This window comes from Paenibacillus sp. 7523-1, assembly GCF_002276415.1.
Lineage (GTDB): Bacteria > Bacillota > Bacilli > Paenibacillales > Paenibacillaceae > Paenibacillus > Paenibacillus illinoisensis_A.
In genome coordinates, this window is sequence record NZ_NPBR01000008.1 from 115,344 (window position 1) to 173,014 (window position 57,671).

Here is a 57,671-nt window from a genome sequence, read left to right on the forward strand (position 1 = left end):
TTTTGGAAAAGGATTGGGCTGCTGAAACACCATGCCTATTCGTTTGCGCAGCGTTTCAACTTCGATTTCATTACTGTAGATATCCGATCCATCGAGCAGAACTTGTCCCTCGACACGTACTCCCGGAATCATGTCATTCATCCGGTTTAATGTACGGAGCAATGTGGATTTACCACAACCTGACGGTCCGATGAATGCAGTTACAGTTCGTTCCGGCAGGTCCATTGATATATTTTTAAGCGCATGATGCGTATCATAGTACAGATTAAGTCCTTCAATGTGAATGAGTTCCTTCATGGATGTTCACTTCTCCTTCGCTGGAGGGACAGACCAAGCTCCCTTTACGTTGAGGCCGAGGCCAGATCAATAAATATTTTAGCTTCTCGGTCATCCTTAATATCCTACCTTCTTATTGTAAAAAGAGTATCACTTTCATGTTAACGGAATGTAAAAAAGACATCGTTCACAAGCCATGACCTTCCCGTTACGATCATAGATGGTAAATGATGTCTATCTTGTTTACAATTCTCCCCCAGAAATCATAGAATCCAGTTTTTTTCGGATATAATCCGCCACTTCTCCAGTCTGCTTGCCTTCCTCTGCGATATTGGCAGCAATATGCAGCATACCTTCCACGGCAGAGTTTAAACGATTGAAAGCTGCACTTCCTTCGGTAACATGTGCAGAGCTATCGTCAATTTCAGCAGCACTGGCGCGAACCAGTTCAACGGTTTGTCTGGTTAATTCACCGATCCCCTCAAGCAAAGAGGACATATCTCCAGCAACCTCACGGGTTTGCTTGGCTAAGGCTCGAATTTCACCAGCCACCACTTGGAAGCCTCGCCCATACTCGCCAGCGTGAGCTGCCTCAATGGAAGCATTCATGGCAAGCAACGCACTCTGATCGGCCAGAGAACGAATGGAATGTGCCATGCCCGCTCCGATTTCTATTGAGGTCAGCATATCATTAGCGTGCTGGCGTTGTCCTCCCATGTGCTGATGTACGCGGTTATACGAAGCCTCAACCTGCATAAGACTGCTTGCACCCTGTTCAGACAATTGAATAATTTGTTTCGCATCTTCTCCTGTCTTTCCAGCGGATTGAACCAGTTTCGTAATCGACTCATGGATCCGGGATATTTCTTTCTGGCTCTCGGTAATGGTGTGAATGCGCTCTTTTCCAGCCTCGTGCTGCATCCTTCTGGAAAGGGACATGAGATCCCGCATGGTTAATACGCCAAGCAGCCTGTTCTCCTCCGTTACAATGATGCAATCATAGAAATGCTCCTCACTTCGTGACAAAGCTACATCAATCACTTCTGGCGCAGCAGCCAGTACATCCACGACTACCGGAGATGAATCAGCAACATGTGATATGGACTTGCGATAAAACAAATCCGCGGCGAAACGTCCATTCAGTATTCGATACAAGGTTTCCCGCATCAATAACCCCAGTGGGCGATTCTGATCATCACCCAATACTACACATGGATATTTCTGTTCCTGACTCAGTATGCTGGCAGCCTCTCCACAGGTGGTATTCACCCCCACCATGGGAACCTGACGGCAGTATTCTCGGATGGACACCTGGTTGTTAAGGGTTAATTCTGTAAGATCATCCTGAGTTAAACGAATCGAGTCATCCTCATGCTTATATGTATCTTCTACGGATAGATCAGGCTTCTCTTCGAGCAACGTGGGCATAAATGCGCAATCTCCTTTACGTATGAGCTCCGTCCTGAGATGGGTTATGTAGGTCCTAAGAATCACTCGGACAAGTTCATGCTACTCCCTCTATGTAAAGGAAAATAAAGGTTTATGTAAATCGGACGTAAAATAAAACTCCCCGATCATTACGAACTTGAATGATGGGGAGTTTTTCTTTTTACAACCAGTTTATAACCTACACCTCGAATGGAATCAATGTGTACGGATTCCGGGTCCAGCTCCAGCTTTTTACGTAATGAACTTACATGGACGTCAACGGTGCGCTGGCCTCCGATATAATCGAAGCCCCAGACCGCATTCATCAGGTCATCACGTGTAAGTACAACGCCTGGCTTCTTGGCCAAATAGAGCAGAACTTCGAATTCTTTAGGACGCAGACTTATGGATTGTCCACCCAGCGTCACTTCATACTTCAGTGGATAGATCTCAAGTTCGCCAAGTACAATTCGTGAACCATCCTTGTCCTCTGGCTGAGGCAGGTCATCACCATTGGAATATCTTCTTAATACTGCGTCCACTCTGGCAAGCAGTTCCGAAACGCCAAAGGGCTTTGTAATATAGTCGTCAGCTCCAGATTTCAGACCCTGTACCACCTCGGCTTCACCGTTCTTCGCCGTAAGGATGATGACGGGTGTAGTTACACCCTGAACTCTTAATTTGTTCAGAATATCCAGACCGTTCATTCCGGGCAGCATCAGATCCAGCAGGATCAAATCAAAGTCCTGAGAAACTGCACGGTCATATCCTGAAGATCCATGATCCTCAGCGGTAACGTCATAGCCTTCCTGTGTCAGGTTGTACGTAAGTAATCTCGATAATGTAGGTTCATCTTCAATAACTAGCAAACGCTGTGCCATGATACCCCTTCTCTCCTTATAGGTTGTCTGTTGCCACAACACTTTTTATATCATAGCACTTATTTGTTAACGCTGTGTAAAGCAATTTATTCGATTTTACAATTCACTTCTTCAGGCCTAGATTTCTTCATCCTGTATTAGGGGAAGGATTACCTTGAACGTTGTACCCATGCCAAGTTCACTCTCAACCGATAACTTGCCATGATGAAGCTCAACCAGATGTTTCACAATGGATAACCCAAGCCCCGTACCACCAGAGTTGCGTGATCTTCCTTTGTCTACCCGGTAGAAACGTTCAAAGATTCTCGGCAGGTCCTTCTTCGGAATACCAATTCCGGTATCAGATACTGCAAATACCACCTGTTCCTCGGCTTCACCACGTTCGACCGTCACCTGTAATTTGACACGTCCCCCTTCAGGAGTGTAGTTAATCCCGTTCGAGAGCAGATTAATGAAAATTTGTTTCATTTTATCCTCATCAGCCTCGATATACAGCTCCTCTGGCACAAACATCTGCAGTCGAATCTGCTTCTTCTCTGCCACTTTGGATAGTGTACCCAGAACCATCTCGAAGAACGAATGCACATGTACGGGAGAACATTGCAGCGGTGCCCGCTTGGATTCGATCTTGGATAACTCCAGAATATCCCCGATTAACCGGTTTAATCGATCGCCTTCGTCATAGATGATCTGCAAGAATGACCGTTCCGTCTCTTTGTCCTGCACTCCCCCGCTGAGCAGCGTCTCAGCAAACCCTTTGACCGCGGCCACAGGAGTCTTCAATTCATGGGAAACATTCGCAACGAACTCACTGCGCATTGACTCCAGTCTGCGTATCGCCGTAACATCCTGCAAAAGGAAAAGCATTCCGCGGTATCCGCCATTATCTTCAGTCATCGGAACACCATCAATACGAATCAGACGTTCCTCCGGGTTAAAGATACTTACCTCCTCATGCATCCGTTCCTGAACAGCTACACTTTCTTCAATCGTCCGCGTCAATTCATAATGTTTCTTCAATTCAATATAGGGTTTACCTGTCACGCGTTCGGATTGAATACCCAGCATACGCTCTGCTTCCCGGTTTACCAGTGCAATGGATTGGGACGCATCAATCATGACAATGCCGCCTGCCATGTTGGCCAGGACACTCTGCAGTAATGCCTCATTATCACGAATTGTTTTAAGCTGTGTCTGTAGACTGTCAGCCATTCCGTTAATCGCCAGTCCAAGCTGTCCAATTTCGTCTCTGCGTGTTACCTTTACCCTGGCATCATATTCCAGTTTGGTAATCCGATGAGCTACCTTCGTTATGTGTTCGATTGGTGAGGTTAATCCCCGAGCAACCCTGTAACTGACCAGAGCTACAATCAGGAACAACAGCCCCAAGGCTACAAACATGATTAACCAGCCACGTTGTAACCCCTGATCAACAGCAGCCAAACTCATGGATAATCGGATGTAACCATCGAATTCTCCTCCGGGCACTTCTACCATGTCACTTTGATCCGAGTTCACGGGCAGAGCGACATATAACATATCTTCTCCCAGCGTCTCACTGAAACGGATCGACTGGCCATAACCATCACCAACTGCACCCTTGATCTCTTCCCGGTCTAAGTGATTATCCATTGTAGCAGGATCACTCTCTGAATCACCAATGACCGTTCCATCCCGATTAATAAACGTTACCCTGGAATCGGTGAGCTTCTCCAGCTCGCCTGCCCGATCCGAATAGTACTTTCTTGTTTCTGCCGAGGTTGGATCGGTCGCATCGTGGAAAGGAAACGTTGCCTTAAGCAAATTGATTTCACGCACCATCGTTTGCTCCAGTGCCGTGGTGTGTGTTGTTTTAAATACTCTGCCCATCGTATATCCAGCCACAATGACGGATACACCAATCAATATCATCATGATGATGGAAAGGCGAACTCGAAACGGTCTCATTAATCTCTTCCTTTTTAGTTAATCTCAATTATAGGTCAGTTCACTCTATCCGATCGCCACGTGTACCTGGCAGTGAAACAACCAGAAACTCTACTTCATTTGCACTTGTATTTTGCATCTGATGAGGGACTCCCGGTGGAATCTCCAGTCCTTCATGTGGCTCAAGTGTGTACTCCACGCCATCAAGCTCCATACACCCCACTCCGCTCAGGATAAAAAAGAATTGGCGGCTTACGTTATGGTAATGACGTACTTCAGCTGTTCCTGCAGGCATGCGCTCATGAATAATGCTTAAACCCTCGTTCTGCACGAGATGCCATCCATCACATTGTGCACCCCATATGTAATGTGCTGCGTTTTGTTTGCTAATCTTCATGTTGTATCCTCCCGATAGGTATGTTCCGTCTATCATATCACAGTTGCCTTTGGGACAGATTCGTTTCTAATTGAAACCAGATTACGACATGAAGTACTTTTTACGGTACGAGGTTCAAGAGAACATGTATCAAGAATATCATGTAACTATCATCTCTGATCCTGACTTTTGTAAACATAGCACAGAAATTTGGGATCATTGTCAAAACTAAAAAGACGTACCGCCAGCAGCAGCTGAACGATACGTCTTAGATATGTGATTGAAAATACTAACTCGAACGGAGCTTTAGATTATCCATTAACGACTTCGCCACCGTTGATGTGAATGACTTGTCCACTCACATAGGAGGAATCATCCGAAGCGAGATATACATATGCAGGAGCCAGCTCATCCGGTTGACCAGGACGTTTCATCGGCTGCGTAGCGCCGAACTCGCTCACCTTTTTCTCATCAAATGTCGATGGAATCAGTGGTGTCCAGATTGGGCCTGGAGCTACCGCATTTACACGAATGCCTTTCTCAATAACATTCATGGACAGGGAACGCGTGAACGATGTAATCGCTCCTTTGGTGGACGAATAGTCGAGCAGAGTCGGACTACCTCGATAGGCTGTGATGGACGTCGTGTTGATAATTGTGCTGCCTTGCTTCAGATGTGGCAGGGCGGCCTGCGTGATATAAAACATCCCGAAGATGTTGGTGCGGAACGTCCGCTCCAGCTGTTCAGGCGTAATATCCTCGAGCTGCTGCTGTGGGTGCTGCTCGGCCGCATTGTTAACCACAATATCCAGCTTGCCCAGCTGCTCCACCGTCTGTTGAACAGCTTGCTTGGCAAATGAATCATCACCAATATCTCCGGCAATCAGGATACACTTGCGTCCTTCCTGCTCCACTTGACGTTTGGTTTCTTCTGCATCCTGGTGCTCGCTGAGGTATACAATGGCTACATCCGCGCCCTCTTTGGCATACGTAACGGCAACGGCACGTCCGATTCCACTGTCACCTCCGGTAATAAGGGCAACTTTGTCCAATAATTTGTCAGCCGCCTTATACTGCGGTTTTTCAAACTCCGGCTTAGGGTGCATCTCCGATTCAATTCCGGGACGCTGGTCCTGATGTTGTGCTGGCATCGTTTTTTGCGTTTGTGTATTGGTTGACATTTCACATTCTCCTCTCAAAATGAATGGCTGTAAACTTCTCATTCTGTAGGATGGCATGAACAGTGCAGATTATTCCTGCTGCAGCTGACATCATCCAAAACTCACTTCTGCTGTCTCGATACTTACTTACCACTCTCTTTTGAAGGTCAAACAGAAAATAGGATGAATTATAGATTGCACCAAATTTCGATTATTTTTCGAAAATGACCTGTTTCATGACACAAATTGTATTCCTATGCCGCTTGGGCTGAGGTACAATGTACAGTATACAATTGTGATTTTAGTACCTTATACCCGGTATATATTCTGCGTTCGATCAAGCATCTCAAATAACAGATTCTCAATCTGACATGGAGCCAAACAATGGAATCGCACATTAACGCTTATATATCCCTTGTAACCACTTCAGCCGTCCTGAATGTTTTTTTGTGTGTATACACCTATTTTAGAAGAGCAGAAGTTTCAAGAGCCAACGTATTTATGCTCTATACGGCTGCCTTATCCGTTTATACCTTTGGTTATGCCATTGAGCTCGCCAGCAATACACTGGAACAAATGAAATTCTGGACGGTAGTGGAGTACATGGGCATGCCTTTCTCCGCCTCCCTCGGCTTGATCCTGATGATCCGGTATACGGGCAAGTCACTATCGAAAAAGGCAACAGCAGCGCTGTTCGTCATTCCGACGATTACGCTCTTCATGGTTGCAACCAATGACTACCACCATTTATTCTACAAAAAAGTATGGCTTCGAACAGATAGTTCTGTTCCTTTGATGGATATTGCCGCTGGCCAATGGTATGTTGTTCATGGAGCATTTACGTTTTCATGTCTGTTATGTGCGTGTCTGATCCTTATTGCGCAATGGAAACACACCAAGAAAATGTATCGCCGTCAGCTGCTTACATTGATTACATCCCAACTGATACCGATGACGGGTGCCTTTCTTTACTTAATGGGACTGACGCCAGGAGGAATGGATCCTGTGCCGGTACTCATGTGTGTCACTTCATCCATGTACATCTGGGCAATCCTGTCTTCTCGTCTGTTGACCATCGTTCCTATAGCCAAAGACAGTATCTTTGAGAGCATGCGCGAGGGCGTTATTGTTCTGGATGGTTCGAATCGTCTGGTCGATTACAACAAAGCGTTGCGCGATATGCTGCCTGAACTGGAGACAAGCATGGTTGGACAGCCGCTGAATGATATTTGGCTTTCACTGGCCGGCGAGAATTTTCCCGTGGAATACGGAAGAGAAGGCCTGCAGACGGATCTCTATTGGCAGCTGCATGGGCAGACGGTTTGTTATCAGGTCAGAACATCTTATGTGTATAACAAAAACGGAGAGCCCGTTGGAAGTCTGATCATGCTAATCGATATTACGGAGCAGCGGTTTCTACAAGAACAATTGAAGCAGCTCGCATATTTCGACGGTTTGACCAAAATATACAATCGAACGCAGTTTCTGCATAAAGGCCGTGAAATACTGAACGAGGCACAGCTTAGCCATCAGCCTGCATCTTTTATTCTATTTGATATCGATCATTTCAAACGGATCAATGACACTTATGGACACGAAGTTGGGGATCAGGCCCTTATTCATGTCGTCTCAGTATGTAATCGTTATTTGAAACCTGAAATGGTGTTCGCCCGGTATGGCGGAGAGGAATTTGTCATTGCCCTGCCGAATGCAGCTCTTCAGGATGGAAAGCAGCTAGCCGAGCAGTTACGTGTGGCTTTGTTGAATGACCCTCTTCATGTGGAGGGAAGTCTTGTGCCTATTACTTCAAGCTTTGGGGTGGCCCAGTATAGCCGTGAAACGGATTCACTGGAATCCTTGCTTCGGGATGCCGATAGCGCATTATACGAGTCCAAACGAAATGGGCGCAACGCTGTATTTACTCATACAGTCAGCCTTGCCTAGTCCAATATGTTAAACAAATAAAAATAGACAGCCCCATGGGTTGTCTATTTTTGATACTAACATGATTACCCTGCAAGGCTTGTCTACCAGCATTTTATGCAAGCGTTTTAGATTTTGGTTAACAGGCTGTATCGAGCAATAGTCTTGCAGATAACTAGTTAGATTATCGTGCGATCAACCATAAGATAAACCATAATGAGCAAGAGGACAGCCAGTATTGTACTGAACGTACGAATCTTGCCCTGTTCCGGGCTCACATCACGGTTGCTTTTCACACCTTCTGCGGCGAGACGCAGCGGTTTACCCATAATACCGCCAATGGCAGCAATGGCAAGCAATAAAACAACAACGACACCCATCCACAGGTGGGAATACTCACCCTTCGTCATCAGGTATCCCCCTGTGAGAAGCTGGATAACCAACCCATACTGGGCGATGCGGTTCAAGGAACGAACCGATGTAAATGCCCCTTCCTGTGCCGCAGCATTCAGTGTGCGGATCTTACCAACCACGAACGGCAAGATCAGATAGAACCCCATGGATAGCGCTCCGACGATATGGAGCAAATACATAATCATTGTCAAAATTTCCATCCTCCTCAACATTTTCAGTGTGCTATACATCACATCCCATTATACTGGGGAACTTATCCAAAGAAAAGAAAACCTCCGGATTTCCGGAGGTTTTCTCACTTTTTATGTTCAAGAAGTTTTCAAACTTATATGGTCACGACTGAAATGACGTTTCGAACAGAATCCGCAGATTTGTCCAGCCCCGCCTTTTCTTCAGGTGTGAGCTCGAGTTCAAATACTTTCTCAATCCCATTACCACCCAGAATGGTTGGCACACCGAGGAACAAGTCGTTATAACCATACTCGCCTTCCAAGTAAGCAATCACTGGGATGATCCGTTTTTTGTCCTTCAAAATGGCTTCGGTCATCTGAACCAGTGAAGCTGCTGGGGCATAATAGGCACTTCCGTTACCCAGCAGATTGACAATTTCGCCGCCGCCAACACGTGTGCGTTGTACGATGGATTCAATGCGATCTGCCGGAATCAATGTATCGATTGGAATACCACCAACACTTGAATAACGAACAAGTGGTACCATGTCGTCTCCGTGGCCACCAAGAACGAAACCACGAACATCCTCAACGGATACATTTAGCTCCTGCGCAATGAATGTGCAATAACGCGCTGTATCCAGGACACCGGATTGGCCGATAACTCGGTTTTTAGGAAATCCTAGTGTTTTATATGCAGCATACGTCATCGCATCTACCGGGTTACTCAGAATAATGACGATGGAATCAGGGCAATATTTTTTCACGTTTTCACACACGGACTTCACGATTCCAGCGTTGGTATTGACCAGATCATCCCGGCTCATTCCCGGCTTGCGGGCAATGCCTGCAGTGATAATCACAATGTCTGAACCAGCCGCATCTTCGTAGTTTGAAGTTCCGACGATATTGCTGTCAAAGCCTTGAACAGGGCTCGCCTCCAGCATATCGAGTGCTTTACCTTTAGTCGGGTTTTCCAATTGAGGAATATCAACCAGCACAACATCTCCAAGCTCCTTTTGGGCAAGCATTAGAGCGGTTGTTGCTCCGGTAAATCCGGCACCGACTACTGTGATTTTTTTGCGCTGAATAGTCATGCCTCTCAACTCCCCTTACAGGTTTTTAATGATTTGATCAGCGAATTCAGAGCATTTAACTTCAGTAGCACCATCCATCAAACGTGCGAAGTCATACGTTACGGTTTTGTTGTTGATGGAAGTTTCCATACCTTTGTAGATCAGGTTTGCTGCTTCTTGCCATCCCAGGTGCTCAAGCAACATAACGCCAGACAAGATAACGGAACCAGGGTTCACGACGTCTTTGTCCGCATATTTAGGTGCAGTACCGTGAGTAGCTTCGAAGATCGCATGGCCTGTTACATAGTTGATGTTCGCTCCAGGAGCGATACCGATACCACCAACTTGTGCAGCAAGTGCGTCGGACAGGTAGTCACCGTTCAGGTTCAATGTAGCAATAACATCGAATTCGCCTGGACGAGTCAATACTTGTTGCAGAGCAATGTCGGCAATCGCATCTTTAACGATGATTTTACCTGCATCTTCAGCTGCTTTTTGAGCTGCATTCGCTGCATCCGTACCTTCTTTTTCTTTGATGATGTCGTATTGTGCCCAAGTGAACACTTTATCGCCGAACTCTTCCTCAGCGACTTCATAACCCCAGTTTTTGAAGGCACCTTCAGTAAATTTCATGATGTTGCCTTTGTGTACCAATGTCACGCTCTTACGGTTGTGATCGATGGCGTATTGAACTGCTGCACGTACCAGACGTTTGGAACCTTCGGAAGATACTGGCTTGATACCGATACCCGAAGTTTCAGGGAAACGGATTTTGTTAACGCCCATTTCCTGTTGCAGGAACTGAATCATTTTTTTCACTTCATCGGAACCTTCAGCATACTCGATACCAGCGTAGATATCTTCTGTATTCTCACGGAAAATGACCATGTCTACCAGTTCAGGACGTTTAACCGGGGAAGGCACTCCGTCGAAATAACGCACAGGACGCAGGCAAGTGTACAGGTCAAGCTCTTGACGCAATGCTACGTTCAGGGAACGAATTCCGCCACCGATTGGCGTCGTCAGAGGTCCTTTGATGGCTACGATATACTCACGAATTGCTTCAAGCGTATCATTCGGCAACCACTCACCGTATGTATTGAATGCTTTCTCACCAGCAAACACTTCATACCATGCAATTTTTTTGCTGCCATCATATGCTTTTTCAACAGCTGCATCCAATACACGCTTGGAAGCTTTCCAGATGTCGCGGCCTGTACCGTCACCTTCGATAAAAGGAATGATCGGGTTATTAGGCACTTGCAGTGTTCCGTTATCAATCTGAATTTTTTCCCCTTCAGTTGGATGAGCGAATTTTTCTAATTTCATAATCATAATTCCTCCTTGAGTGTTGGTATATTTCCGGTATCATGATACCGCTTGTCTTATCGAAGGAAGGGTCTTGATGTCTGGCCAGGCTTGCTGCCAGTTTTCGGGACCCTTCACCCCATCCAGTTTATTATACTGGTTTTCCGTCTATTAGCGAAGCTCAACTGAAATGTAACGCTGATCCGTTGGACCTGTATATTCTGCACGCGGACGAATAATGCGGTTATCCGCAAGCTGCTCCAGAATATGTGCTGTCCATCCGGATACCCGGCTGATGGCAAAGATCGGCGTGAACAGTTCCTGTTCGATACCCAGCTGGGTATACACGGAAGCGGAATAGAAATCCACGTTCGGCTTCAACCCTTTTTGCCCGGTAACCAGTTCTTCAATCTTCACAGACATCTCATAAAGGCGGGTGTCATTGTTCATGGTGCCCAGCTCTTTGGACATCTTCTGCAGGTGTTTGGCACGTGGATCACCATTTTTGTATACACGGTGTCCGAAGCCCATGATTTTCTCACGATTGTTCAGCTTCTCCTGAATCGCTGCTTCCAGACGATCCGGCGTGCCAATCTCATTCAGCATCTTCATGACGGCTTCGTTCGCACCACCATGCAGGGGTCCCTTCAGTGCGCCAATAGCGGAAGTTACGCCTGAATAAATGTCGGAGAGCGTAGCTACGGTTACCCGTGCTGCAAACGTCGAAGCATTCAGTTCATGATCCGCGTGCAGAACCAGAGCCTGATCTAGCGCTTTAACTGCCGTATCGGAAGGTTCTTCACCTGTCATCATGTACAGGAAATTCTCAGCGATGGAAGCGCCTTCTTTAGGAGCCACAGGCTCTTTTCCCTGACGGATGCGGGCGATGGCTGCCACAATCGTTGGCAATTGAGCTTGCAACTTGACCGCTTTATTTTCATTAGCTTCAGCTGTCATCTCGTCAGCCTGCTCATCATACAGTCCCAGAGCGGATACTGCAGAACGCAGTGCTGCCATGGTACTCATGTTTTTCGGATACAATTGGATTTGTGCAATCAACTCGCTCGGAATCGGCGCGTAATCGCTCAGGCTTTTACGAAGGGATTTCAATTCATCCGTATTGGGCAATTTGCCGAACCACAGCAAATAAGCAACTTCTTCAAAGCTTGCATGTTCAGCCAAATCGTCAATATTGTAGCCACGGTATGTAAGTACACCGTCTACAATGGAACTGATCGAAGAGGTTGTTGCAACGATGCCTTCCAGACCTTTGGTAGCTGTCATATTACATCTCTCCTTTAATAAACGAAATCAAGAAACCACAAAGCATGATGAAGCTCTTAGAAAAGCATAATAATTGGTGTTGAAAACATTTACAATTCATTAAATAGTAAAACCGTCAAAATTCGGGTTTCTTATCTGTCAATCGGTATTTCCTTATAACATCATACTGGATTTTGTCGGTTATGTGAACATCACCAAAGGCCATTCGCACATCAAACTTCTTTATCACGCCTATAAATCATTTTTGAAAACCTTTACAAAAACAAGGTTGACATTTTATCCTATTTATATAATTCTGTGCACCTGCGCGATGAATATTGCTATATATCCGTGTGTTCTGGCATACTCTAGGCAAAAGAAAATAAATGCTCCTTGGCAAGCCAAACAAACGTTTCAAAACGCTACAATTGCTCTATATTAACTAGATAGCTTCTATGCTGATCGAAATTGTTAGAAGGAGACGTGACGTTTGGACAGAATTATTATGAAACGCCTGCTGCGCGGCTTGTGGGTCATTATTGCGACCGTTCTGATCGCCTTTGCCATATACGTGCTGTTCCCGCTTTTATACCCCTTTGTCATCGCATGGATTATCGCTTATGCGATGAATCCGCTGGTGAAGCTGCTTCAAGACAAAGCCCGCTTTCCACGCTGGTTAGCCGTAACCCTTTCATTGATTGTCTATTTCGGGGCAATCGTTGTGATACTTTCCGCAGCAGTAACCCGGATGGTAAAAGAAGTGATATCACTCACCACGAGTTTTGACCTGCATGTGGACGAGATTAAAGAAACCTTTGTCCGCTGGACCCAAAACGATACGATCCAGAACCTGATCGGACAGATTAATGAATTTTATAAGGAAAATCCTAACTACCAGGAAACGATCAACAGCAATATCAGCAAAACAACCGAAACGGTAGGTACGGCTGTCAGCGATCTGGTTACCGGATTTTTCAATATGATTTTGGGCCTGCTGACCTCTCTTCCCAACATGGGAGCGGTATTAATTGTCGTTCTGCTCTCCACGTTCTTTATTAGCAAAAGCTGGACGCGCCACGGCATTACAGTCTCGGGATGGGTGCCTTCTTCAATCCGCAAACCGATTACGGATATATGGAACGACTTAAAGAAAGCATTGTTCGGCTACGCCCGTGCTCAACTGATCATGATTTCAATAACTGCGGTATTTGTCATGATTGGATTGCTCATTTTACAGGTGAAGTCTGCTTTCACTATTGCATTGCTAATCGGCCTGGTTGATCTTCTTCCTTATCTTGGCGTCGGGCTGGTCATGGTTCCATGGGCAGCATACCTGTTTATGAACGGAGACCTCTATCTAGGGATTGGTATTTCGGTCGTTTATCTCATCGTACTGATTGCGAGACAGATCATTGAGCCAAAGGTACTGGCAAGCAGTGTAGGTCTGGATCCACTTGCGACACTGGTGGGCATGTTTGTTGGACTGAAGCTCTTTGGCGTACTCGGCCTGATCATCGGTCCTGTCAGCTTGGTCATTCTTGATGCCTTCAATCGTGCGAATGTGCTGCGTGACCTGAGAACGTACATTATCAATGGCCGGGTCCGATAGCATTTGTACATTTTTTTAATACATCAAAAAGGCTCCTTCTGCAGAACAAGATCTGCGCGAAGGAGCCTTTAATAATGAATCAACACCATATTAGCGACGGCGGTAGAATGTGATGCTGCCGTTTTTCATTTTTTTCTCAAGCCAACCTAGGAAAAATAAGCGGTACACAGCACGTGTTAACGGAAATACAAGGGTAAATCCGATGATATCCGTAACAAACCCCGGAATCAACAGCAAGAAACCACCCACAAAAATAAAAAGTCCGTCTACCATTTTCCGTCCAGGCACTTTACCGCGTTCCATCTCGGTTTTGGCATCGACGAGTACTTTTCGCCCTTCAAACTGCAGCATCGCTATACCAATCAAGGACGTGAGAATCATGAGAAGCAAGGTCTTCCCGGCTCCGATCCAGTCACTCATCAGAATGAATCCAAACAATTCCATAACCGGAACGAATAATAATATAGCCCACATCCATTTTCGCATTACAAATTACTCCTTTCCTGAGAGCCACACTTTCTCCAGTGCGCTATAGAGCTCAGGGGCGGCTTTATCCAGTCTTACCGGCTTCCAATCTCCATTCACCCATACATGCTGGGTAGAGCCTGTAACCAGTCGTTCTCCCGGAAGCGATTCATCAGAAGCCCATATCTGCTCTCCAATGCCGAATTGTACAGCAAGGTCTTCGGTCATGCGTCTTACGTCGTACTCATAATTTAATCGCAGACCACTAAAAGCAACAATTCGGGTGAATATCATAATCTCATCATCATACTTTGCAGGCTTATGATACTTCACATCCAGTCCAGTTACGGGAAGCAGTAGCCCCTGTTCCTCCATTTTACGATATGTATACCCCATTTGGCGAATCATCTCGGTTCGACCGATTTCAAACCAATTCAAATAGTTGGCGTGATAGACCACACCCATCTGATCACTCTCTTGATAGCGCACACGCAAACGTGCCGCATACCAGTTTCCATGGTGCTGTTCTTGCATGTTACCCGCCTCCTTGGGTCTACCCTTTATACGTATTTATTCAGTGAAAAGTCTCATAAAGATGGAAAAAAGCAACGGGACAATTGCCCCATTGCTTCATTCCTGTTTTGATCCATCTAAAACTTAATTGTTCAATTAAGCGTTGTTTGGAATTTGGCTTACCTTGATCAGGTTGGTGGAACCGGAGCGACCCAGAGGTACACCCGCAGTGATGACAACCAGATCACCTTCTTTGACGATTCCGGATTTCAAACCGCCTTCGATTGCATTCTCAAACAAGGAATCCGTTGAGTCACAACGTCTGCCTTTCACCGGTGTAACCCCCCAAGCCAGTGCAAGACGACGGGAAGTTCTATCTTCCGTAGTCACAGCAATGATTGGAGCTTCCGGACGGTATTTGGAAACCATACGAGCCGTATGGCCAGATTCAGTCGAAGTGATGATCGCTTTTGCGTTCAGATCTTGAGCGGACAGCGCAACGGATTGGCTGATTGCCTCTGTAACAGTTGTTTGTTGTGCAACGCGTTGTTTCAGATACAGCTCTTGATAAGGCAGAGCGGACTCTGCTTTTTCAGCGATACGGGACATTGTCAGAACGGATTCAACCGGGTATTTACCCGCAGCTGTCTCACCAGACAACATGATTGCATCTGTTCCGTCGAAGATCGCATTCGCAACGTCACTTGCTTCCGCACGAGTTGGACGTGGGTTGCGCTGCATGGAATCCAGCATTTGTGTAGCTGTAATAACCGGTTTGCCTGCAACATTACATTTTTCGATCATGCGTTTTTGTACCAATGGTACTTCTTCCGCAGGAATTTCCACGCCGAGGTCACCACGAGCTACCATCAAGCCATCAGACACTTCAAGGATCTCATCCAGGTTGTCTACGCCTTGTTGGTTCTCAATTTTGGAGATGATTTGGATATGTCCAGCATTGTGTTTCTCAAGCAGTTCACGAATCTCAAGCACGTCACTTGCTTTACGAACAAAAGAAGCCGCGATGAAATCGATACCTTGCTCGATACCAAATACGATATCGTTCGCATCTTTTTCAGTGATACCCGGCAGAGAAATGGCAACGCCCGGAACGTTAACACCTTTTTTGCTTTTGATCGTTCCGCCGTTCACGATACGGCATTTGATCTCGGTGCCTTGCACTTCCACCACAGTCAGTCCGATCAGACCGTCGTCGATCAGAATTGTAGATCCCGGCTCAACATCATTTGGAAGATCTGCATACGTAATGGAAAGACGTTCTTTGGTGCCCAGAATTTCTTCTGTTGTCAAAGTGATGTACTCGTCCTGAACCAGTTCAATCGGTTCAACTTCGAGTTTACCTGTCCGAATTTCCGGTCCTTTGGTGTCCAGCAGGATTGCTACGGTTTTGTTCAACTCTTCGCATGCTTGGCGAATCGCTTTGATCCGTCCGCCGTGCTCATCGAAATCACCGTGGGAGAAGTTCAGACGGGCCACGTTCATACCGGCCATAATCAGTTTTTTGGTGTTCTCCAGTGATTCACTGGATGGACCGATTGTACATACAATTTTCGTTTTGCGCATTTTGGGTTTCCTCCGATTTTAAAAGGTCTCTCTGTATATGTCTTTTTTCTTTTTCCAACTATTAAATTTACTATACTTTCGTTCTTTTGTATAGGAAATTCGTCACATCATTCTGCATTTCCCGACAAATTATTCACTACATCCACTCGAACAGGCTCCTCGGGAGCTTCAACTGGGGCCGGTGGCGTTGGAGTTTCGAACGTAACAGATCCGATTTTCCGGAATTTCTCGTACCGATCCTGCTTCAGCTGATCCCCGCTCCAGCCTTTCATCTCTTCCAGATGACGAACCAGAGCTTGGCTGATCGCTGCTGCAGCACCTTCATAATCCCGATGCGCACCACCACGTGGTTCAGGGACAATTTCCTCGATAACTTCCATCTCCAGCAGATCCTTGGCAGTTATCTTCATCGCTTCCGCTGCCTGATCTGCCTTGGACGCATCTTTCCACAGGATGGACGCTGCACCATTCGGAGAGATCGCTGAATAAATGGCATGCTCCAGCATGAGTACACGATTGCCTACAGCCAAGGCGAGTGCGCCGCCGCTTCCACCCTCACCGATAACCACAACAATTACAGGCACCGTGAGCTTCGCCATTTCAATCAGGTTACGGGCGATGGCTTCCGATTGACCTCTCTCTTCTGCAGTATTACCCGGATAGGCTCCTTTAGTATCAACAAATGTAATAATTGGACGGCCAAATTTGTTCGCCTGCTTCATCAGCCGCAGTCCTTTGCGGAAACCTTCCGGATGCGCGCTCCCGAAAAAGCGGGCGATATTATCCTTCGTATCTTTCCCCCGCTGTTGTCCGATGACGGTTACCGTTCTTCCATTCAGTTTCGCAAGGCCGCCAACGACGGCCAAATCGTCGCCAAACATCCGATCACCATGAAGTTCGATAAAATCGGTAAAAATCAGCTGGATCAGGTCAAGTGCAGTTGGACGCTGTTGATGACGCGCCAGATGCATTTTCTGAGCTGCCGTTATGCCGGAATAAATCTCTTCTTCAAGTCTATGATAACGTTCCTCCAGGCGGGCGATTTCATCGGTGAAATCAATGCCCTTCTCCTGGCCAAACTGTACAAGCTCCTCAATCTTTTTGCGCATCTCAACCAGAGGCGCTTCATATGGCAACTCACCCGCCATTTAGACCCCTCCTTTTTCGCTGTGCATATCCAGAAGCTTGGCAAGGGTCGTACGAAGTTCCTTCCGATGAATCACCAAGTCCAACTGACCATGCTGCATATTAAATTCTGCCGTCTGGAAATCCTCTGGCAGCTTCTGACGAATGGTTTGCTCGATAACAATTCGGCCGGCAAAGCCAAATACGGCACCTGGTTCAGCGATGTTGATATCACCCAGACTGGCGAAACTCGCTGATACCCCACCTGTGGTCGGGTCCGTGATGACCGAAATATAAAGTCCTCCCTGTTCATCCAAACGAGCCAGTGCCGCACTTGTTTTGGCCATCTGCATCAAGCTGAGGATACTCTCCTGCATCCGCGCTCCACCAGAGGTCGAGAAAATAATCAGGGGCAATTTTTTCTCCGTCGCGTGCTCTACTGCACGAGTAATTTTCTCCCCTACAACAGAACCCATGCTGCCTGTGAAGAAATCAAAACTCATAACAGCAACAACTACAGGTAAACCTTCAATTGTTCCTTCTCCTGTAATTACAGCTTCCTTCAGTCCTGACTTCAGACGCTGCTGCTCCAGCTTGCTGCTGTATCCCGGAAAACCAAGCGGATCCACCGAAACCATGTCGGCATCCAGCTCAACAAAGCCTTGCTCGTCCAAAACCATGGCAATACGCTCCATGGCATTCAGGCGCATGTGATAGCCGCAAGCAGGGCATACTTTCAGATTTTTCTCCAATTCCTTGCTATATTGAATCGTGCCGCATTTGCTGCACTTGTTCATAAGTCCTTCAGGGATTTCACGCTTTGGACGTTCTACGACTTCCTGGCCTTCGCCACGAACCGCACGCTCGGAAGGTATGGTAGCGTACTTCCGTTTTTTTTGGAATATATCTTTGAACACAACTACACCTCTCCAGCCGTTGATTTGATAGCCGCACCCTGCAGTACATCGCGAAAAGCGACTTCTACAGAGGTACTGCGGTGAACCGTTTACGACCCACACGCTGCAATGGGCCTTGTCCAGGCATTCACAACAAAAAAATCTGCCGGCATAAGGCAAGAATCAGTGGCTTCTATCAGCATGATTGATGTTACCTGTAATACCGAAAGATTGTTGCGCGAAATACTTGAACTTGTCTCGGTAGGGTCTCCGGGAGCAGCCTGGTCAGTCCATAGCCTAACAAAAAAAGAAGGAAGGACAGCAGCATACAATACATGCAAGTCGATTCCTCTCTCCGCTTGCGCGGTCAGCCCCTTATGTACCGATGGTACTTTCTTCTTCGCCAAGGCACCTCTGATGTTGAATCAAATCAGGAATGCAGAATTGAATTCAGCACTTCCTGGACTTCTTCCAATTCCCCAGAAGGGACGCGAATCTCAAATTGCTGTTTGGATAAACTGATGGGACGGGTCTGTACCAGAAAACCTTCTTCCGAAAGCTTGGTCTTAATCTTGTCCGCAACCTTTGCTGTCGGTGCAATGTAAATCACCGTCCACATGCCATGTCCGCCCCCTAAGCTAATGTTCAGAGCCCGTATATTGGACTAATGATACCATACCTCCGTTTTTTTCTGCAAGGAAGGGTTCAGGACCTTAGGGGAGAAAACGGGATCTTGGGGGACATTTGTCCCACTAGGATAACCAATACGCTTAACACTTCGTCCGATATTTAGGCAAGGGAGATAAGACATTCAGGTACTCCAGGGCAGCACCTGCCGCCCTGGATGTCCTGCAGCTAGGGAGGAAATTAGTAATCGGTAGGGTATTTTTTAGCATTGAGATTTTTGTGGGCAATACGTGCGGAAGCCGCGGCAGCCAGACCGGCGACCAGATCATCCAGGAAGACATGAATGCCTGATCCATCTTCATTCAGATCGTGAATGACGCCTATTTTTTCTTTATCCAGGTAACCAAAACTGGTTAAACCAATCATGCCATACACATGGGTAATGCCAAGGGCCAGAGTCTCGTCCACTCCATACAGGGATTCATCCGCTTCCATAATAGCCTGCAGCGGCTGGGGCAAGAGACGTTTTTCAGCCAGTTCATCCAGAGCAATGCCAGTATACAGCGTATACTGAACCTCTCTTTTTTGTAGTACCGACTTCACACTGGTTACACAATCATCCATAGTCAGTTCCGGGTGGTACCCTTTTTGCAGACGATATACAATTTCAGCGATTGCATCAATCTGTACACCCCGCCGGGCCAGCATAGCTTCTACGATTTCATATGACATATCTCGACCTCCCGCATCGCTCCCCCGAGGACCGCGAGGTCCTTCGGTGTTCTCAAGTGTATGCGGCTACCCAGCAAAACGTTCATAAAAAAACACAAATGGACTTCTGTCCGGGGTTAAAGGAGGCTTTCCAGGCAGTAGTCTCACTTGGTTTGGCCAAACAAAAGAACCCGTCCGGCATAACCAGACAGGTTCCTCCTTTGGCGATGGGCGCTGCCAAGGCCATTACTTGATTTTAACTGTACCCTCGCCCAGCATCTGCTCCATCTCGGAGAACAGTGTAGGAGACGGTTTAATCCGGTAAGCATCGCTTAAAGCGAGCAGCTTCTGCTGCTGCTCATAGAAAAGTACCGTTGCAACCGGACCCGGATGCTGCTGGAGCAGCTGCTTCAAACGTGTCAACAGTTCCGGTTTCTCGGACTGCGGTGTGATCTTCACGAACACCCGCTGCTGTGCGGCCTGAGATCGGCGAATCTGCTCGGATCCACTGGCAGAAACGGCACTGCCTGGCGACGATGCAGACGTCACCTCAGCCTTGCCTGCGCCTTCTTCTCGGTGCGCTGCTGAAGGCACTCCGCCTGTGCTGCTGCGTACAGCTCCAGCTGCTGCTCCAGCCCCCGCACCGGCTGGCTGCCTTGCCGCCGGAGCCGCCGGGCGCGAAGGACTGCCGCTGCCGGGCTTCCCGCGCCGTTCGCGGCTGCGCAGCTGCTGTTCCAGTGCCGCCTGTGTGAGCGGCGCCACTTCCTCAGCCAGCAGCTTAAACCCTTCGTCCTGCTGCTGTACTTTGGCACGCACGACGAGCAGTTCGCCTTTCCCGACATGCTGCTGGCTCCGCCGCCATACTTCGGGAAAGAGAACCACTTCGCATCGTTCAATCTGGTCTTCCAGCTCCATGAACGCCATGGCCTTACCCTGTTTCGTCGTGATCGACTTCACGGACACCACCATCCCGGCAGCGACGACCATCGTATCGTCGGCTGCTTCGGTCAGCTCCATAATCCGGTCCGCCCCGCTCGATTCGAGCACATCTTCATAATCATCAAGCGGATGACCGGAGAGATATAGACCCAACAATTCCCGCTCAAGCTCCAGCTGCTGAGTGGCGGAATACGCAGGAATCTGTGGATATTCAATCTCCCAGTTGGGCGTCTCAACAAAATCAAACAGCTGAATCTGCAGATCCTCGCGCTCCTTGCGCCACTTCAGAGCAGCTTCCACCGTCTCGTCCAGCATCGCGAGCAGTTGAGCCCGGTGTCCGGGCAAAGTGTCAAAAGCTCCCGCCTGAATCAACGATTCAATGACACGTTTGTTGCAGACTCGCAGATCAACGCGGCGACAAAAATCGAGCAAACTGTCGAACGGGCGCTCCTTGCGGACGAGCATGATACTCTCCATGGCTTGGGTTCCGACATTCTTCACAGCAGCCAGTCCAAAACGGATAGAGCCTGATGCAAATACCTCAGCTTGATTCTGGTCCACTCCGCCGGATAAACCTGTTCCATCCTGATCTACATGTTTTATCGCCGACGCTTCCCTACCGTTTCCAGATAACCCCTCTTGTTTCAAGTCTTCAGGCATCACGGTCGAAGCTTGCCAGCCATATGAATCATCACCTTCTTCGGGCATAGGGCCCGGGTCATCCGGCAATGGTGCATCGCCATATTCTTCCTGACCGGGATGATCATACATATGATTTTCGGTGTTGTTCCCATTGTCCATGTCGGACCTGTGAGTCAGATTGTTCGCCGGTTTGCCGGGTACTGCAAAAACTGGAGTAAACAGAATGCCGCTCTCGTTGACGTCAGGTGGCAGGACCTCAATCCCCATACGCCGACATTCCACGACGTATTCCGCAACCTTGCGGTGACTGCCCATAACAGCGGTCAGCATGGAAGCCATGAAATGAACCGGGTAATGAGCCTTCAGATATGCGGTCTGGAACGCCAGTACACCATATGCCGCGGCGTGGGCACGCGGGAAACCGTAGTTGGCAAACTTCACGATCATGTCATAGACCAGGTCCGCTTCTTCCTCGCTATAACCTTGTTTGAGACTGCCCTGAACGAAATGTCCACGTTCCAGATCGAGCACTTCCCGTTTCTTTTTGGATACGGCTCGGCGCAGCAAGTCTGCTTCCCCCAGGGAGAAACCCGCCATGCGTGAAGCAATCTGCATGATCTGTTCCTGATAGACGATAATACCATACGTATCCTTAAGAATAGATTCCAGATCGGCATGGGGATAATCGACCTCAATCTCTCCATGCTTGCCCTGAATATACTTGGAGATGAACTCCATTGGACCCGGACGATACAAAGCGAGAACGGAGATGATGTCTTCGAATACTGTCGGCTTCAGATCCTTCAGCACACGACGCATGCCCGCTGATTCCAGCTGGAATATGCCCATCGTGTCGCCACGGCCAAGCATCTCATACGTCTTTGCATCATCATCAGCGATATAGCGGAAATCCGGAACTTGGCCTTCTTCCCCGATCCAACGCAGGCAGCGTTCAATAATGGAAAGGGTTCGCAGTCCGAGAAAGTCCATCTTGAGCAACCCGATTGACTCCAGATTTTCCATCGAGTATTGGGTTAGCGCAGTGCCCTCGCTTCCTTCCTGAAGCGGAACGGCATCGGTCAGAGGATCGCGTGATATAACGACCCCGGCAGCATGCGTGGACGCATGGCGCGGCATGCCTTCCACCTTCATGGCCATATCCAGAAGTTCACGGGTTTTCGGCTTCGTTTCATATAAAGCCTTCAGTTCAGGCGTTGCTTCCATGGCACGACGGATGTTGATCCCGAGTTGGGCAGGAATAAGCTTCGCCGCCTTATCCACCTCGCCATAAGGTACATTTAACGCCCGTCCAACGTCCCTTACTGCTGCACGTGCAGCCATGGTACCAAAGGTAATAATCTGTGCCACATGTGCTTTTCCGTATTTGTCTGCGACATAATCAATAACCTCATCCCGCCGCTCATCGCTGAAATCGATATCGATATCGGGCATGGAAATACGTTCAGGATTCAGGAAACGTTCAAAGAGCAGGTTATATTTCATCGGATCAACATCGGTAATATGCAGTGTATAAGCAACAAGGCTTCCCGCCGAAGAACCCCGCCCTGGGCCGGTAACGATCCCTTGTCTATGGGCATAAGCGATAAAATCCCATACGATCAGGAAGTAATCCGAGAATCCCATACTGTCGATGACCTGAAGTTCATAGTTCAATCGCTGCTCCAGCTCGGAACGAAGAGCCGAATCCGTCCAGCGTTCTGAGCCCGAATATCGTTCCTCCATGCCTTTTTCACATAGCTCTCTCAGGTACTGAGAAGGACTCTGTCCCTCAGGCAGCGGTCTGTATTCAGGCAAGATGGACTTGCCAAATTCCAGCTGCAGTTCACAGGATTCGGCAATACGAACCGTATTCTTCAGCGCTTCTTCCACATGAGGGAACAAGCGAGCCATCTCCTGCTCACTTTTCAAATACAGCTGATTGGTACCAATCCGAAGACGACTCTCATCATCAACGGTTTTCCCGGTTCCGATACAAATGAGCACATCCTGAAGTTCAGCGTCCGCTTCGGACAGGTAATGCACATCATTGGTAGCTACAAGCGGAATATCCAGTTCCTCGGCTAGACGAATCAATTGGGGATTGACTCTTTTCTGCTCAGCGAGGCCGTGATCCTGAAGCTCCAGATAGAAATCAGGACCAAAAATATGTTTATAACGAAGCGCAGCCCGCCGGGCCTCTTCTTCCCGTCCATGCAGCAAATGCTGAGGCACTTCTCCTCCCAGACAAGCACTCAGACAGATAATGCCCTCGTGATGGGCAGCCAAACTCTCCATATCAATACGTGGCTTGTAATGGAAACCTTCCAAATGCCCAATAGAGCATAATTTCATCAGGTTGCGGTAACCTGTCATGTTCTTCGCCAGCAAAATCAAGTGGTGAATGGGCTGATCCTTGCGGCTACCCCGCTCCTTGCGGGACCCTGCGGTCATGTATGCCTCACAACCGATAATCGGCTTGATGCCTCGTTCGATACAGGCTTTATAAAAGGGAACAGCGCCGTACATGACGCCGTGATCGGTCAATGCGAGTGTGGTCATCCCAAGATCTGCGGCCTGGTTCACGAGATCCGGAATACGCGCAGCGCCGTCCAGCAAACTATATTCACTATGAACGTGCAAATGCACAAAAGAACTCATGTTCGTTACTTCCTTTCGCCGCGGATAGCTGCAGCATCTGTCTTCAGAGCCCAGCTGCTGCCTATCTTTCTTCTATATGAATACAATAACTGAATACAATTTCAGCACGTACAACCGTACTTTATTATTCTATTTTATCATATCGTCCGGGGGCACGCCCATACAATAAGAGTACAAGCCGCTCCCCCTGTTTCGGGCCACTGACAGGAGGTGCGCTGCTGGGTCTGAAAGGGGTGTTAGCGGGTGAGCACATTTTTATCCAAAGCCATTCTTGATTTCTTTATTGCGTTTGGTATTGTGCTGGGCGGCGCGATGATCGGAGGAATTGGTGCTGTTATCTCTCTCCAGCCTCCGACTCAGACGATGCTTGATATTTCCGGCAAAATCAAGATATGGGCGCTTGCAGCCGCAGTTGGGGGCACCATCGATCCGATGCGTGTTATTGAGAGCAACGTTCTCGACGGCAATCTGTCGCCAGCGGTCAAGCAAATTTTGTACCTGATCTCGGCCTTTATGGGCGCTCATATGGGAACCGAACTCGTAAAATGGGTATGCGGCGGAGGGCGGGGATAATATGGCACCGGGACTGAGCCCATGAGGATTCCGCCTTTTTCACGCTACCGTCCGCTTATGCGCATGACAGCCGTGTTTGTCCTGGGAATGATCGCGGGAAGCGCTGTATACAACGGTGTATTTCACCTGAGTTATAACAAACTTTGGCTAACCAATCAGGAGTTGCAGCTCCAGCTGCATCAGAATGAGGAGGATATCAAAACGCTGAAAAAATACAGTAAACGGCAAACCGTCATTAAGGAAATTAAGGTGCGCGCTGAAGAGTCTGACAAAGGTCCGGACGAAGCTTCTCTTAAAATCATGCTGCAGAAGCTGGGGGACGAGCTTGAGGTTCTTCGCGGTCGTGATGTATTTAATATCGATGAGTACAGCAAAATGACCCGTATCATGTTGAACCAGAAAGTATACACGGTAAGAGAAAAACAATATACCGTTCAGGTCAAAACCATGCTTGTTATGGAAGGCGTACTTCAGGTTTGGGTACAAATTAGGATGCATGTTCCGGCTTAACCACTGGAAAGCCGCTAGAAAAAACTGCCCTTGTCCCTGGCTCGCGTGGTACAATAAGGGCAGTAAATGCTTTCCAGAAAAGGAGCTGCTCATTCGTGTTGATTGATGTTCTCAAGTATGTCCTGATTGCCATTTTCGCTCTAGCCATGGTCTGTTCGGCGCTGAACAGCATTCGCTCGTACCGGGCCGCGAATGCCGCTGACGCTGGCCTTTACCGTTCATGGACTAATATCTGGATGGGTGGTATGCTGATTGTATTGTCCATAATCCTCATGTTTGTCTTCACCGGATCGAGCCTGTCTATTGTTGTGGAAGCGCTCTTTTTGATTATCGGTGCCTACAATCTGTTCGCCGGTTTGCGCAACCGCAGCTACTTTGCCCGTCTACGGGAGCACAGCGGAAATCAGTCAGGCAGCGCGTCCAGGCAGTCTGTTTAATGTACGCAGCTAAAACTTATCTGCAGCGAAAAGAGGATATTCCACCCATGGATACATGTCTGAATGCCGGTTGTGAACAGCAGTTCGACATGAAAATAGTGGAGGATATCCTCTTTGTTATATATGGGAGCAGTGATTCACTAATCACCTGAACTAGCCGTGATCAATGGATTGCAGCGTCATGACCGCTTTGCATACAACATTTCCTTCACGGGTAATGACAATGTCCATTTTGCAGGTTCGGCGGCTCGTCTCCAGAATAACGGGTCGAACCAAAATCTGATCCTCTATCTGCACCGGATGGACAAAATACGTCGTTACATTATCCACAACATAATCGTTGCCCGTAACATCCCAGGCAGCCCGCCGTCCTGCCTGCGTCATGACGTTCAGCAGCACCCCTTCAGAGATCGTGCCCAAGTCTGTCGCCATCTGCGGAATAATGAAACCATGAAACATCAACTCATTCTGTTCTCCACGTTCCTCGGCAAACCCGTTCCAGATCAGATGATCAAAGGTCTCGCCGAGCTGCGGCTGCTTCTGCGCGTCGCGCATGGCCTGCAGTACTTCCTTCCGCGTAATGGAGGCAATCAACTTCCGATTGCGATCCACAATGGGCAGAAAATCAATGCCTTCCCAAGTCATGATCTGCGCGGCAGAAGCCAGTGAGGTTTGCAGCGAGGCCGTAACCGGGCGGCGCACGACGCATTTCTCAATGCTCTGGTCTTCCAGAAGTTCGCTCACATCCTTCAGGCTGACAATGCCGATAACACGATTCCATTCGTCAACTACCGGGAAGCGATGATCTCCCGTTTCGGCAACCAGCTTGTGAAAATCAGCGGCAGAGCTGGTGACCTTAAGCACTTGGAGACGGGGCTTCTGACCGATAATATCCTCTACAAGCATGATTTTTTTCTTGATCAATCGGTCAAAGATTGCTCGGTTAATCATGGAAGCCACGGTGAATGTATCATGTCTGGAAGAAATAATCGGCAGTCCCAGTTCATCAGCCAGCAATCTGACTTCACGACTTGTGCCGAATCCACCGGTGATGAGTACACCCGCTCCCTGCTCAAGCGCAAGCGAATGGGCATTATCCCGGTTACCTACAATAAGGAGACTTCCGGCATCTATATAGCGGGCCATGGCCTGCTCTTTCATCGCACCAATTACATACTTATGCAGCGGTTTGGCCAAGCCATCACTGCCTCCGAGCACATGACCTTCTACAATGGTGACCACATCAGCAAAGGTCAGCTGTTCTGACATGCCGCGCGGTCTCTTTTCGATCCGTACCGTTCCGATCCGTTCCTTGGTTACCACCATCCCAAAGTTCTCTGCTTCCTTGACTGCCCGATAAGCTGTCCCTTCACTTACCCCTAGCTCTCTTGCCAGGCCACGGACCGATATTTTACTGCCGACTTTTAACTGCTCGATATGCTGCAGCAGCTGTTCGTGCTTCGTCACATTCTCTTCCTGTCCGTCCATCTGTACCACCCCCGAAGATGCATCTGTACTATTCTGTATCTATTATAACACGCTCCGAGGAAAATAACCCCATCCTCCCGCTCTTCGTTTATCAACGCAAAAAGACCGATTACCCTTCGGATTGAAGGATGACCGGTCTTCGGATTCTGTCCTGACGCCTTGATGCAAGGCTTATACAGACTTGCTCTGCTCCTGCTTGTCCACCAGCTTCATCTCCCACTGCCGCAGCTTGGCCCGGCGAATAGCTTCCAGTGCACGCTTCTTCTCTTCATCTACACCGAGAATGAAATGAAGGTGCGCACCAATGATTAATAGGGAGAACAGCACCCATACGATGCCAAAAATATTAACCCAGTCCATTCCACCAGCGAAGGAAATTCGCGGCAGCGCGATAACCAGCATTGACAGAGCGATAAGCAGATAGATCACATGTTTTGCCTTTTTCAACCTTTTCACCATACACAGCTCCTTCGTTCTTGATCGACTCTATATGTCTAGTCTATGAACGGGAACAGTGCAATATGAAAGATTCAGACAAATAACCTGTAAAACGACTTACGCCTCAGCACCGCCATACAGATGGCCCAGGCTGTCAGCAATAATTTTGTTCACATCTTCAATGATCACGCTCAGACGACGCTCCGCATCAAATAGGCGACGGATGTTGAGATTCAGGCTCAGTACCTCAAACAACTTCTCCATTTTCTCCATCTCGTCCGGTGCCGGCATGTCGCCGCTCATCATGCGCTGCTGCAGTTCCATTTGTTGATCACGGAAGCTGTCCAGCATGCGTTTCGCCTCCGGATCAGCTTCGATCAGCTTCATTGCGGAAGTAATTTCTTCCACCTCGCTGCTTTCTCTCAGTGCTTTGGCCAGATCATTGGCTTTGTCATAAATATTCACTATTATTCCTCCTCAATTTGGATTGTTCTGCTGCTATTCAATCATTCCCTCATTTTTCTCGTCGCAACGTTCACCCGTGTTTATACACGCATTTCTCTTCTCTCAAACAATGGCTGACCCAGACAGGTCATCGATTCCGATGTCAAATCAATTGCATTTAATCCAAATGGGTCAATCACCAAGGGGTATATGTCCTCATATGATGAAGCACATGCCATGTTCAGATGCCGTTCAACTTCGAGATCAGACATCAAGTTGCCGCCCGGAAGGAGATCCGTGATGTCCACTAAAAAAGTAACGATTCAGGTTACCGGCTCGGGCATCCTGCAGGACGACGTCATCATGCTGGGCGAAGGGGTGCTCAAGGCCCTTAAAATCCCTTCGGGAAGGCCGCTTCAGCTTCAATTCGGCTCCTACCGCCGTGAAGTCACCGTTATTCCGGTTCCCAGATACGACGGCCTTCGCATCAATCAGACGGTAGCCAGCAAGACCGGCCTGGTTCCCCGTTCGGTCCTGAGTGTATCCTATCGTTCAGCCAGCCGTACGCTGCGCCTTGGACCCTTCATCAGTGTGCTGGTAAGCCAGGATTATCCCGATCAGCCCGATCGGCCCTTTGGCTCCATCACGATGTTCTGCCATGAGCTGGTGAAGGCCTGCCGTAAGCAGGGCGCCTATGTATCCTTTTTCACACCAGAGGATATCGGAGCGGTAACGGGTCATATTCAGGGCTGGGTGTATGATGACGGCTGGAAAAAGACGGTTCTGCCCATTGCAGACGTCGTCAATAACAGGCTGACATCCCGTAAGCTTGAGAACAAACCTAGCGTACAGCATTTCATGAAAGAAGTAAAATCTCTCTACGGCACACAAACCTTTAATGAAAAGTTTCTGGACAAAAATGAAGTGTTTGATGCCTTGAAGTCCATTACAACGCTCAAAAGGGTCCTGCCGGAGTCTTATCTGCTGAAGTCCTCTGCGACGCTCAAAACGATGTGCACCCGGTATCCGGTTGTATTTCTCAAGCCTGTGCGAGGTTCGCTTGGCAAAGGAATCATCCGGGTCTCCCGTCAAATTGACGGCAGTTTCCTTACACTCGCAACCAGTGTTGGGGGTACCCGCAAACAAACGTATACTTCCCTGGATAAACTCTATGCCAGTCTGTCCGGAAAAATGAAGACAACGCGATACCAGATCCAGCAAGGCCTGTCTCTCATTGATAACAGCGGCCGACCTGTCGACTTCCGTGCCCTCGTACAAAAAAACAGATCAGGCAAATGGAGTGTCACCTCCATCGTGGCCCGCATTGCCGGAGGCAGCCACTATGTATCTAATCTAGCCCGCGGCGGAAGCCTCAGTACCGTTAAGGAGGCCGTGGCCAAAACCCAGCTTCCCGCATCAGCCAAAGCCTCAGCTTTTGCCAATCTTCATACGGCAGCGCTCGACATTGCCAAAGGAATTGAGCAAGCGATTCCGGCCCATTTCGGTGAACTTGGTATTGATCTTGCGATGGATACCACTGGTCGTGTCTGGCTGCTCGAGGTTAATTCGAAACCGTCCAAGAATGACAATACGCCACTGAGCGAGAGTAAAATCCGGCCCTCTGTCAAAGCCATGCTGGAATACTCCACATATCTGGCTGGATTCTGAAGAGTGATCCATTACAGGAGGTGCATTCCGATGCCATCATCGCCGCAAACATCAACCATAGCCATCCTGGTCCGTGGTGCAGAGGGATCACCGCCGTTCTCGGATGAACTCTTTTGCCGTCGTCTCAGCTTGGAGAGTCATCGCTATAACTTGAATATCATTGTGCTGCCCATATCCGCTGATAGAGATAACCCTCTACCAGAAAAAGGATACATTTACCGTAACGGACAATGGAAAACAGCTCCTGTTCACGGGGTGCAGATGCTGATGGATCGTTGCCTGCTGCCACTTCCAAGACGATGGAGACAGCAGCTTCATGAACTTGCTTTATCGGGCAGCGGGCACATCAGACCCTACTGGTCTGTTTCCCTCCCGGGTAAATGGAAAGTCCACCGGGCACTGTCTCTGGAAAAACAGCTGAGCAGACTTCTCGTCCCTACCGTACTCTTTCAACCTCATGCTCCATGGGAGCAGTGGCTAAAACGGTGGCCCAAGGGACTTTTCTTCAAGCCTGTTTCAGGAACCCATGGCAAGGAAACATTTCGTCTCACCCAGGAAAATGATACCCCCACATGGGTCATTGAAGGCAGAGATCAGGACAATGAACGTTATCAGCGTAGATTTTATACACGTCATGCGCTCTCAACCTGGCTTGAATCCAAGATTTCCAGTCGCCGGATGATCATGCAGCCATATCTGGACCTGAGTCATGATGGGCATCCATTCGATATCCGTGCCCTGGTCCAAAAGAACAAACACGGACGTTGGACCCTGACTGGGTGCATGGTTCGCGAGGGTGCCGAGGGCTCCCTTACCTCCAATTTGCATGGCGGAGGGAAGGCCTATCCAGCTCGCTCTTATCTTATGGATCGATACGGAAGTATGCGTGCCAACACCATTTTAGAAGGGATCCACCATGCTGCTGCCCTAATCCCTCCCTTGCTGGAGGGTCAATTCGGCAGACTTGCTGAATTGGGACTGGATTTTGGAGCAGATTCGACAGGTCGTCTCTGGCTTCTGGAGGTCAATTCGAAGCCAGGGCGCTCTTCATTCGCAGAGGCAGGCGACCGACACATGCAGACACTGACTTACACCCAGCCGCTTGCCTACGCTCGTTATTTGCTGCAACAACATGTTCTCACGGACGTCGTTCGTCCAATGAAAATGCCGAATACATCCAGCACAGCTGGCCTGAAACCCATCCCGATTCAAGGCGGCTAGGCCCGCAGCGCCCGCTTGCCATGGAGCCGAAGGATTTTTTTCAGGATAGGAGGATAAATCATGAGTTTGACCTTTTGCAATCTGCATTTTACGCAGCAACCGGATAAAGTGGTTTATGTATCCAACGCATTAATGAAAAGTCTGAATCTATCCGGCAAAAAAACGATACATCTGCGGTTTGGGCGAGACCGGGTGCCTGCAACCATCAAACCGATCAAGAAGGCAGGGAAACACCTCTATCTCGCCTCGGGCATACGCAATCTGATGAACGTTCCCAAGCGGGGCAGCATCTATCTGCGCAACCTGCAAAATGATGAAGTCCAGCTTGGTCCACTGATTGGAGTATTGTCCGATGGACCTGCAACGAGCTCGAATCCGTTTGGCTCCCGTACCGGGTTCATCAAGCAATTGCTCCGGGAAGGCAGCCGTAAATCCTATATCTATGCGTTTACTCCAAGGGATATTAACTGGCAGAATGAAACGGTATCCGGTTTTTTTCTGAACGAAAACGGAAGTTTTGTACGGAAAACGGTCCCTTTGCCAGACGTCGTGTACAACAGGTTACCCAGCCGTCGTTCCGATTTCTCGCCTGCCATCAATCAATTGAGGGAACGGTTTGTCCGCCGTAAAATCCCATTTTTCAACTGGAGCTTTTTCAATAAATCGGACATCTACAAGCTGCTGGAGAATGATCCTGAAGCAGGTAGGTACATTCCAGAATCAATCACCAATCCGACTGTCGAACAAATGAGAGAAATGCTGGAGCGACACCAGTTTGTATACTATAAGCCCACAGCTGGAAGTCTCGGTAACGGAATCTACCGCTTGACCTATTCGCCCAAACGCGGATATTTCGCACGTTATCGCAAAAAAGGCGGCAATGCCCTGCTTCGCTTTGGCTCCTTCAATGGCTTAATGCGCATGCTTCAGGGCAGACATGGAAAACAGTTGCGAGGCTATGTCGTACAGCAGGGAATCCGGCTCATTGAGATCGATGAGTGTCCGATTGATTTTCGCTTCCATATGCACAAAAACGGGAGCAATCAATGGGTCGTCGTCGGTATCGGTGCTAAAAAGGCTGGTCGGGGCAGCGTGACTACCCACATCAAAAATGGCGGCTCCCTGATGACCCCTGAACAGGCGCTTAGCCGTAACTTCGGCGAACGTGCGGGAGAAGTGCTGCAGCAGGCCAAATCCGTCGCTATTACACTGGCCCAGGCGATTGAAACCCAGCACCAGCATCTGATTGGTGAGATTGGCTTTGATCTGGGCATTGATCAGGAGGAACATGTATGGATGTTCGAAGCGAACGCCAAACCCGGGCGCTCCATCTTCCGTCACCCTTCACTCCGGGTGGAGGGAAAATCATCGGTGGAGCACATTTTGGAACACTGCCTGTATTTGAGCAAATTCCGGAAGAGGGACGGCATTTGATGAGCCTTCATGATGATTTCAAACCTGTCATTGCCGTGTTGACCATGCACGACGACCACCGGGGATTCAGGGGAAACCATCAAAATTTTCTGGACATTATACAGACAGGCGAAAACATGGGTTATCAGGTATATATCGTAACTGTAAGAGATCTGAACGTGAGTGGTCCTACGGTTAAGGGCTATACGTATAACAAAGGGAGCGGAAAGTGGACTTCACAGTCCTTCCCTCTCCCTCATGTGCTGTACAATCGCATTCCCTATCGGGAAGATGAGCGAAAGCCCTCCGTTCAGCGGAAAATTGAGGAATGCATGCAAGCGGGGATCGAGCTGTATAATCCGTTTTTCTTCAATAAATGGGATCTGTTCGAATGGCTGAAGAAGTCCAAATCCACCCAGCATCTGATCCCTCATACACGCCGGATGCGAAGTGCTACTACGCTGGGTACGGTGCTGCGTGCATTTCCCTATCTATATCTGAAGCCGGAGAGCGGGAAAGCGGGAAAAGGCATTATGATGCTAAAGTTTCAGGAGAAGGAACGTCTGCCGTTCCGGCTCAGAATACAAAGTTCCCGTAAGAGCACCACGTATAAGGCAGCAACGCTTGCGAAGTTATGGTCTCGCATTCGCAGGGAAACCGGACATACGCCTTATATCATGCAGCAAGGAATTGAACTTGCCTCCTCCCGCAAACGCCCCTTCGATCTGCGCGTTCTGGTACAGAAGAATGGTAAAGGACAGTGGAGTGTAACAGGGGTTGGTGCCAGACTAGCTGGTTCGCGAAGCATTACAACCCACGTTCCACGTGGAGGCAGCGTCGAGGATCCCGAGAAGCTTCTTACCGATCTGTTCGGGGAAGAAACAACCACTACACTATTGAAAAAGGTCAGATCGACATCATTAACCATTGCACGGCAGGTTGAACGAGGCTCTGGCCATACGCTTGGGGAGATGTCTATGGATTTGGGTATCGATGATCTCGGAGAAATCTGGTTCTTCGAAGCCAATGCGAAACCAATGAAATTCGACGAACCCCAGATTCGTAAAAAATCATTAGAGCGCATTTTCCAATATAGCGCCTATCTGGCCCGCCAGTCCAAACGATAATGGAAAGGAATAACAGCTAAAGAAGGTGATTGTTTGTGTCCTCACCTGTTCTAGGCATTATGACGTTGTACTTAAACGAACATCGCGCCTTGGAAGAACGGAGCATCTACCGCAGAATGATCCTTGAAGGACGCAAGCGGGGACTCGACATTTACGTGTTCACACCTGCGGATGTACATCCAGGGGGTAAAAAGATCGAGGCGATGGTCTTCCATTCGGAAAAGGGGTGGTCCAGGGAATGGCGTCCATTTCCGGACATGATCTTCGACCGCTGTCGCATACAGCGAAATCGCAGATTTCAGCAGCTGCTCGCCTTTCGCGAGAAATACGGGCACATGCTTTTCCTAAACCGGCCGCTTCGCAATAAATGGACCATACATCAGACCCTCTCGGCAAAATCCGCCTTTCGTGAACATTTGCCAGAGACCGTTCTGTTCCAAGATATGTCTGATGTCAATCGAATGCTTAAAGCTTCTTCGCTGATCTATTTGAAGCCCATAAACGGAACAGGCGGACGTGGAATCCTGCGAATTGAGCGCATCAGTAGCGAAGCCAACATGGTTCTGGTCCAAGGTCGTGATCAGAAACGACGTATCATTACCCCGCGCAAAGTCCATTTATCGCGGCTCGGTTCTCTGCTCCAGCACTGGAACATGAAAGATAAATATCTGGTTCAGGAAGGGATCCAGCTCCAGCTCCCTAATGGTCGTGTACATGATTATCGCATGCTCGTACAGAAGAATGGCGAGGGCGATTGGGAACTGACCGGCTGTGCTGGGCGCATGGGAGCTGAGAAAAGTGTAACATCGAATCTGCATGGCGGCGGTCAGGCTGTTCCCATGCACCGATTGATGAAACAATGGATCACCGATGAGGAACTGAGGAATGAAATTAATTCCACAGCCGAGAAACTCGGCATTTCAGTGGCCACATTCCTGGAAGATACGTACGGTGATCTGTGTGAGCTTGCTCTGGACTTGGCGATTGACAAGGATGGCCGCATCTTCCTGCTTGAAGTGAATCCCAAACCGGCACGAGAGGTATTTGCACGGATTGGTGAGCGGAGCATCTATTACAAAGCAATTACTCAGCCGCTGGAGTATGCTCTCTGGGTGTACCGCAACCGGACGGTTAGTACTCCGAACAAAGTTAAAGTAACCAAACCTGTAACCGGTAAGACCACCGTAGCCCGGAGGTCCCGGAAATCAAGATTAAAATAGCAGCTTTACTTTGGATTTGACCTCCAAGCATCTTAATATCGATACTCATTGCATCTCAAAGAGCCTTTATCTCCGCCTCGCCCGTTAAACAGGCTTCGGAGATAAAGGCTCTTCCGGTTTTGAACACTGATCCAGATCAGTTCAAGATGTGGTGCTTGCTATTCAGCTTCTCTGTATAGACGAGTAAGCTCGGTAAAGTCAGAGATTAATACATCTGATCCTGCAAGTTCCTCATCACGCCCGAAGCCGGCATATGCACAGCCAATGACAGTTTGCCCATTCATTTTTCCTGCTTCAACGTCGGACGAGCGGTCACCTACCATCCAGGCATCCTGAATCCGGTGTTTTTCAAGCAGTATTTGTACCAGGTTTACCTTGGAAGGTGTCTTGTATTGCCCTGCACTGTATACGCCTTCGAATAAAGGCATAATCTCGTGTGCAAATGCAACCCCTTTGACATAGTCCTCCAGTCCATTACTCGCAACAAACAAACGAACACCTTGTTCCTTGAGGGCTTGAAGCGTCTCTTTTACATGCGGGTAAAGTTGGGAACTTCCCTGATCAAGTCCCTCAATTTCCAATTGAAGCAGCAATTCATCTGCACGACGATGTGCCGCTTCAGAGGCTTCCGGCATGACCACTTTCCATATATCCTCGAGCAGCATACCCAAGCTTCCCAGCATCCGTTCCTCGGGAGGTGTCTCCCCTTCGAAATGACCTTCGGCACGCAGTGTATCAAAAAGCTTTTGGTAAGCAGGCAACAGCAAGGTTTCTGTCTGGAACAACGTTCCGTCCATATCAAAAATCATCGCTTCCGGTTTTCGCAATACAGTCTCTTTACTCATTTCCAGGATTCGTTCCTTTCGGATTGAAATATGTAATCGGCATCATACCCTTTCCATGATAAACAAAAACGTTTGGCAGTGTAAACCGAACACTGTAAAAGGTTTACTCGGTCATGTCTCATGTATCGATACAAACTATATACAAAATGTAAACAAACTATGTACAAACTTACTTTCATAACGTATAATACTGAAAAATAGTTCTTAAGACTCCTGATCCATAAGTCCTGTAAGTTGCTTTTTTCAAGTTTTTTCGACAAATACATATAACCAAAAGAGAGGAAAAGGAATCATGAAGAAACAGAGAATATTCAAAATTTTTTATAAAATCGGGCTGGGTTACCTGTTTGTATTGGCGGTACTGGCTGGAAGCATCCTACTGATTCAGAACAGTATTGGTCAGCTGCAGGAAGAGTTAGATTATCTCGTCGATCACGACATGAAAGTGCATGCCTTGACGTATGAATTGGAGAAAAACATGGTGGATATGGAGACCGGACAGCGTGGTTACGTGATCACTGGACAGGAAAGTTACCTTGAGCCATATATAGAGGGAAAAGAAAAGCTAGTCGAGCTCAAGGAGCAGCTAGCAGGCCTTATCTCCGATAACCCGGCTCAATTGACATTATTGCAAGATATACATAACTCCATGAATGACTGGATTCAAGTGGCCGGAGAGCCGGTTGTCTCCCTGCGTCAGGCTAATGATCTGGAAGCCGTCCGTCAGTTTTTTGCAACAGATCCAGGCAAAGCAGATATGGACGAGATCCGCAGTTCCCTGATTACTTTCCGAAACAATGAACTGGCTCTGACAGAATCACGTACAGAAGCATTAAAACAGAAAAACACGATCCTGAACTGGGAACTCTACGGAGCTTTAATTCTTGTTGCCCTTATATCCATCTTTGCGGCATTAATTTTGTCCCGTGCCATTGTCAAAAACATTCGTACTGTTACCCAAGCGCTGAATGACATCGGTTCCTCCAATGGTGACCTGACCCTGCGCATCGCCACCCCGATGAGGGATGAAACGAGAGAACTCGCCGAGTCTGCGAATACGATGCTGTTTGGTTTGCAGCAGATGATGCTGGACATCCAGCGCAATGCCACTGTTCTCAGCACCGCATCGGATCGTATGGATAAAGGTGTGGCGGACAGCCACCTGGCCAGTAAAGAAGTAGCCACAGCCATGGAACGAGTAGCTGAAGGGGCAGATGAGCAGGTTGCTCTTACCCAAACGATGGTCGCTGCAATGCAACAATCCCAGACCGGACTCAGCCGGGTGGCTGCATCTGCTGCAGACGTGGCTGAACGGGCAGTACGTACTGAATCCATAGCCATCGATGGGCAGCAGCGTATTGACAATGCAGTTGGCAAAATGGGAGTTATTGAGCAATCCTTCCTCTCTGTACAGGAAGCCATTAATGATATTTCCAAGATGTCCGATCAAGTCATTAACATTGCGGACGCCATGTCAGGGATCGCGAGACAAACCAATCTGCTCGCATTGAATGCCGGAATTGAGGCTGCACGGGCAGGAGATAACGGACGTGGATTCGCAGTTGTCGCAGCAGAGATTCGCAATCTTGCGGACCAAAGCGCTACATCAGCCAAGGAAATTACGAGCATATTGGAAACCGTGGTCGCAGGTGTTCATAGTACAGTGGATGTTGTGGATGAGAGCACGGTTCATGTTAACGAGGGACTGCGGACCATTGAGGACGCAGGGCATGCCTTTGCCAATATTACACAACATATACATGACCTCAGCGGTCAAATGATGGATGTATCTGCGGTGGTTGAAGAGCTCACTTCGGGCAGTGAGGCTGTTATGAATTCCATTAACGAAGTATCGATCGTTGTGGAAGATACTGCATCCGCTACGGAGGAAGTATCCGCCATGACTGAAGAACAGCTTGCCTCCCTGCAGGAAATGAGTGACACTTCCAAACAGCTGAATCAAATGTCCGATGCACTCGACGAACTGGTAAAACGATTCAAGCTGGCTTAACCTTGTGATTACAACAGCTAAAACAAAAAGAGCAGCTTCCACTTAAGGAAGCCGCTTCTTTTTTATATTTTATTTCTGAAAGAGTATAAATTAGTTAAGCTTATTGTTCCTTTCAGCATTTGATCCAAGACGGCAACACTACCGATTAGCGGCTGATCTGGATCGTGTTCCCCTCCGGATTACGCAGAGCTTCCAACACCAATTGGGCACGGTATCCGTCGTTAAAATCATAGATTTTCGCCGGCTGTCCCTGAATACGGGCAATGACATGCTTGAGAACTGGCAGCTCTCCCATCGATTCATCTACCTCTACGGTTGCAAGCGGCTGGCCAACTGGCCCCATCATTAGTTCTTCCCAGTTTTCCAGAGCGATTGTGCCTTCAGTTCCGTAAACGACCATGGATACTCGTTCCTTACCTGCAAAATGAGCAATTCCATCAAGCTGAATACGGGTTCCGTCTTCCAGCTTCATTACAGCCTGTACCTCATGTTCACATTCTTCCGCATTATCGGGGTACTGGACCTCACTGCTTACCTCTGTAATTGGTCCAAACACATGCTGTATCATATGGATCCAGTGAATGCCCACCTCAAGGATAAAGCCCCCCTGCTCACGGCTTGAAATCCATGAATTTTGCTGCCATGCACGCGGCCACTGAGGGAATTGCAGAATCAGCTCTATTTTGCGAATCATACCTATGCTGCGCTGCTCCACCAGTTCCTGCAACTTCAATACAGAAGGTTCATGAGGCATGGAGAAATGAATGGCATGGACTACCCCTGCCTGCTCTGCGGCCTTAAGCATCTCTCTCGCCTCTTCTGTACTGTTCGCCAGCGGTTTCTCGCAAAACACATGGATCTTCCGCTTTAAGGCCTCCATGACAACAGGATAATGAAATTTAGGCGGTACAGCAATGTACAATAGATCAATTTCATGTTCATCCAGCAGCTGCATGTAATCGCTGTATGCGCTAATTTCTGCATGGGATTCAGCAAAATTCCTAAGCGATTCTTCGTGTGCCTCACATACGGCTACAAGCTTAATACTTCCATTCAGCTCTGCTTGCTTCGCCTGTTGAATCATATGTAAACCCATCTTTCCTAACCCGATCACAGCCAGTTTCAATCGTGTCATTATGTCTCCTCCAATCTGAATTCCATTATAACAGAAGTTAAATAGGCTCCGTTTTCTTGCGTTAACATGCAAAGAAAAGCATATAGCTTCATGCTTATGATCAATTAAAGGTTACGTCTATATCTGATGTCTCTATTTTACATATAATGTAAAAAAATAATCATTAGGACATTGGTTGCAGGAATATATAACTATTTCATTTTCCTATATCCTTTAAGATGTTAAGCGTTACCAACTTAAGAATCAGGTAGTTTTACTTATAAAAATAAGTTGACAAAAAACCACATAAAAAGATAACCTTCGTATTAACAAGGATATATTTCCTTTTACAACCTTAGACAACCACTTGCATTCGAAAAAATTTGGATTATACCCTATGGGTCTTAAAACCTATTTTATGAAGCGAGGTGTCCCGCATGAAAACCGTTGCGGACTATTTGGCAGAAACGCTGCACAAGCTTGGTGTTACTCACGTCTTTGGTATTATTGGAAAATCGATATGCCCTGCTGTTCTGAAGATGGTGGACCACGGCCTTGAGTTCATTCCAGGTCGCCACGAATCCAGTTCAGGATTTGCAGCAGCTGGTTACGCTCTCCAAACCGGAAGGCTGGGTGTAGCATTCGCCACTTCAGGTCCGGGTGGAACCAATCTTTTAACCGCTGCAGCTCATGCCAAAGCCAATAACCTTCCGGTGTTATTTATTACCGGGCATCAATCCATTCAGGAATTAGGCATTCCACAGTGCCAGGACTCTTCCTCCTATCTGGCCGATCTCGCAGAGATGTTCAAACCCGCTACGTTATTCAGCAAACTGGTGGAGCGTGGCGACCACTTCGGCACATTGCTCAATCATGCCCTCTCCATTGCACTTGGCCCGAACAAAGGCCCGGTTCATCTTTGTCTACCCTTTGACGTTCAGACCGAGCTGCTTGCTGAATGCCGAATTGTCATGCCTGAACCCGAGCCTCTAATTAGCATCACTAACCTTAATCGAATTCTTCCCCTTCTTCACAAGTCCAGTCATCCATTAATTATCGCAGGCAAAGGCGTCAATCGATCCAGGGCCCATGACGAGCTATTGCAGTTTGCAGAACAATTCCAAATTCCTGTCATCACGACTCCCGGTGGGAAAGGTGCTATCCCCTGGAACCATCCGTTATATCATGGACCTTGTGGTGTCGGGGGCTTCCCCCATGCCGATGAATTGCTCAACCAGAGTGACCTCTATATCGTGCTCGGGTCGCGGCTGAGTGACATGACGATCTGCAATCTCAAACCGGAGAATCATCCTGCACATCTCATTCAGTTCGATTCGGATCCTGCCTTTGTCGGTAAAATACTCCACTCACAAACCTTACATATTACTGGCGATCTAAAAGACAATCTGCAGTTTCTGCTGGGTACCCTGACCGAATATGAAGCTCCTAAGAAAGAGTCCACGGCAGTAGACTATACGGTCCCCCTGCCAACGCTGCCTAACCTCTCCCTTGCATCGATTTTGGATGAACTGAGCGATATGCTGCCGTATGATCATACTTTATTCGTTGATGACGGAAGTCATGGCTTCCATGCTGTTCAGCGTTATAAAGTAAAAAAACCTGGCAGTTTTGTATTTGACGCATACTTCGCCTGTATGGGCAATGCCATTGGTATGGCGATCGGAGCCAAGGCAGCAGCACCAGACGAGACGATCGTCTGTATTACAGGCGACGGATGCTTCATGATGCTCGGAGCCGAGATCAATACCGCTGTATGCCACAATCTGCCGGTCATCTTCATCGTAGTGAATAATAAACAGCTGGATATGGCGCTCAAAGGCATGCAAAAAACAACAGGCCGGATCGACGGTACCTTGTTTGAGGTGCCTATGGATGCGTCGAAGTTTGCTGAAGCTCTCGGTGCAGCCGCATTTCGGGCAGAAACACATGACGAGTTCGCCGCTGCACTCAAAGCAGCACAAGAACTGAAACAAGTGGCTGTAATCGAGCTATTGACGGATCGGGATGAGATTCCGCCTACGGCCCATCGTACCGTGAATTTGAACTAGGAGGAGCAAAAATGAGCGAGCAGGTTGTTCAGGGGCTGGAGCGTTTCGCGAATCTTTCTGGAGAGTACGGAGCCAAAGCCTTGGCCCCTATTAAGGAACACTTTCCCGAGCTGGCAGAATTCATTATAGGTACAGCTTACGGAGACATTTTCCAACGTACCAGCATCTCGGATCAATGGAAAGAAGTTGCTGTTATTTCCTCACTGATTACACAAGGGCAGTTTGAACAACTGGGCGTTCATTATGTTATGGCACTGCGTGTTGGAGTAACTGTGGAGGAGCTCAAAGGAATTCTGCTGCATCTGGCACCTTGTGTAGGGGCGCCGCGTATTATTAGTGCATTTAACGTCCTACTTGCCACGCTAAATGAAATCCAATAATTAACTATTCTACATTTTTATACACGATTCGACTTTATTCTTGATCTCATTACATCTACGCCTTTATAATATGGGTAAATTATCCTCGATCTCAGCTTACATCTTAGAAGCCAGTAACGGTGGCGATAACACCTTGTCCCTGGTAGCAGGATAGCCTTAACTCATTTAAAGGAGAGAGACAATTATGGGAAGCTTTATACTCAAGACTGACGTTCCAAACAAGGTGCTTAACATTGAACTGGAGGGATCTTTCTCTCAAGAAGATGGATTGCGTTCCATCTCAGCTTATCAGGATACGATTGCTCCTATTGACCCAACGGAATATGAACTGCGTATCGACTGCAAAAAGCTGAATGTCACCGCTCCGGAAATTGTACCTCTGCTCGAAGGCTGCCTGGCTCTATTCAAAAAGGACGGCTTCAAAAAGGTTGTACTCACACTCGAAAATAATGCCATTTTGAAAATGCAGTTGTCCAGGCTTGGACGTGCTGTCGGACTGGACAACCTCGAAATTATATCTACCGTTACCACCTAATAAATCAGGCGGACAAGTTGTGGATCCACCCATCCGCTCAAGAGGAGAATGAAGATGGCCGGAATTCGTATTGTGGATATAGATATTTATCATCCAGCGCACCAGGTGGACAATGACTTTTACATTGAACATTTTGATGCGAGAGGGGTAGATATTCGGGGATTGTTAAAAGCGCTTGGGCGTGATAAGCGTTACAAAATTAACAACGATGACGAGAACTCACTAAGCATGGCTTATGAGGCAGCCAGTAACCTTTTGGAAAAGACCGGACTGACCGGGGCGGATATCGACCTGATTGCCTATGCAAGTCAAACGCCGGAATACATTTTCCCTACGAATTCCTTAATGATTCATCGTTTAATTAATGGAGCATCCCATACCATCTGTATCGACAGCAACGCTAACTGTGCCGGAATGACGGCAGCCTTTGAACAGGTGAGCCGGCAGATGCTGGGGAATCCCCGAATTCGAAGAGCATTGATTATCGGTTCAGATTATGTAGCCCCACACGCGAGTCCAGATGATCCTGTCTACTATGCCAATTTTGGCGATGCAGCAGCGGCTGTCATCATAGAACGCGACGAACAGGCTACCGGATTCGTTGATTCCATCTATCAAACGGATACCTGTGTGTACGGTAATTCCCTCTTTCCTGCAGAAGGTCTGGCGAAACTGGGTCAGACCGGGGTGGATGCAGGAGCTTTTCATGTCAAATTCACACCGTTCGATGATTCGATCTGCGTCGATGCTGCTTCTGAATCTATTCGTACACTGTTAGGACGCAACGAGATTGCAGCAGATCAGATCAAAGCAGCCTGTTTCTCCCAGTTATCCATCGGTAATATTCGTGCGGTATCGGAGAACATTGGGATCGCTAATGATGTTGCCGTCTACATTGGAGACGAATTCGGCTATACGTCAACCAGCAGTCCCTTTATCGCTCTGCATCGGGCCATAACCTCAGGTCAGATCGAGCGTGGTGATAAAGTGTTGTTCTGGACGGTCGGAGCAGGGTGGCAAAATGTTGCCATGGTGGTCGAATACTAAGCAGATCCTCCAGCAAAAAGAAGGATGTCCTTTTTTACTTCAAGGGACATCCTTCTTTTATATATGTGTAAGGAAGGTTGCACGATTAGAAGATCTTCTTGGTTTCCCGATCATCCTTCAGGATCTCGACCGCCTCACGGAAACGAAGCGAATGCACAATCTCCCGCTCCCGCAGGAACTTCAGGCTGTCCTGCAGGTCCACATCATCCGTCAGATCAATTAGCCATTGATATGTAGCCCTAGCCTTCTCTTCCGCAGCAATATCTTCATACAGATCTGCAATAGGGTCACCCTTTGCCTGAATGTAGGTTGCAGTGAAAGGTACACCTGCGGCATTACTGTAAAAGATTGCCTTGTCATGGTTCACATAGTGAGCATCCAAGCCTGCCTTCTCCAGCTGTTCAATGGTGGCATCCTTGGTAAGTTTGTAGATCATTGTTGCGATCATCTCAAGATGGGCAAATTCTTCAGTAGCGATGTCATTCAACAGACCGATAATTTTATCCGGAATCGTATAGCGCTGATTCATATACCGAAGGGCTGCAGCCAGTTCCCCGTCTGCTCCACCATACTGTTCCATCAGCAATTTGGCCATATGAGGATCACATTTACTTACCCTAACAGGATATTGCAGCTTTTTCTCGTATACCCACATGTTGCACGATTCCCCCTTCAAAAATACGAAATGAATGTCATCCGATTCGGATCGTTCATACTTGCACTTCCCGGGTATCCCGATTCTGCGTTTCCGGAAAACCCGGGTGCAGTATACTTTTGCTTTCAACTCAAACGTTCATTACACCTGCCAAGGCCAGGGTGCCTCTGACCACTGCCAAGGATACTTGGAGAACGCATGCCCAAAGTTCATGAGCGGTCCATATAGCTGTTGAAATTCATGGGCAACCCTCATCCGCTCCTGGCTAAACTTGTTATATTGTTCAATACTTTGATAGTCCCCTGGGTGAGTATCCAGATACAGATTCAGCTCCACCAGCACAAAATCCAAGGCTTGCAGTTCCTCCAACAACTCATAATATCTGGCGTCACACGCTTTTGCTGCTTCAGGCTCCATCTGCTCCTACCTCCCTCCCTTTTGTTTTTTTGGATGTATAAGGACTGTATAGCGCAGGCCACAATGTTCCGAGTCTCAGTGCTTCTGCTGGACTGTATTGGGGCCAGCCCATCGGCTGGAAAGGAATAAATAACTGCGGAGGAACAAGGTAGGTTTTAATTTCAATCGGTTTACATGGATCAAACGGCCCCACAAAAGGGGCATATGCGCGAAGCTGTGGATCAATCATTTTCAAACGCCTCCCTTCACTAAAATTTGGTCACTCGTCGGTAGGCGACCAAAATCCTTGCTTTTCCCGTCTATTATCCATATGTCATCGTTCTTAAGTTAATCCCAATTCAGCCGAAACAACTCTTGGAATTTCTCACGCCTACTTCTTCACAAAAAAAGACCTTTGGTCACTCCCCACGGGAAGTGTTCCAAAGGTCCATTCATTTCAATATGGTAGTTCCTCATACGTCACTACTTGTCCGATTCGGCATCGTCCCGAGCCTCATCCAAAGCAGCAGCCTCTTCTTCAGAGACTGGGCTCTTATACACCTTGACTCGGGTAATTCGTAACCGGGTGGATTCCTCCACCTCAAAGACATAGCCGTTCTGCTCCCGTGTTTTACCTTTGGCTGGGCTACCTTCAAGCTCTTTGAACAACCAACCGCCAATGGTATCCACCTCTTCGTCATCAATGATGGCTCCGGTCCATTCATGAACCTCTTCAATGAGAGATCGTCCATCAATGGAGAAGGAATCGCCGCTGCGTTCCATATGAGGTCGCTCATCCTCGAACTCATCGTATAGATCCCCTACAATCTCCTCCAGAATTTCCTCCGCCGTCAATAATCCGGCGGTGCCGCCGTATTCGTCAACAACAAGGGTCATCTGGGAATGCTTCTTCTGCATCAGTTGAAGCACATGGCTGATTTCCATGGATTCCGGAACGTTCAAGATGGGCCGCACAAGTGAAGCCATATCCTGCTGCTGTTCCGGGGCTGCCAATAGTAGATCTGTAATATGGATAAATCCGATAATTTCGTCTTTATCCTCAACGGCAACAGGATAACGGGAATGCTTCGTTGCATTAATAATCTTCAGGTTCTCTTCCAGGGACAGATGGGTATACAGACAATCCATATCTGTACGTGGCAGCATGACTTCACGAGCAAGCATATCAGAGAAATCAAAGATGTTATCCATCAGTTTGATTTCATCCTTGTCAATGACGCCACTCTTCGCACTCTGCTTCATCAAAATTCGAAGTTCATCTTCAGAATGGGCTTCTCCTTCACTCGCAGGCTCTATCCCTGCCAGTCGCAGCAGCGCATTGGCCGATGCATTGAGAATCCAGATGAATGGAAAAAAGATTTTGTAGAACAGCAGAAGTGGTGCGGACAATAGCAGAGCCACGCCATCTGTTTTTTGAATAGCAAGCGACTTCGGCGCAAGTTCTCCAAGTACAATATGCAGAAACGTAATAATACAGAAACCGACGATAACGGAAACGGTAGAGATCAGTCCTGTATCCGCCACGCCCAGTTTGAACATAAGCGGCTCTACCAGTAATTCGGAAATGGCGGGTTCACCGAGCCAGCCAAGCCCCAGGGATGTCAGGGTAATGCCGAACTGGGTTGCCGACAAGTAAGCATCCAGTTTTCCATTCACCTTTAATGCATACCCAGCCATCCGATTTCCCTCGCTCTGCAATTGAGTCAACCGGGTCTGCCTGACTTTAACCAGAGAAAATTCGGCTGCAACAAATACGCCATTCAAGAATACGAGCAGAAAAACGCAAACCAAATTGAACACCAACTGCCCGAGATGAAATTCGGTATGAATATCCAAGTCGACACTCCCCTTTTTCTATCTATTTCAGGAATATACCTGGAATATCAGCGCCTAAATCAGCGCGTAATTGCTTTTCTGGATTTGAAATCCACACCTTTATAATACATGTCCGCCACCAGCAGGTTAGGGCCGCAGCAGGACGCAGCATCACAGTGACAGTTAACGGTCTGATTAAGCGGATGCTCCGCAGACCATTCATGGAACACATCATCCAGCTTCCGATCCCGAATGTTGCCAAAGGCAGGGATGTCGGCAAAATCTGTAACGTACACATTGCCTGTAAACATGTTGACGTTAACGCGATTTCGACCATCCGGATCATTGCGTACGGTCACATTAGGCTCACTGTACAGGCGATTGATCAATTCCCGATCCTGGTCGGCCGCACTGCAAGCAAAGAATGGAAGTGTTCCGAACAACATCCACATGTCTTTGTCGCGCACATCCAGCAAGCGATGGATGGCTGCACGCATATGGTCCAGAGACAGGACAGGCAATGTGGAAGCAAAATTCGAGTTATACATCGGATGTACTTCATGACGTACACAGCCCATCTCCCGAATCAGTTGATGGATTCCCTCCAACTTGTCATGAGTACGGAAATTAATCATGGATTCAGCAGAGATAAACATGCCTGCTTCACTCAGTTTGCGCGAATTTTCTATCATTTTCTCATACATTTTCACCGCTACTTCACGCTTGACAGGTCTGCCGCTGTTAGCAAAACCAACTTGATGGAAATCATCGGCATTCAGGTAGTTGAATGAGATATGCATCACATCAAGGTATGGCAGCAGTTTCTCGTAACGACTGAGATCAAGCGTCAGGTTGGAGTTGATCTGTGATCTTATGCCGCGCTCCTTGGCGTATTTCAGCAGCGGGATGATCATTTCATCCACTGTCTTTTGACTGAAACTTGGCTCACCACCTGTCAAACTGATAGTCTGCAGATGCTCCACTTCGTCCAGCCGCTTCAGCATAAGAGGCAGTGGCAGTGCGGGAGCTTCACGCATCGTGAGCATATCCCCTACAGCACAGTGCTCGCATCGCATATTGCACAGATGAGTCACGGTCATTTCAACACTGGTTAACACGTGGCGTCCATATGTACGCAAAGAGCCGATCGGATCCCATGGATCATTAGTCGGCGATAAAGGCATCGGTTCAACCGATCCTGAGTTTAGCATGGTCATTGTTCTTCACCTTATTCCTTTTATTAACCTAAAAAGTTTTATTTACATCATACTTCGGCATGATCTTTTTGGAGCTATCTTTTATCATAGCACAATTTTGAACGCTTCGGCATGAAGTGCTCTGTCCATTACATGACAAAAACGCCCATACAACTCCAGGGCCAACCCGGCCCGGATATTGCTATGAGCGCAGTCTCCCTGCTGGCAATAACTTAACAGCGATCAAGAAAATTCATCACAGGAAGGAGTCGGAGGCACGCCCTCATCGCCTTCAACACCAGTAATCATAACCGATAGGGCTGTGGACAGATCTATTTCGTAAGGCGCCTTTAACGTCTGTCCATCCGCATTCTTCAACACCCGAATCCGGGGCCGCTGCGGGATACGTGAATCGATGGATGCAACGACTCCGACTTCCCCCGTACTCAGCGTCACAGATAGACCTACGGGATAAATGGCCACACAGTCACGGAATTTCTCCAGCATACGCTGTTCATACAACGAGCCAGATCCAGTATATAATACCTCCACTGCCTGATGAGGGAGCAATGCCTTACGGTATACGCGATTACTCGTCATCGCGTCATACGAGTCAGCCAGTGCAATCCACTTGGCATACTCATGAATTTCAGGACCCTTGAGGCCAAACGGATAGCCACTACCGTCGATTCGCTCATGATGCTGCAGGGCACAATGTGCTGCCAGCAGCGGTATGCCAGGTTCATCTTTTAAAATACGATGTCCATATGTAGTATGCTGCTGAATGATTTTAAATTCCTCATCCGTCAATTTCGCCGGTTTATGCAAAACATCTGGATCAATCTGTGTCTTTCCTATATCATGCAGCAAGGCACCCAGTCCAATTTCCATCAGCTTCTGTCTGGAATACCCTGAGGCGACACCCAAAACCAGTGTGTACACACATACGTTCAAGGAGTGGTTGTACAGATCAAGATCACTGGAGTTCATATCCATCAGCATGATCATTGCTTCCTTTTGACCGCCGATGTCCTCCAAAATGGTATTCATCAGACCACTCAGCGCTTTGCCAAAATGCGGAATCCGGCTTTTGGTCTTCAAACCTGACATACTCTGAAACTGCTGCTTGATTTCTACCAGTGCCCTGCGCCTCGTTTCCTCCTGAAGCATATCGGGAACGATGATATCCTCTGTCGCTGCTTCCTTAATATATACGTAACCTACGCCGAGGTCTTTTAGACGTCCAATCAACCGCTCGGTCAGTTCCACATCTTCACTAAGCAGAACCAAACCCTCTTCGCTATAAATCCGTTTCCCCAGCTTCATGCCAGGCTGCAATAGGTTTATATGTACTAAACGCACAGCCTATCCTCTCCCGCTCCGTAGATGTAATTTCCACTAGCCGCCGCTTCAGCAGAAGGCAAGTACTCGTTAATTTCTTTCATGCCAGCGGGATCGCAGGCTATCATCCAACGCCCCTGGTCTTTTTAATTCGATCTCCAGCAGATCCCGTATAAATTCTGGAAGTCGATATGCGATCTCGGTACCCCGGGCTAACGAAGGATATCCCACATTGAATGTAAACATGTCTAGTGTTCCGACCACATATTCCTGTTCATCACCCATAGGCTTACCATCGACATATAATGCATTGATCCTTTGAAATGGGGGACCCGCAGGATCATACTCCACCTCAATACCATCCACACACAGCGTACCAAGTATCTTCCCGCGAAATCCAAATCCGATGATGGGCTTGTCCGCATACTCCTGAAGCAAAGACTGCTCCAGCGCTTCACGAATCTCTCTGCCTTTCAGCCTTATTGTACAAGCATTGATCGGAGAAGGACATAGTGAATGCAGCATTCCCTTGCTGATGTCCCCTTGTGGAAGTTCACCCAGGAGTTGGCCAGCGTTAACCAGTGACAGCTCCGCTCCCGTGAAATGCCTTACTGCCTGCGCAAGCAGCGAAGCGAATGGTGATTCCTTCTCATATTTTATCGGAAGAGTTCGGTCAATCATTACAGCTGTCTGTCCAAGAGCTCTCTCTGCCTCCGCGCGATGTGCGGCGATAGCTAGTGCAACCTTCTCATCCAGCATCTGATCCTTCAATGGAAAACAGCCACTACTAATCAGTCTAGGCTTGTTCGCACCGCTATCCCGTTCAAGTACGACTTTACCAAGCCACTGACCGAATTTTCCGGCTGCTCCCAGCACCGCATTCCCAATGACCAGAGGTTCCTCGAGCACATGGTGTGTGTGTCCGCCAAGAATAACGTCAATGCCCTCAATCTGCTCCGCGAGTTTTCGATCTGTTGATAGACCCAGATGGGAGAGTATGATGACGATATCCACATTAGGGCGCAACGCTTCAACTTGCTCACGTAGTGTTTCCACCGGGTCAAGCAGCTTCCATCCCAGCAAGTCGTAAAAAGCAGTAAACGGTGCAGTAGCTCCGAGCAAACCTATCCGAAATGGACCTTTGTCCACAATAAGGGATGAGTTCATCCATACTGGAGGCAGACCGCTGGCCTCTTCCACAACATTTCCGCACACGACAGGACATAATAACCCCGAATAGGACTGTGCCAGCTGCTCCGGTGTAAACGTCAGTCCCTCGTTATTGCCAATCGTTATGGCATCATACCCCGTCAAATTAATCACATCGACGTTGGCTCCCCCAAGTGTCCCCTCTGTCTCTACGGCCATACGATCCATATGATCTCCGATATCCAGAACTAGAACATTTTCGCTCCGTTCTCTCTCTTGTTCAATCATGGCGGCGATAGAGCTCATGGAACCAAAATGACTATGGATGTCATTGGTGTGCAGAATGGTTAACGTTTGTTTTTCCTTGGTGCTCATCACACCGCCTCCTCTCAGTCCTTGCCTAACGTACATTCCTCTAATAGATAAGCATAACATTTTCCGCGTCGTTATGATATATTGAAAGGGTTTAGAGATAAAAAAGAGGTGACGCATAAGCATGATATTAACCATACAACTGTTTGCAGGTATTGCTGAACGTCTGGGCACGTCCCTGCTTGAATATGAATATACGGAAAGTCCTTTGACTGCAGCTCTTCTCAAAGAAAGCCTGGCACTCGCCTATCCAGAGGCCGCATCACAGATTCGAACGTCCTTTCTGGCGGTAAACCAGCAGTACGCTCCAGCCAATACAATGATTAAGCCCGAAGATGAACTTGCCTTAATTCCCCCCGTTTCAGGAGGTGACGGTACTGAAGGGTCCGAGGATGATCATAGGTCTTCACTCTCCGAACATCGTACTCCGGACGGTATGTTTATGATTACGAAGTCCCCCTTGTCTGTGGAAGCAACAACAGCTCTGGTTATTACCGCAAACCACGGGGCAGCACTGACTTTTGTGGGTACTACTCGTGAAATGACCGGGGAACAACGAACGGTCCATCTGGAATATGAAGCTTATGTACCGATGGCGCTTTCTCAGATGGCTAACATCGGAAGTGAAATCTCCGAGCGCTGGCCAGGTGTCAGATGTGCAATCAGCCACCGGATCGGTCAGGTTGACGTTGCCGAGATTAGTGTCATTATTGCCGTCTCCTCGCCTCACCGCAGTGATTGTTATGACGCCAGTCGCTACGCTATCGAGAGACTGAAACAAACGGTCCCGATCTGGAAAAAGGAAATATGGGACGATGGTTCCGAGTGGAAGGGGCATCAACTGGGACCCTGGAACCCCTTGGACAATTTATAAATAGTCATCCCACCTCTTGCAAGGCTAATTAAATTAGTAAATAAGTCGTTGTCAACCCATTTTTTTCTTGTTATTATAAGCATATATGTCGATATAAGTCGAGGAAAAGGTGGTTTATACGTGAGAGTGCATGTTACTGATCTTAAACCTGGTGATCTGTTAAAAAATGATGTATACAACAGTTCAGGTCTCCACATGCTGATGAAAGGTTCCTTACTCAGCGAAGACGATATTACCAAATTGCTGCAACATGGAATCGATTACGCAGATGTAGAACATACAACATCCAACCTACACTCTGATACGCAAACCATGCCTTCCGATCAGACCCGTCTGTTAACTACCTTGTTTGACGATACGATCAAAGGTACCGAATCTCTGTTTCAGCAAGCGATGGAGAAAGGGTTTATTGACGAAGCTCAGGTCGATGAAATTCTGATTAACCTGACAACTCAACTGGAGAAACAGAAGGATGTCGTTTCCCTTCTACTTATGCTTGACGGCGATAATGATTATACCTACAACCATTCATTGCAAGTGGGAATGCTCGCGTTTTATATTGCTGGCTGGATGGGCTACAATCCTGAAGAATGCCTGACAGTAGCAAAAGCAGGTTATCTGCATGATATTGGAAAATCCAAAATTTCTCCTGAAATGCTACATAAACCGGGAAAACTAACCCCGGAAGAATTCGAAGAAATGAAGAAACATACGTTATACGGATATGAGATTGTTAAAGAGTCCACGCAGGATGAGATTTTGGCTACGGTCGCCCTTCAGCATCATGAGCGGGAAGACGGAAGCGGCTATCCTCATGGACTGAAAGGGAACGATATTCATCCGTATGCCCGTATTACGGCCGTAGCTGACGTGTACAGCGCCATGACGACCAACCGGGTATATCAGACCAAGCAGGAGTTAATCTCCGTGCTGTGCGAGCTGTACAGCCTGAGCTTTGGCCAACTAAATGGAGAAGCTACCCAGGAGCTTATCAAACATATGCTGCCTAATTTTATAGGCAAAAGGGTACTGCTCACCTCGGGGGAAACGGGCATCATCGTCATGAATAACCCTGCAGACTATTTCCGTCCGCTTGTTCAGACATCCACAGCCTTTATTGATTTAGCGAAAGAAAGAGATATCGCCATCGTCGAAATTTATATTCAATAGCTCTATGGTTTCGTAGCATCACCTAGAAAAATGAATGATTACGAAGAATTACACTACAGGAACTTATTTTATAAAAAGTAAAAAGGGAAACCGAATTTTCGGTTTCCCTTTTGCTTTATTCAGGTTTGATACGCATATTACACGCAGAATGCTTTAGTGATGATAACCAACAGAATGAACAATACCAAGATTGCGCCTACCGATGTGAATGGGTTGTATCCACCTACGCCGCCAACATTGCCACCACAACCATATCCTACTTCGCTCATGTGATTGCCTCCTCTTTATCAGGTATACCCTAACATATGATCTTGCAGGGTAAGCGAACCGGGCGAAATGGCAATATTCGATAAATGGTTTTTCGCCTGCTTCAATACGAATCATCGTATTCAGCACGCTGGCCCTTATTGTTTTCCCGAATCGGAGGAGACCTGAATTCCTTTTTCCTTGCGATACATAATAACCAGCAGTCTCCAGAAGTCGTAACTGCCTGTATCCGTCAGGATATAAGAACGATAGTAATGATACGCGTCAGCTGCCCAAGGCGGACAGGGCATATTGGATAGATTCTTCTGCTGCGCGATCCAGGACGCCTGAGCTTCCAGTGTCTTTTCCATCGCTTCAAAAGCTTTCTTCTCTTCACTTGTCATCGACAGAGCCTCCTGCTCTTCAGATGTGGAACCGAATTCCGATTGCAGATATGTTTCCGGCTCAACCACTCCATCCACACTGGCTGTATACCCGTAAGAAGGGGTACTTGTTTTACGAATTTCGTAATGGACATGGGGTCCTGTACTCTGACCCGTACTCCCTTGGTTGCCCAAGAGTTGACCACGCTTCACCCGCTGACCTACGCTAACCGCAATTTGCGACAGATGGGCGTAACAATGCAGACACCCACGATGATCCTGTACAGCAACGGTAAGCCCATAACCGCCGAATCCGGAGCCCGTAGCTCCTTCAGCAGCAAACCGTACGGTCCCTTCCATAAAGGCGTATACAGGGCCATTCCAAGGTTCTGTGACGAGGTCAATTCCCCGATGGAAGGTCTGTCCACCATGAATTGGATGGATGCGATAACCAAACGAACTTGTAATGCGATATCCTACAAAAGGATTGAAGCTCATAGATTCACCATCCTTTTCTATCAATAGATGCAGCAATCTATGAAATCGCTTGTGCTGTTGAACCTATTTTATGCGAATAACAGCAATTCACCATCCGGTTTTCTGCCATACAAGTCGTTTTTTCATATCAATCGGATTATTTTCATGTATAAAAAAATAAGGACCGGAGGAAATCCCCCGGTCCTTATGCATGCAGCAATTAACCAATGCTGCCTTCCATTTCGAATTTGATCAATCTGTTCATTTCTACCGCATATTCCATTGGCAATTCCTTAGTAAACGGCTCAATGAAGCCCATGATGATCATTTGTGTTGCTTCAGCTTCGGTCAGACCACGGCTCATCAGATAGAAGAGTTGGTCCTCAGATACTTTCGATACCGTAGCTTCATGCTCCAGCATAATGTTGTCATTCATGATTTCATTGTAAGGAATTGTATCCGATGTGGACTCATTATCCAGGATGAGCGTATCACATTTGATATTGGACTTGGCACCTTCTGCTTGACGACCAAAGGAAGCCAGACCACGGTATGTTACTTTACCACCATGCTTACTGATGGACTTGGATACAATTGTAGAAGTCGTGTCCGGAGCCAAGTGGATCATTTTCGCACCTGCATCCTGATGCTGATTTTTTCCAGCTACAGCGATGGAAAGTACGGAACCTTTTGCTCCACGGCCTTTCAGTACAACGGCTGGATATTTCATTGTCAGTTTGGATCCGATGTTACCATCAACCCATTCCATTGTTGCGTTCTCTTCAGCAACTGCACGTTTGGTTACCAGGTTGTAGATGTTTGGTGCCCAGTTTTGAATCGTAGTGTAACGAACACGGGCATTTTTCTTACAGATGATCTCAACCACGGCACTGTGGAGTGAGTTCGTGCTGTAAATTGGAGCTGTACAGCCTTCAACATAGTGAACGAAGCTGTCTTCGTCAGCAATGATAAGCGTACGCTCGAATTGTCCCATATTCTCAGAGTTAATCCGGAAATAAGCTTGCAGAGGCACTTCACATTTAACGCCCTTAGGCACGTAGATGAAGCTTCCTCCAGACCATACGGCACTGTTCAGCGCTGCAAATTTGTTGTCCGCTGGCGGAATTACTGTAGCGAAGTATTCACGAAGGATTTCCGGGTGCTCTCTAAGAGCCGTATCGGTATCCATGAAGATTACGCCTTGGTCTTCTAGTTCTTTTTGCATGTTGTGGTATACAACCTCAGATTCGTACTGAGCGGATACACCTGCAAGGAACTTTTGTTCTGCTTCAGGAATACCCAGTTTATCAAAGGTTTCCTTGATTTCGGAAGGAACCTCTTCCCATGTTTTACCTTGTTTTTCAGAAGGACGAACATAGTACTGGATATCGTTGAAATCCAGCTCATCGAGATCTCCGCCCCATTTTGGCATTGGCATTTTCTCGAACTGTTTCAGAGCTTTCAAGCGGAACTCGAGCATCCACTCCGGTTCGTTTTTAATCCGGGAAATTTCGGTAACGACTTCTGCAGTCAGACCTTTACCGGTTTGAAAGATGGATTTGTGCTCATCGCGAAAACCATATTTATACTCTTCCATTTCTGGTGCTTTTTTAGCCATCTTGCTCTACCTCCCTATCGTTATTGTACATTGTCCTCTTCGTCAATCCCTTTGCGTAATGCATTCCAGGCCAGAGTGGCACATTTGATGCGTGCAGGGAACTTGTTCACACCGGATAGGGCTTCGAGATCTTCATAATCGTCGAAATCGACTTCTTCCCCTTTCATCAGTGAGGAAAAACGGTCAGCCAGATCGAGTGCCTGTTCCATCGATTTGCCTTTGACAGCATCGGTCATCATGGATGCCGACGACATGCTGATGGAACAGCCTTCTCCCGTATACTTGGCTTCCTGGACGATTCCGTCTTTCAGTAAAAGCTGCAATGAAATCCGGTCGCCGCACGTAGGATTGTTCAAATTCACCGTGACAGCGTCATTATCAAATGTTCCGCGATTACGCGGGTTTTTGTAGTGGTCCATTATGACACGCCGGTACAGATCATCAAGTTGCATCGCCAAAATACTCCTTTGTCTGAATTAAGGCGCTGACAAGCCGGTCCACATCTTGTTCATTGTTATATAGATAGAAGCTGGCACGAGCTGTTGAGCTGACTTGCAGCCAGCGCATAAGCGGCTGGCAGCAGTGGTGTCCAGCACGAATAGCTACACCACTCGCATCCAGTACAGTTGCCACATCATGTGGATGTACATCCCCCAGGTTGAAGGTGACCACACCAACATGACGCTTCGCTGGGCCATAGATGGTCAGCCCTTCAATCTCTGCCATACGCTCTGTTGCATAAGCTGCCAATACACTTTCATGATGGGCAATCTCATCCATGCCAATCTGCTCCAGAAAATCGATGGCTGCACCCAAACCTACCGCACCTGCGATAATAGGGGTTCCGCCTTCGAATTTCCACGGAAGCTCTTTCCAATTGGATTCGTAGAGACCAACATCATCAATCATTTCACCGCCGAACTCAACCGGTTCCATGGACTCCAGCAGCGCCTTTTTGCCGTAAAGTGCACCGATTCCGGTTGGTCCGCACATTTTGTGACCAGACAGTGCATAGAAATCACAGTCGAGATCCTGTACGTCCACCTTCATATGCGGAGTGCTCTGTGCGCCATCAACAACGATGACAGCGCCATTGCGGTGTGCAATTTCAGCAATTTGTTTTACCGGATGAATGACACCCATGACATTGGATACATATGCGATTGCTACAATTTTTGTTTTGTTCGTAATCGTCTTTTCCACATCTGCCAAATCGATATTGCCATCCGGCTGAAGCGGAATGTATTTCAATGTTGCACCTGTCTCCTTGGCAACCTGCTGCCAAGGAATCAGGTTACTGTGATGTTCCATCGGTGTGATAACGATCTCGTCGCCTTCTTTGCAGACAGACCGACCGTAGGACGAAGCCACCAAATTGAGTGCTGTTGTGGTCCCACGGGTGAAAATGATCTCCTGTGTACGCCGTGCATTGATAAACTTGGCAACCTTCTCGCGTGCACCTTCATAGGCATCCGTAGCCCGGCTTCCAAGTGTATGCACACCGCGATGCACATTGGAGTTCTCAAATTCATAATAATGCTTAATCGCATTGATAACGGACAGCGGCTTCTGGGAAGTCGCTGCGTTATCTAAATATACGAGCGGGTGTCCGTTAATTTCCTGGTGGAGGATCGGGAACTGCTCGCGGATGGACGGGTTCATTGTCCCAATTTCCGTTCAATAAGAGACTGCAATTGGGTACGCAGTGCTTCCAGAGGAATATCCGCCACCACCGGAGCCAGGAAGCCGTAGATAATCAGACGTTCAGCATCCGTACGGTTAATCCCGCGAGACATCAAGTAATGGATCTGTTCAGCATTGACTTGACCTACGGAAGCCGCGTGACCTGCTGTAACATCGTCCTCGTCGATCAGAAGGATTGGGTTGGCATCTCCGCGTGCTTTCGGGCTCAGCATCAGTACTTTCTCTGTTTGCTGACCGTCCGCTTTGGTTGCACCTTTCTCAATCTTCGTGATTCCGTTGATGATGGCAGAAGCTTCTTCACGCATAACTGCGCGAGTAATCATCTGGCTCGGCGTGTTTTTACCGAAGTGACGAGCTTCTGTAGTGTAGTTGATTTTTTGGGATCCGGAACCAACAGCGATGACTTTTGAATCCGAGCTGGAGCCATTGCCTTTCAGCACGGACATCGTGTTGCTGGCTGTATCGCCGTTGTTCATTTCACCAACGATCCACTCGATTGTTCCATCGTTCTCGACCACTGCACGGCGGAAGGAAACATCAGTAACATTCGTAGACAGCTGATGAACAGACGCGAAACGTACTTTTGCACCGGATTTTACGAAGACTTCCACGACACCGTTATGGAAAACAGGTGCGGACAGTTCGCCGGAAACATAGTTGTCAACGTAAGTTACAGAGCTGTTCGCTTCAGCAACAACGAGGACATGAGGTGCAAATGTAGCAGTTGCATCATCTGTGAGCAAAACAGCTTGAAGCGGTACTTCAATTTCCACATTTTTAGGAACATACAGGAATACTCCACCGTTCCAGAGAGCCGCATGCAGAGCAGCAAGGGAATGCTCATCTGCCTTCACAGCTGTGTTTAGGTAAGGTTTTACCAGATCAGCATGTTCGCGAACCGCAGTAGCCAGATCCGTGAAAATAACGCCTTTGGCTGCCAGATCAGCAGATACCTTAGAGTATACTGTACCGGAATTGCGCTGGATAACCAGACTGCCTTCAGCTTGATCCTGAACGAGATCTTTAATTGAAGCAGGTACTTCTTCCAGAGAAGAAATAGCTTCACTTGCTTTATATGTGCCATATTCGCTGACATTCCAGCGTTCGATTTTTTGTTTTTCCAGTTTCGGAAGCGCAAGACCACTTGCAAGCTTAAGGGCTTCAAGCCGCTGCTCGGTCAACCAGCCGGGTTCGTTGTTACTTTCCGACAGGGCGCGAAGCGCTTCAGATTCAACCGGAAGAATTGTTTGTGTAGTCATTGATTATCCTCCTCCGTTTTGTCTTTACGCTTCTTGGCCTACAGTTTCATCCGTGATTCCCAGCTCTTCCTTAACCCAGTCATATCCTTCTGCTTCCAGACGGTGAGCCAGTTCAGGTCCGCCGGATTTCACGATACGACCTTGCATCATAACGTGCACATAATCAGGTGTGATGTAGTTCAACAAACGCTGATAGTGAGTGATGATAAGGAATCCACGCTCTTCGCTCTTCATTGCATTTACACCATTTGCTACAATTTTCAGAGCGTCGATATCCAGACCGGAGTCGATCTCATCAAGAACTACGATTTTTGGATCAAGCAGCATCATTTGCAGAATCTCGTTACGTTTTTTCTCACCACCGGAGAAACCTTCGTTCAGGTAACGGTGTGCAAACTCTGGATTCATGTCGAGTTCTTTCATTTTTCCTTCCATTTGACGAATGAACTTGATCAAGGAGATCTCGTTACCTTCGCCGCGGCGTG

General features: G+C 47.9%; 54 protein-coding genes (2 of these 54 cut by a window edge). 17 read left to right on the forward strand and 37 right to left on the reverse strand.

Features of this window, described 5'->3' with window-relative positions; all coding sequences use genetic code 11:
• From pstB to CHH60_RS09520, 6 genes are all read right to left on the reverse strand, one after another.
• Positions 1–297, reverse strand: partial view of a phosphate ABC transporter ATP-binding protein PstB gene (gene pstB / locus CHH60_RS09495; protein ID WP_095358999.1) — the beginning only. Its footprint begins 459 nt before the window's first position; the window shows 297 of its 756 coding nt (coding positions 1–297); the start codon lies at positions 295–297; its stop codon lies off the left edge, out of view.
• Positions 298–519: 222 nt separating this feature from the next.
• Positions 520–1,704, reverse strand: coding sequence for a methyl-accepting chemotaxis protein (locus CHH60_RS09500; protein WP_095359000.1), 1,185 nt, complete (start codon positions 1,702–1,704; stop codon positions 520–522).
• Positions 1,705–1,853: 149 nt separating this feature from the next.
• Positions 1,854–2,585: a response regulator transcription factor gene (locus CHH60_RS09505; RefSeq protein ID WP_095288117.1), complete on the reverse strand. Its 732-nt coding sequence runs from the start codon at positions 2,583–2,585 to the stop codon at positions 1,854–1,856.
• Positions 2,586–2,702: 117 nt separating this feature from the next.
• Entirely contained in the window at positions 2,703–4,532 is a 1,830-nt protein-coding gene (pnpS, locus tag CHH60_RS09510; protein ID WP_095359001.1) for a two-component system histidine kinase PnpS, read from the reverse strand.
• A gap of 40 nt (positions 4,533–4,572) precedes the next feature.
• The gene (locus CHH60_RS09515; RefSeq protein ID WP_095359002.1) at positions 4,573–4,908 is read right to left on the reverse strand and encodes a cupin domain-containing protein; all 336 of its coding nucleotides are present in this window, start codon (positions 4,906–4,908) and stop codon (positions 4,573–4,575) included.
• A gap of 290 nt (positions 4,909–5,198) precedes the next feature.
• A complete protein-coding gene (locus tag CHH60_RS09520; protein ID WP_176476024.1) occupies positions 5,199–6,068 on the reverse strand; it encodes an SDR family oxidoreductase in 870 nt (289 codons plus the stop codon).
• 363 nt (positions 6,069–6,431) lie between these two features.
• On the opposite strand from CHH60_RS09520, the gene CHH60_RS09525 reads away from it, so the two are divergent.
• Positions 6,432–7,991: a histidine kinase N-terminal 7TM domain-containing diguanylate cyclase gene (locus CHH60_RS09525; RefSeq protein WP_095359004.1), complete on the forward strand. Its 1,560-nt coding sequence runs from the start codon at positions 6,432–6,434 to the stop codon at positions 7,989–7,991.
• A 158-nt stretch (positions 7,992–8,149) separates the two neighbouring features.
• On the opposite strand, the gene CHH60_RS09530 is transcribed toward CHH60_RS09525, so the two are convergent.
• The 4 genes from CHH60_RS09530 to citZ form a co-directional block, all read right to left on the reverse strand.
• The gene (locus CHH60_RS09530; protein ID WP_095359005.1) at positions 8,150–8,575 is read right to left on the reverse strand and encodes a hypothetical protein; all 426 of its coding nucleotides are present in this window, start codon (positions 8,573–8,575) and stop codon (positions 8,150–8,152) included.
• 134 nt (positions 8,576–8,709) lie between these two features.
• Positions 8,710–9,651, reverse strand: a complete 942-nt coding sequence (gene mdh, locus CHH60_RS09535) for a malate dehydrogenase (RefSeq protein ID WP_095288122.1) — start codon at positions 9,649–9,651, stop codon at positions 8,710–8,712.
• Positions 9,652–9,666: 15 nt separating this feature from the next.
• Positions 9,667–10,959 carry an NADP-dependent isocitrate dehydrogenase gene (gene icd, locus CHH60_RS09540; protein ID WP_095359006.1) on the reverse strand — a complete coding sequence of 431 codons (1,293 nt, stop codon included), beginning with the start codon at positions 10,957–10,959 and terminating at the stop codon, positions 9,667–9,669.
• A gap of 150 nt (positions 10,960–11,109) precedes the next feature.
• Positions 11,110–12,222: a citrate synthase gene (citZ, locus tag CHH60_RS09545; protein WP_095359007.1), complete on the reverse strand. Its 1,113-nt coding sequence runs from the start codon at positions 12,220–12,222 to the stop codon at positions 11,110–11,112.
• A 469-nt stretch (positions 12,223–12,691) separates the two neighbouring features.
• Here citZ and ytvI point away from each other — a divergent pair, with 469 nt between their 5' ends.
• Positions 12,692–13,810 (forward strand): sporulation integral membrane protein YtvI, encoded by a 1,119-nt coding sequence (ytvI, locus tag CHH60_RS09550; protein ID WP_095359008.1) that lies wholly within the window; start codon positions 12,692–12,694, stop codon positions 13,808–13,810.
• 90 nt (positions 13,811–13,900) lie between these two features.
• Here the strand turns inward: ytvI and CHH60_RS09555 are convergent, their stop codons facing one another.
• The 8 genes from CHH60_RS09555 to CHH60_RS09590 all read right to left on the reverse strand — a co-directional run bounded on the left by CHH60_RS09555 (position 13,901) and on the right by CHH60_RS09590 (position 23,970).
• Positions 13,901–14,296, reverse strand: coding sequence for an FxsA family protein (locus CHH60_RS09555; protein WP_095359009.1), 396 nt, complete (start codon positions 14,294–14,296; stop codon positions 13,901–13,903).
• 6 nt (positions 14,297–14,302) lie between these two features.
• Positions 14,303–14,809: an acyl-CoA thioesterase gene (locus tag CHH60_RS09560; protein WP_095359010.1), complete on the reverse strand. Its 507-nt coding sequence runs from the start codon at positions 14,807–14,809 to the stop codon at positions 14,303–14,305.
• A 135-nt stretch (positions 14,810–14,944) separates the two neighbouring features.
• Complete coding sequence (pyk, locus tag CHH60_RS09565) at positions 14,945–16,372, reverse strand: pyruvate kinase (RefSeq protein ID WP_095288128.1); 1,428 nt, start codon at positions 16,370–16,372, stop codon at positions 14,945–14,947.
• Between the two features lie 107 nt (positions 16,373–16,479).
• A complete protein-coding gene (locus CHH60_RS09570) occupies positions 16,480–17,520 on the reverse strand; it encodes an acetyl-CoA carboxylase carboxyltransferase subunit alpha (RefSeq protein ID WP_095359011.1) in 1,041 nt (346 codons plus the stop codon).
• Positions 17,521–18,414 carry an acetyl-CoA carboxylase, carboxyltransferase subunit beta gene (accD, locus tag CHH60_RS09575; protein ID WP_095359012.1) on the reverse strand — a complete coding sequence of 298 codons (894 nt, stop codon included), beginning with the start codon at positions 18,412–18,414 and terminating at the stop codon, positions 17,521–17,523.
• A 409-nt stretch (positions 18,415–18,823) separates the two neighbouring features.
• Positions 18,824–19,012, reverse strand: a complete 189-nt coding sequence (locus CHH60_RS09580; protein WP_017689496.1) for a hypothetical protein — start codon at positions 19,010–19,012, stop codon at positions 18,824–18,826.
• Positions 19,013–19,260: 248 nt separating this feature from the next.
• Positions 19,261–19,752: a phosphatidylglycerophosphatase A family protein gene (locus tag CHH60_RS09585; protein WP_095359013.1), complete on the reverse strand. Its 492-nt coding sequence runs from the start codon at positions 19,750–19,752 to the stop codon at positions 19,261–19,263.
• 225 nt (positions 19,753–19,977) lie between these two features.
• Complete coding sequence (locus CHH60_RS09590) at positions 19,978–23,970, reverse strand: DNA polymerase III subunit alpha (protein WP_095359014.1); 3,993 nt, start codon at positions 23,968–23,970, stop codon at positions 19,978–19,980.
• Between the two features lie 243 nt (positions 23,971–24,213).
• Here CHH60_RS09590 and CHH60_RS09595 point away from each other — a divergent pair, with 243 nt between their 5' ends.
• The 3 genes from CHH60_RS09595 to CHH60_RS09605 all read left to right on the forward strand — a co-directional run bounded on the left by CHH60_RS09595 (position 24,214) and on the right by CHH60_RS09605 (position 25,490).
• Positions 24,214–24,543 (forward strand): YtrH family sporulation protein, encoded by a 330-nt coding sequence (locus tag CHH60_RS09595; protein ID WP_095288133.1) that lies wholly within the window; start codon positions 24,214–24,216, stop codon positions 24,541–24,543.
• Between the two features lie 21 nt (positions 24,544–24,564).
• Entirely contained in the window at positions 24,565–25,053 is a 489-nt protein-coding gene (locus tag CHH60_RS09600; protein ID WP_095359015.1) for a hypothetical protein, read from the forward strand.
• Positions 25,054–25,148: 95 nt separating this feature from the next.
• Positions 25,149–25,490, forward strand: a complete 342-nt coding sequence (locus CHH60_RS09605; RefSeq protein WP_095359016.1) for a YtpI family protein — start codon at positions 25,149–25,151, stop codon at positions 25,488–25,490.
• Positions 25,491–25,643: 153 nt separating this feature from the next.
• Here CHH60_RS09605 and CHH60_RS09610 read toward each other — a convergent pair whose 3' ends face one another.
• From CHH60_RS09610 to CHH60_RS09620, 3 genes are all read right to left on the reverse strand, one after another.
• On the reverse strand, positions 25,644–26,978 hold the full coding sequence (locus CHH60_RS09610; protein WP_095359017.1) for a DRTGG domain-containing protein: 1,335 nt from the start codon (positions 26,976–26,978) through the stop codon (positions 25,644–25,646).
• A gap of 171 nt (positions 26,979–27,149) precedes the next feature.
• On the reverse strand, positions 27,150–27,437 hold the full coding sequence (locus CHH60_RS09615) for a hypothetical protein (RefSeq protein WP_441339386.1): 288 nt from the start codon (positions 27,435–27,437) through the stop codon (positions 27,150–27,152).
• Positions 27,438–27,533: 96 nt separating this feature from the next.
• A complete protein-coding gene (locus CHH60_RS09620; protein WP_095288137.1) occupies positions 27,534–27,881 on the reverse strand; it encodes a YlbF family regulator in 348 nt (115 codons plus the stop codon).
• 279 nt (positions 27,882–28,160) lie between these two features.
• Between CHH60_RS09620 and CHH60_RS09630 the strand changes: the two genes are divergently transcribed.
• The 5 genes from CHH60_RS09630 to CHH60_RS09650 are packed head-to-tail and all read left to right on the forward strand — an operon-like array spanning position 28,161 to position 34,509.
• Complete coding sequence (locus tag CHH60_RS09630; RefSeq protein WP_095359018.1) at positions 28,161–29,528, forward strand: YheC/YheD family endospore coat-associated protein; 1,368 nt, start codon at positions 28,161–28,163, stop codon at positions 29,526–29,528.
• A gap of 30 nt (positions 29,529–29,558) precedes the next feature.
• Positions 29,559–30,749 carry a YheC/YheD family endospore coat-associated protein gene (locus tag CHH60_RS09635; protein ID WP_095359019.1) on the forward strand — a complete coding sequence of 397 codons (1,191 nt, stop codon included), beginning with the start codon at positions 29,559–29,561 and terminating at the stop codon, positions 30,747–30,749.
• A gap of 60 nt (positions 30,750–30,809) precedes the next feature.
• Entirely contained in the window at positions 30,810–32,183 is a 1,374-nt protein-coding gene (locus tag CHH60_RS09640; protein WP_095288141.1) for a YheC/YheD family endospore coat-associated protein, read from the forward strand.
• Positions 32,183–33,289 (forward strand): YheC/YheD family endospore coat-associated protein, encoded by a 1,107-nt coding sequence (locus tag CHH60_RS09645; protein ID WP_095359020.1) that lies wholly within the window; start codon positions 32,183–32,185, stop codon positions 33,287–33,289. Before CHH60_RS09640 ends, CHH60_RS09645 begins: the two co-directional genes overlap by 1 nt.
• Positions 33,290–33,324: 35 nt before the next feature.
• A complete protein-coding gene (locus CHH60_RS09650; protein WP_095359021.1) occupies positions 33,325–34,509 on the forward strand; it encodes a YheC/YheD family endospore coat-associated protein in 1,185 nt (394 codons plus the stop codon).
• Positions 34,510–34,667: 158 nt separating this feature from the next.
• Here CHH60_RS09650 and CHH60_RS09655 read toward each other — a convergent pair whose 3' ends face one another.
• Positions 34,668–35,354 carry an HAD hydrolase-like protein gene (locus tag CHH60_RS09655; protein WP_095359022.1) on the reverse strand — a complete coding sequence of 229 codons (687 nt, stop codon included), beginning with the start codon at positions 35,352–35,354 and terminating at the stop codon, positions 34,668–34,670.
• Between the two features lie 292 nt (positions 35,355–35,646).
• Here CHH60_RS09655 and CHH60_RS09660 point away from each other — a divergent pair, with 292 nt between their 5' ends.
• Entirely contained in the window at positions 35,647–37,365 is a 1,719-nt protein-coding gene (locus tag CHH60_RS09660) for a methyl-accepting chemotaxis protein (RefSeq protein WP_095359023.1), read from the forward strand.
• A gap of 145 nt (positions 37,366–37,510) precedes the next feature.
• On the opposite strand, the gene CHH60_RS09665 is transcribed toward CHH60_RS09660, so the two are convergent.
• A complete protein-coding gene (locus CHH60_RS09665) occupies positions 37,511–38,500 on the reverse strand; it encodes a Gfo/Idh/MocA family protein (protein ID WP_095359024.1) in 990 nt (329 codons plus the stop codon).
• A gap of 416 nt (positions 38,501–38,916) precedes the next feature.
• Here CHH60_RS09665 and CHH60_RS09670 point away from each other — a divergent pair, with 416 nt between their 5' ends.
• The 4 genes from CHH60_RS09670 (at position 38,917) to CHH60_RS09685 (ending at position 42,510) form a co-directional block, all read left to right on the forward strand.
• Complete coding sequence (locus CHH60_RS09670) at positions 38,917–40,548, forward strand: thiamine pyrophosphate-binding protein (protein WP_095359025.1); 1,632 nt, start codon at positions 38,917–38,919, stop codon at positions 40,546–40,548.
• An 11-nt stretch (positions 40,549–40,559) separates the two neighbouring features.
• Positions 40,560–40,928: a carboxymuconolactone decarboxylase family protein gene (locus CHH60_RS09675; RefSeq protein ID WP_095359026.1), complete on the forward strand. Its 369-nt coding sequence runs from the start codon at positions 40,560–40,562 to the stop codon at positions 40,926–40,928.
• Between the two features lie 184 nt (positions 40,929–41,112).
• A complete protein-coding gene (locus CHH60_RS09680; protein ID WP_095288149.1) occupies positions 41,113–41,463 on the forward strand; it encodes a hypothetical protein in 351 nt (116 codons plus the stop codon).
• Positions 41,464–41,517: 54 nt separating this feature from the next.
• The gene (locus tag CHH60_RS09685) at positions 41,518–42,510 is read left to right on the forward strand and encodes a 3-oxoacyl-[acyl-carrier-protein] synthase III C-terminal domain-containing protein (protein ID WP_095359027.1); all 993 of its coding nucleotides are present in this window, start codon (positions 41,518–41,520) and stop codon (positions 42,508–42,510) included.
• Between the two features lie 85 nt (positions 42,511–42,595).
• On the opposite strand, the gene CHH60_RS09690 is transcribed toward CHH60_RS09685, so the two are convergent.
• The 7 genes from CHH60_RS09690 to CHH60_RS09720 all read right to left on the reverse strand — a co-directional run bounded on the left by CHH60_RS09690 (position 42,596) and on the right by CHH60_RS09720 (position 49,458).
• A complete protein-coding gene (locus tag CHH60_RS09690; RefSeq protein WP_095359028.1) occupies positions 42,596–43,165 on the reverse strand; it encodes a manganese catalase family protein in 570 nt (189 codons plus the stop codon).
• A gap of 141 nt (positions 43,166–43,306) precedes the next feature.
• Positions 43,307–43,582: a spore coat protein CotJB gene (locus tag CHH60_RS09695; protein ID WP_095288152.1), complete on the reverse strand. Its 276-nt coding sequence runs from the start codon at positions 43,580–43,582 to the stop codon at positions 43,307–43,309.
• Positions 43,572–43,811: a spore coat associated protein CotJA gene (locus CHH60_RS09700; RefSeq protein ID WP_095359029.1), complete on the reverse strand. Its 240-nt coding sequence runs from the start codon at positions 43,809–43,811 to the stop codon at positions 43,572–43,574. The genes CHH60_RS09695 and CHH60_RS09700 overlap by 11 nt, the downstream gene beginning before the upstream one ends.
• A 233-nt stretch (positions 43,812–44,044) precedes the next feature.
• A complete protein-coding gene (locus CHH60_RS09705) occupies positions 44,045–45,418 on the reverse strand; it encodes a hemolysin family protein (protein WP_095359030.1) in 1,374 nt (457 codons plus the stop codon).
• Positions 45,419–45,477: 59 nt separating this feature from the next.
• Positions 45,478–46,614 (reverse strand): radical SAM/CxCxxxxC motif protein YfkAB, encoded by a 1,137-nt coding sequence (yfkAB, locus tag CHH60_RS09710; RefSeq protein WP_095359031.1) that lies wholly within the window; start codon positions 46,612–46,614, stop codon positions 45,478–45,480.
• Between the two features lie 222 nt (positions 46,615–46,836).
• On the reverse strand, positions 46,837–47,955 hold the full coding sequence (locus tag CHH60_RS09715) for an HD-GYP domain-containing protein (protein WP_255247884.1): 1,119 nt from the start codon (positions 47,953–47,955) through the stop codon (positions 46,837–46,839).
• A 69-nt stretch (positions 47,956–48,024) separates the two neighbouring features.
• Entirely contained in the window at positions 48,025–49,458 is a 1,434-nt protein-coding gene (locus tag CHH60_RS09720; RefSeq protein WP_095359032.1) for a bifunctional metallophosphatase/5'-nucleotidase, read from the reverse strand.
• A gap of 121 nt (positions 49,459–49,579) precedes the next feature.
• On the opposite strand from CHH60_RS09720, the gene CHH60_RS09725 reads away from it, so the two are divergent.
• Together CHH60_RS09725 and CHH60_RS09730 are read left to right on the forward strand one after the other, a co-directional pair.
• On the forward strand, positions 49,580–50,329 hold the full coding sequence (locus tag CHH60_RS09725) for a molybdenum cofactor biosynthesis protein (RefSeq protein ID WP_095359033.1): 750 nt from the start codon (positions 49,580–49,582) through the stop codon (positions 50,327–50,329).
• A 120-nt stretch (positions 50,330–50,449) separates the two neighbouring features.
• Positions 50,450–51,499, forward strand: a complete 1,050-nt coding sequence (locus tag CHH60_RS09730) for an HD-GYP domain-containing protein (protein ID WP_095359034.1) — start codon at positions 50,450–50,452, stop codon at positions 51,497–51,499.
• A 137-nt stretch (positions 51,500–51,636) separates the two neighbouring features.
• On the opposite strand, the gene CHH60_RS30070 is transcribed toward CHH60_RS09730, so the two are convergent.
• The 7 genes from CHH60_RS30070 to sufC form a co-directional block, all read right to left on the reverse strand.
• Positions 51,637–51,768 carry a YjcZ family sporulation protein gene (locus tag CHH60_RS30070; protein ID WP_212676985.1) on the reverse strand — a complete coding sequence of 44 codons (132 nt, stop codon included), beginning with the start codon at positions 51,766–51,768 and terminating at the stop codon, positions 51,637–51,639.
• A gap of 135 nt (positions 51,769–51,903) precedes the next feature.
• Positions 51,904–52,626, reverse strand: a complete 723-nt coding sequence (locus tag CHH60_RS09735; protein ID WP_095359035.1) for a M23 family metallopeptidase — start codon at positions 52,624–52,626, stop codon at positions 51,904–51,906.
• Positions 52,627–52,825: 199 nt separating this feature from the next.
• Entirely contained in the window at positions 52,826–54,223 is a 1,398-nt protein-coding gene (sufB, locus tag CHH60_RS09740; RefSeq protein WP_095288223.1) for a Fe-S cluster assembly protein SufB, read from the reverse strand.
• Positions 54,224–54,243: 20 nt separating this feature from the next.
• On the reverse strand, positions 54,244–54,675 hold the full coding sequence (gene sufU / locus CHH60_RS09745) for a Fe-S cluster assembly sulfur transfer protein SufU (RefSeq protein WP_095359036.1): 432 nt from the start codon (positions 54,673–54,675) through the stop codon (positions 54,244–54,246).
• A complete protein-coding gene (locus CHH60_RS09750) occupies positions 54,665–55,885 on the reverse strand; it encodes a cysteine desulfurase (protein ID WP_095359037.1) in 1,221 nt (406 codons plus the stop codon). Before CHH60_RS09750 ends, sufU begins: the two co-directional genes overlap by 11 nt.
• Positions 55,882–57,186: a Fe-S cluster assembly protein SufD gene (gene sufD / locus CHH60_RS09755; protein WP_095359038.1), complete on the reverse strand. Its 1,305-nt coding sequence runs from the start codon at positions 57,184–57,186 to the stop codon at positions 55,882–55,884. Before sufD ends, CHH60_RS09750 begins: the two co-directional genes overlap by 4 nt.
• Positions 57,187–57,210: 24 nt before the next feature.
• Positions 57,211–57,671, reverse strand: the 3' portion of a protein-coding gene (gene sufC, locus CHH60_RS09760) for a Fe-S cluster assembly ATPase SufC (protein WP_095359039.1). Its footprint extends 322 nt past the window's final position; only the last 461 of its 783 coding nucleotides appear in the window; the start codon falls outside the window, past its right edge — the gene reads right to left on this strand; it ends in the stop codon at positions 57,211–57,213.

Coding starts and splice junctions, on each gene's coding strand:
- CHH60_RS09500 (WP_095359000.1), bottom strand. CDS start 1,704: ATGCCCACGTTGCTCGAAGAGAAGCCTGATCTATCCGTAGAAGATACA.
- CHH60_RS09505 (WP_095288117.1), bottom strand. CDS start 2,585: ATGGCACAGCGTTTGCTAGTTATTGAAGATGAACCTACATTATCGAGA.
- pnpS (WP_095359001.1), bottom strand. CDS start 4,532: ATGAGACCGTTTCGAGTTCGCCTTTCCATCATCATGATGATATTGATT.
- CHH60_RS09515 (WP_095359002.1), bottom strand. CDS start 4,908: ATGAAGATTAGCAAACAAAACGCAGCACATTACATATGGGGTGCACAA.
- CHH60_RS09520 (WP_176476024.1), bottom strand. CDS start 6,068: ATGTCAACCAATACACAAACGCAAAAAACGATGCCAGCACAACATCAG.
- CHH60_RS09525 (WP_095359004.1), top strand. CDS start 6,432: ATGGAATCGCACATTAACGCTTATATATCCCTTGTAACCACTTCAGCC.
- mdh (WP_095288122.1), bottom strand. CDS start 9,651: ATGACTATTCAGCGCAAAAAAATCACAGTAGTCGGTGCCGGATTTACC.
- icd (WP_095359006.1), bottom strand. CDS start 10,959: ATGAAATTAGAAAAATTCGCTCATCCAACTGAAGGGGAAAAAATTCAG.
- citZ (WP_095359007.1), bottom strand. CDS start 12,222: ATGACAGCTACCAAAGGTCTGGAAGGCATCGTTGCAACAACCTCTTCG.
- CHH60_RS09555 (WP_095359009.1), bottom strand. CDS start 14,296: ATGCGAAAATGGATGTGGGCTATATTATTATTCGTTCCGGTTATGGAA.
- CHH60_RS09560 (WP_095359010.1), bottom strand. CDS start 14,809: ATGCAAGAACAGCACCATGGAAACTGGTATGCGGCACGTTTGCGTGTG.
- pyk (WP_095288128.1), bottom strand. CDS start 16,372: ATGCGCAAAACGAAAATTGTATGTACAATCGGTCCATCCAGTGAATCA.
- CHH60_RS09570 (WP_095359011.1), bottom strand. CDS start 17,520: ATGGCGGGTGAGTTGCCATATGAAGCGCCTCTGGTTGAGATGCGCAAA.
- CHH60_RS09580 (WP_017689496.1), bottom strand. CDS start 19,012: ATGTGGACGGTGATTTACATTGCACCGACAGCAAAGGTTGCGGACAAG.
- CHH60_RS09585 (WP_095359013.1), bottom strand. CDS start 19,752: ATGTCATATGAAATCGTAGAAGCTATGCTGGCCCGGCGGGGTGTACAG.
- CHH60_RS09590 (WP_095359014.1), bottom strand. CDS start 23,970: ATGAGTTCTTTTGTGCATTTGCACGTTCATAGTGAATATAGTTTGCTG.
- CHH60_RS09600 (WP_095359015.1), top strand. CDS start 24,565: ATGAGGATTCCGCCTTTTTCACGCTACCGTCCGCTTATGCGCATGACA.
- CHH60_RS09610 (WP_095359017.1), bottom strand. CDS start 26,978: ATGGACGGACAGGAAGAGAATGTGACGAAGCACGAACAGCTGCTGCAG.
- CHH60_RS09615 (WP_441339386.1), bottom strand. CDS start 27,437: ATGGTGAAAAGGTTGAAAAAGGCAAAACATGTGATCTATCTGCTTATC.
- CHH60_RS09630 (WP_095359018.1), top strand. CDS start 28,161: ATGTCCACTAAAAAAGTAACGATTCAGGTTACCGGCTCGGGCATCCTG.
- CHH60_RS09635 (WP_095359019.1), top strand. CDS start 29,559: ATGCCATCATCGCCGCAAACATCAACCATAGCCATCCTGGTCCGTGGT.
- CHH60_RS09640 (WP_095288141.1), top strand. CDS start 30,810: ATGAGTTTGACCTTTTGCAATCTGCATTTTACGCAGCAACCGGATAAA.
- CHH60_RS09645 (WP_095359020.1), top strand. CDS start 32,183: ATGAGCCTTCATGATGATTTCAAACCTGTCATTGCCGTGTTGACCATG.
- CHH60_RS09655 (WP_095359022.1), bottom strand. CDS start 35,354: ATGAGTAAAGAGACTGTATTGCGAAAACCGGAAGCGATGATTTTTGAT.
- CHH60_RS09660 (WP_095359023.1), top strand. CDS start 35,647: ATGAAGAAACAGAGAATATTCAAAATTTTTTATAAAATCGGGCTGGGT.
- CHH60_RS09665 (WP_095359024.1), bottom strand. CDS start 38,500: ATGACACGATTGAAACTGGCTGTGATCGGGTTAGGAAAGATGGGTTTA.
- CHH60_RS09670 (WP_095359025.1), top strand. CDS start 38,917: ATGAAAACCGTTGCGGACTATTTGGCAGAAACGCTGCACAAGCTTGGT.
- CHH60_RS09675 (WP_095359026.1), top strand. CDS start 40,560: ATGAGCGAGCAGGTTGTTCAGGGGCTGGAGCGTTTCGCGAATCTTTCT.
- CHH60_RS09680 (WP_095288149.1), top strand. CDS start 41,113: ATGGGAAGCTTTATACTCAAGACTGACGTTCCAAACAAGGTGCTTAAC.
- CHH60_RS09685 (WP_095359027.1), top strand. CDS start 41,518: ATGGCCGGAATTCGTATTGTGGATATAGATATTTATCATCCAGCGCAC.
- CHH60_RS09690 (WP_095359028.1), bottom strand. CDS start 43,165: ATGTGGGTATACGAGAAAAAGCTGCAATATCCTGTTAGGGTAAGTAAA.
- CHH60_RS09695 (WP_095288152.1), bottom strand. CDS start 43,582: ATGGAGCCTGAAGCAGCAAAAGCGTGTGACGCCAGATATTATGAGTTG.
- CHH60_RS09700 (WP_095359029.1), bottom strand. CDS start 43,811: ATGATTGATCCACAGCTTCGCGCATATGCCCCTTTTGTGGGGCCGTTT.
- yfkAB (WP_095359031.1), bottom strand. CDS start 46,614: ATGACCATGCTAAACTCAGGATCGGTTGAACCGATGCCTTTATCGCCG.
- CHH60_RS09720 (WP_095359032.1), bottom strand. CDS start 49,458: ATGAGCACCAAGGAAAAACAAACGTTAACCATTCTGCACACCAATGAC.
- CHH60_RS09725 (WP_095359033.1), top strand. CDS start 49,580: ATGATATTAACCATACAACTGTTTGCAGGTATTGCTGAACGTCTGGGC.
- CHH60_RS30070 (WP_212676985.1), bottom strand. CDS start 51,768: ATGAGCGAAGTAGGATATGGTTGTGGTGGCAATGTTGGCGGCGTAGGT.
- CHH60_RS09735 (WP_095359035.1), bottom strand. CDS start 52,626: ATGAGCTTCAATCCTTTTGTAGGATATCGCATTACAAGTTCGTTTGGT.
- sufB (WP_095288223.1), bottom strand. CDS start 54,223: ATGGCTAAAAAAGCACCAGAAATGGAAGAGTATAAATATGGTTTTCGC.
- sufU (WP_095359036.1), bottom strand. CDS start 54,675: ATGCAACTTGATGATCTGTACCGGCGTGTCATAATGGACCACTACAAA.
- CHH60_RS09750 (WP_095359037.1), bottom strand. CDS start 55,885: ATGAACCCGTCCATCCGCGAGCAGTTCCCGATCCTCCACCAGGAAATT.
- sufD (WP_095359038.1), bottom strand. CDS start 57,186: ATGACTACACAAACAATTCTTCCGGTTGAATCTGAAGCGCTTCGCGCC.